Here is a 57671-nt window from a genome sequence, read left to right on the forward strand (position 1 = left end):
CTCTTGCCGGACGTCCAAAAGCTTATTTGAACTGGATACTGGTTGACGAGCAGTTCAAGTTTGTAAGTGGCAATCCGGATATTGTAGGAGCGAATGAAACCTTCAAGGTTCACCAGTTTACAGATTTGCCGGTGAGCAAGAATGGCTATTTGTACGTATATGTAAGCAATGAAACACCAAATATTGACGTATATTTTGATAATTTACAAGTAACTTTAACAAAGGGTCAAATACTGGAGGCGACGCACTATTATCCGTTTGGGCTAACTATGAGTGGGATTTCCTCTAAAGCAGTAGTAAGCTTAAATAACAAATATGGGTTTAATGGGAAGGAAAAACAGGAGAAAGAGTTTTCAGATGGAAATGGTTTAGAGCTTTATGACTTCCATGCAAGAAACTATAATCCTCAAATAGGGCGTTGGCATAACCTTGACCCATTGTCGGATTAGACTCCCTCCATATCTCCCTTTGTATTCGTGATGAACAATCCAATAATGTTGGTAGATCCAGACGGAAGGAAAATTAGTGGGGATACAGCAATGGTTGATAAACTAGAAAATGCCGCGGGTAGTATTATTAAAAGCGAAGAAGCTAGACAGGTGCGTTTGCAAAAAAGGATTGATAAGAGAATAGCAAAAGGCAAAAGTACTGACAAGCTAGAAGCAAAAATGTCTGATTCAAAAGCAAGAGTTGATGAAATTAAAGGATTGCTTTCTGACATATCAAATCTTAGAAAGTCAACTCAAGAGTATCATATCAATAGCAATTGGACGCCTACCGGTGTTAGTGGTATTGATGGGGAAACAGTCTATAACCCTCAAACTGGAGCTATCGATGTAAATATAACTGCTTCTTACGGTATTGCTGGTTTGGCGCATGAGTTAACACATGCTTTCCAATTCGATCAAGGACTAACTGATTTTAATTTAGATGGCATAAACAGGGGCTATCTTCATGACATTACTGATGAGCAAGCAGCGTATCGAAGGCAGTTTGCAATAAATGGAGGAATAAAGGGTAAAAGTAGTAGGTCTCAAATAGCTGATAGTTGTGTTAGAGGTCTGAGTACACAACATACATATCTTCCAGCTTTTCATATGAATAAGAAAGCACCTCTACAAAAACTTTTTATGTTTCACGGAACGATTAATCTAAAACTAACATATTATCCAAGTTTTGGACATGCAATTAAGTCTTATCAAGATGCTAAAAAATATTCTTTTTAAGTTTAACATAAAGGTAGATGAAACAAATAGTCATTTTGCTTTTTACATTTCTCTTGCTGTCATGTACTAATAAGCTGTTTATGGGATCTTATTTTGAGGATAAGTGCTATGAAAGTTTAAGGGGGCATCTTTTTGATGGTAATAGAATTTGTTTTCAAACGGATGGGAAATTTAAATATATCGGACATGGGCCTTCCGTTTTTGTATCCGAAGGGATTTGGAAGTTCGAAAAGTCGACTAATGAGATTGAACTAATCTCTCTTAATACAAATAACTTTATAAATAGAATAGATACAATGTGGATAGACTTGACGGGGAAAAGAATTGAAGTTAAGGGTAGCAATAAACTATTATTTGAAAATGTATCGTATAAGTTAAAGTAGATAAGTAAATAGATGGTGAGGTCAAAAGAGCGATGTCTATATTTGGGAGTATCAAATATGTTTAATTAGATAAGTATTATATAATTTCCAGCTTGTAGATTCCAGTGATGCTAAGTAATATGGAATGCAGTTGTAGGTGTACAAATTAGAAAGTAGTATTTCTTCCGATCAAACATTGTGTTTTGGCCCACGTAATCCCATTGGTTATTAATTGCTAAAAGACTTCAGTATACATGCTAACTCTTCTTTCTTCAATGACAGCTTTAGGTCACCCGAATGTATCTGATTCCTGTAAAATTGAATTTTATAATGCTACTTTAAGAGAAAACGAATAAAAAAACTCGAAATTTACTTGCATGAGAAAGCTGGTCAAGAAAATTAGTTTTGTTCTGTTAGTGCCTTTTTTTTCATTTGTTTGTTTTTCAAAAAGAGTCACCAATAATCAGATAGAGGTTGTGAATAAGTTGCCAATCTCGGTTTATTGTGTCCCCAATTTTGGATTTTCTGACTCTAGTTTTAAGTTTACTAGTAAAGAATATATTTTGGCTAATGACTCGATATTCCATGTGAATGCTAAAACCAACAAAAAGCTTTTCCGCCTGCCTCTTACTGATACAATTGGTCAGAAATTTCTCTTGAAATTTGACACGCTAGAAGTTTTCGTATTCGATGAAAATGTTATCAAGGAGAAGTCGTGGGAGGAAATTATAGGGCGCCAGCTTTATTTAAAAAGGTTGACTTACTCCTTTAAAGAAATTACTTGTAATAATTGTAAGGTTGTTATAAAATAAAACCCGGTTTAAGAACGAAATACTCAGATCGTATGTTTTTAGACCTTCTAGCATGTTAAATTGTTTAAATGCAATACATGGGAGTTCCATTCGGCGACATAGCAGTTCACGCACCTATTCCTTTTCCTGTTCGCTCCTCTGCATGGAATGAAATAAATTCGCTTATTAATTTTGTTAGCGATTTTTATGTTCAGAACATGAACGGATACAAGCCTGTACTTACTCAAAATAATAACAAGAGGTTTCGGAAAATAGGCCCGCCGCGATAAATCGCGGCGGGCTTTTTATATTGAGCGCATGTAGATGCGCGATTTATCGCGCAGACCAACTTCCTGTTCATTCTCCTGTATGGACCGAAAAAGATATCTTTGATCTAATTATTTCGAAATCCTGATTTTATTACTGTGTACAGCTTTTGTGCCTTTAAAGGCAAATCCCGACAAGCCCCACTCAATCACCAAACAACTCAATACCTCCAGCACTTTTCTTGTAACTTTTTGGTTACCCACCACTTGTGGATAACATCCTACCCCCCATTTTACCATTCCGGCGCCTAATACGGTAAATTTGACCCGATTTTAAGTATCAACTATGAAATACAATCAAACCACATTGGATAAGTTAGAAAGGATCCTGGAAGAATCGGGCTATATCGTCCGTTACGAGCGTGGGACTTTCCAAAGCGGGTACTGTATCCTAGAACAAAAAAAGGTAGTTGTTCTGAACAAATTCCTGCAAATGGAAGGTCGTATCCATACTTTATTGGATATCATCCCCCAGGTTCAGCTAGATGTTGAGGCCATGATGCCGGAAACCAAAAAAATGTACGACGAGGTATTGGCTCGCGTAGAAGCATAAATTCTTAATTAAGGCCCTCTATCGATTGCAAAAGCCCCGGATTGTATTCGGGGCTTGCTTATTTTTGTAAAGTGAATTGTCCTCCTATCAAAGTAACCTTTCTTGGCACCGGCACTAGCAGCGGTGTGCCCATGATCGGCTGCTCGTGCGAAGTGTGTACTTCCACCGATAAACGCGATAACCGACTCCGCTCCAGCGTACTCATCGAATCGCCTACCACCACCCTTATTATTGACACCGGTCCCGATTTCCGCTACCAAATGCTCCGTATCAACAACCGGAAACTGGATGCGGTTTTGTTCACCCATCCGCACAAAGATCATGTAGCGGGGCTCGACGATATCCGCGCCTACAATTTCTTTACCCAACAACCCATGCATATCTATGCGAATGAAATGACCCAGGAAGTCCTGATTCGCGAGTTTCCCTATGCTTTTGCCGATAAGAAATACCCCGGCGTTCCGGAAATTGAACTGAATACCATTTCGGTAGAGCCGTTCATGATCGGCGACCTGCCCATTCAACCCATCGAAGTATGGCACCTGAAAATGCCGGTACTGGGTTTTAGAATCGGCAATTTTACCTATATCACCGATGCCAATAGAATTGAAGAAGAAGTTTGGCCGCTGATCAGTAATGGAGAAGTACTCGTTTTAAACGCCCTTCGAAAGGAAAAGCACATTTCTCATTTTACCTTGAGCGAAGCCATTGAAATGGGAGAGAAGCTGAACAACACGCAAACCTACTTTACTCATATCAGTCATCAGCTAGGCACACACGAAAAAATCAGTAAAGAATTACCGGAGGGAATGAAGTTGGCCTACGATGGATTGCAACTCGAATTAAACGGCTTTAGCGGTATGTCGGGAAATAGTATCGAATAAATCAGTGGGTTTAAACGGTTTCGATACATAGCCGTTCATGCCTACTTCTTTGGTGCGTTCTTGCACATCGGAAGAGGCCGAAGCGGTGAGGGCTATAATAGGAATTTCTGGATTGAATTCCCGAATATGTTTAGTAGCGCTGTACCCATCGAGCACAGGCATTTGTAAGTCCATTAGAATGATATCATACTTCCCATCTCGGGCTTTGCCAACAGCATTGAGTCCATTTTCTGCTACTTCTACTTTGGCATTCCAATTGGTCAGCATTTTTTCGGCCACCATTACATTGAATTCCACATCTTCTACTAGCAATACCGATACACCTTTTAAATCGGTAGAAGCCCGGTGGTGAGCTGGTGATGCCACCACCGTGTCGGCCACTCCCTTTTTAAAGGCAACGCTAAAGTAAAATCTGGATCCACGGCCGAGTTCACTTTCAACAAAAACTTCACTTTTCATGAGGTGCAACAGGCGTCGAATGATGGCGAGCCCGAGCCCCGATCCCCCGAATTCTCGGGTGATGTCGGTGTTAGCTTGTGAAAAGTGGTCAAAAATGACGCTTTGTTTTTCTTTTTCAATCCCAATACCCGTATCTGTGACCGAAAACTGAATCTCCAGTGAGTCGGCCGTGGTTCCGATTACTCTAACTTCTATTGTAATAGTGCCATTATTTGTAAACTTGATTGCGTTCGAGACCAGATTGTTCAATATCTGACTGAGTCTTACATCATCAGCCATAATTGAGGATGGGATATCTGTATCTAAAAACACTTTCAAGGCATTACCTCTTTCTTCTGCTCTGATCCTGTTGGCCATTTTAATATTGTTCACCAACTCCTTCAGATCAATAGCTCTTTCAGATAGTTCAATTTTTCCTTCTTCAATTTTGCTGAAATCCAATATGTCATTAATCAAGCTCAATAAATTCTCGGCAGAAATATTCAGTGCGCGAAGGTTTTCCAATTGTGATGGAGAACGTTCTTCACTCATCATTACATGCGCCATTCCAATGATCGCATTCAACGGTGTTCTGATTTCATGGCTCATTACCGATAAGAAATCGGTTTTCGCTTTTGAAGCCAGTTCTGCTTTTATATTGGCCTGTATTAATTGTAACTTAACTTCTTTGGTTTTCTGCAATTGTTCTTCTAACAAATTCAAATCCTGCTCTAAACTTGTATTCAACAAACTTTGCTCGTTTCTCAACACCAGTTGAATACGCTTCAACGATTCCATGTATGCATCGTGCTGCTGCTCTAAGCTTGCCAGCAATTGATTTGCATCTGAAGAACCTTCCAATTGCATGAATTGGGGTACTCCTTTACAAGCATAATAGGTCTGGTTGATTTGCTGAAATAAATCACGCATAGTCTCAGGAATTGCCTCCGTGCGCAGGCAAGTCTCTATTTGTGAGGCTAATAGCGGATGAAATTTCATACAGTTGGATTTAATGTCTTCTCTTTGATCGAACAGTTTGTTTTGATACTGTGGTACCTAAGGGCTACCCTTTTTTTGGAGTTCGTGTTAAAACCGGAATGGGTTGTACACGCAACTGTTCATTAGAAGCAACTGTATGTTCTTGAATATAATGGGTTAGTATTGCGCGAAAAATATAATAAGTAGTTCGAGTAAATTTCTTTAGCCATAGGATTGTGTTAAGATTAAGTTGTAAATTTTTCATTAAAACCTGTTTTTCTTCTAACATTGTTCCTGATCACAAAGTCGTACATAGTATAAACGGGAAAGCATCTGCGAAAATATACGAGGGCCCATAATTAGGGGTTAGCACGTATCCAACCTAAATAGTATCACTAACTGACATGAGGGTAAAGTATTAAAAACACCCATTTTTAGTTCTATGGAACCGTCTGTATTTCAATTTTCAGCCCGCGAAAGAGCCGGCATTTTGTTGCTTTGCATCATCACCGTTACAGCATTTCTACTCCCAACCATACTAAAACCCAAACCGAAAATTCCCGCCAATCTAGAAGTATTAGTATGGGAGGCCTACGATACCTTGTACGAACAACAATATCATAAATACGACTCCGATGCGCGGACTCTTCCCAGTTCTGCCAACTACTACAAGCACAACCGCTCTTCTTTTAAAACAGACTCCTTTCGCAAACCCTTCTATCCAAGAACAGGTTTTCAGTCTACTAAAATCGACATCAATAAAGCCGATTCAGCCCTCTGGGAATCCCTTCCGGGTATTGGTCCCGGATTCGCGGGGCGTATCGTGAAGTTTAGAGCCCGATTGGGTGGGTTTGTGTCGGTTGATCAGGTGGCAGAAACATTTGGGTTGCCCGATTCTACCTATAACAAGATAAAGCCCTATTTAACCGTTAGTAAAGCATGCCCGGTACAAATGTCGCTGAACTACGACTCTGAGGCCGTGTTCAAAGCACATCCCTACTTTCGATGGAAAATGGCCAAGCAACTGATTGCTTTTCGCACCCAACACGGACCTTTTAAAGAGTTGTCAGACCTGCTGCAAGCCAATTGGATGAACGATTCGATCTACAATAAATGGAAGCCCTATCTCAAACTTTGAGTATAGAATCTGAGGCAGTGCGTTCAAAAGGGGCCTAATAGGAATAGAAATGATCTAAAATGAAGAGAATTAACAAACAATAAATACGAACATTTGTTAGTTATCTGAAAATACCTTTAATTTGTTTAACGTTTGCCAACTATGAATTTTCTTACCTCAGAATTGACGCAGCAAGTATCCGAATCTACCCGTGAATTCGCGAAGCAATACATCAAACCCCATGTAATGGAGTGGGACGAAACTCAACACTTCCCCATTGAATTGTTCCATGAAATGGGAAAGCTGGGATTGATGGGTGTATTGGTACCCGAAGAATACGGTGGGGCCGGATTGAGCTATTATGAATATGTAAGCATTTTACAAGAGATCGGTAAAGTGTGTGGCTCTATTGGTTTAAGTGTGGCGGCTCACAACTCTTTGTGCACCGGTCATATTTTAACCTTTGGAAACGAAGAACAGAAGAAAAAATATTTACCCAAACTGGCCACTGGTGAATGGATCGGCGCCTGGGGATTAACAGAACCCAATACCGGTAGCGATGCCGGTAATATGAAAACAACGGCAGTTCGTGATGGCGATCATTGGGTACTAAACGGTACCAAATGTTGGATCACCCATGGAAAGTCATCGAATGTAGCAGTGGTAATTGCAAGAACAGGCGAAGCAAGAGCGAAAGACAATGCTACGGCCTTCATTGTTGAAAGAGGGGCGCCCGGATTCAGTGCCGGTAAGAAAGAAAACAAATTGGGAATGCGTGCTTCTGAAACCACTGAAATGATCTTTGATAATTGCAGAATACCCGATACAAATAGAATGGGCGAGATCGGTTCAGGTTTCAAACAATCATTGAAAATATTAGACGGTGGTCGTATTTCTATTGCTGCCCTTAGTTTGGGAATTGCACGCGGTGCTTTTGAAGCGGCCACGCAGTACTCAAAAGAACGCCATCAATTCGATCAACCCATCTGTAATTTTCAGGGTATTTCTTTTAAGCTAGCCGATATGGCTACTGAAATTGAAGCTGCAACCTTGCTAACACTTCAAGCCTGCGATCTAAAAATGCGGGGCTTGCCCATGACCAAAGAATCGGCCATGGCAAAATACTATGCAAGTGAAGTAGCGGTAAAAGTTTCCAACGAAGCCGTGCAAGTTTTTGGAGGCTATGGTTATACCAAAGACTTTCCGGTTGAAAAATATTATAGAGACAGTAAGTTGTGTACTATTGGAGAAGGTACATCTGAAATTCAAAAACTTGTGATCTCTCGAGAAGTTTTAAAATAGCCTAGTCGAATGTTTAAGGTTGCTTGTCTTGTGTAACCCTTCTGTGAATCTTCACGGGAGGGTTTTTTGTTTGCCGATGTGTAACTGCTAAAGTTTTACTACTGATCACCTTAAGATCAAGTTCTGAGTTATTGAGTTTTTAGTTTTTGAGTTTTGCGCAGCTTGGGGTGTTCACCGCAGAGAGCGCAGAGAGCGCGAAGGAGTCGCAGAGAATTTTCTTTTCATTTGCATTCTTTTTTTTTCACCGCAGCGGTCCTTCGACTGAACTGATATCTCTTTGTGATACTTCTTCCACTTCTTCACCTTTGCGACAAATAGCGCAGCGAAGCTGCACAAAACTCACAACTCATTCTACTTGAAGAACTGAAATCTCTTTGTGATACTTCTTCCACTTCTTCACCTTTGCGACACATAGTGCAGCGAAGCTGCACAAAACTAAAAAACTAAAAAACTCACTACTTACAACTCAAAACTCACACTACTCTAAAAAATCATCCTCCTGCTTCGGCCCATACTTATCAAACAACTTATCAATCGCCCCACCAAAAATGGGGAATTTATCTTTCGCAAAATTCTTGATAATATCAATAGCCTTATATGCTTGCGCCTCTGTTAAGCCGGCTTCCATTAATTGATCGATGAGTTGTTTCATACAAAACGATTTTCGATGAGTAGCTAAGGTAAAGAAAAAAGTCCCGCATTGCGGGACTTCAAAATCTTATAACATATTACTTATAACTCAAAACTTACCACTCACTAAGCCACTTTCAATAAATTAAACTTGCTCTTATCGAATTTCAATCGAGCATATTCCAGATCCAAATGGAAGCTGGTTTCTTTGGAGCTCGGTAATTCAAACATCGCATCTGTTAGAATGCTTTCGCAGATGCTTCTCAAACCACGTGCGCCTAGTTTGTACTCAATTGCTTTCTCCACCATGAAGTCCAATACTTCATCGTCGATCGTTAGTTGAATTCCCTCCAGATCAAACAATTTCTTGTATTGACGCATCAATGAGTTTTTGGGCTCCGTAAGAATAGCACGCAGGGTAGGAGCATCCAAAGGATTCAAATGCGTTACCACCGGCAAACGACCTAACAATTCAGGGATCAATCCGAAGTTTTTCAAATCGGTTGCATTGATGTATTGCAACAAATTCTTCTTCATGTGTTCCTGCAATTCTTTGTTCACGTTGAAACCAATGGCATTGGTGTTCACACGACGTGCAATTACTTTGTCAACGCCATCAAAAGCGCCACCACAAATAAACAGAATGTTTTGTGTGTTGATTTTGATGAGTTTTTGTTCCGGATGTTTTCTTCCTCCTTGTGGTGGAACCAATACATCCGTACCTTCTAATAATTTCAACAAGCCTTGCTGTACGCCTTCTCCACTTACATCGCGGGTGATAGAAGGATTGTCGCCTTTGCGCGCAATCTTATCGATCTCGTCAATGTATACAATGCCTTTCTCAGCAGCATTTACATCGTAGTTACAAACTTGCAACAAACGCGTTAAAATACTTTCTACGTCTTCACCTACATAACCGGCTTCGGTAAACACCGTTGCATCAACAATCGCAAACGGAACGTTCAACAAACGAGCAATGGTTTTTGCAAGCAAGGTTTTACCGGTTCCGGTTTCACCTACCATTACAATATTGCTCTTCTCAATTTCAACTTCGCCTTCTGCAGGTTTTTGTTGTAAACGTTTGTAGTGATTGTATACAGCCACAGACAATACTTTTTTAGCATCGTCTTGTCCAATGATGTATTCGTCTAAGAATTTCTTTACTTCTATGGGCTTCTTAACGGTTAGTTTAAATCCGGAAGTGGAAGTGCCGTCTTGACGTGTTGACAGTTCTTGTTCAATGATTTCTTGCGCATGGTCTACGCAGTTTTCACAAATATGTCCTTCTTGGCCGGCGATCAAAATCTTCACCTCATCGCGGCTGCGACCACAGAATGAACAATGTAGGGTTGTTTTTGCCATAGTAAATGTAAGTGTACAAAGTTATTCAACTAAAACGCCAAATCCCAATAAAAACCCCAAAATCATAGGCTTTTTGAGCCAATTTTATGATTTTGGGGGTATAAGAAGCTAGTATATTACTCTTAAAGAGAGGTAACGATCTGATCTGCAATGCCGTACTCGATTGACTCGTTGGCATCCATCCAGTAGTCGCGATCGAAATCTTTCATGATCTGGTTCACTGTTTTGCCACAGTTTTCAGCCAAAATCTTGGCTCCCATCTCTTTTACTCTCTTGGTTTGTTTGGCTTGAATTTCCAGGTCGATGCTTACACCCTGAATATATCCACCCAAACTTGGTTGGTGAATCATTACTTCTCCGTGTGGGTAAATGAAGCGACGGCCTTTTACGCCACCACTCAAAAGAATGGATCCCATGGAAGCGGCCAAGCCCATACAAATGGTACTTACCGGACTCTTGATCATTTTCATGGTATCGTACATTACCATACCACTGGTAACAACACCACCCGGGCTGTTGATATAAAATTTGATTTCTTCGCCTGGTTTATCAGCGTCTAATAACAACAATTTACTTACTACATCTCTTGCGCTTTTATCGTCTACCACGCCCCACAAATACACACTTCTTTTTTCAAAGAAATATTGTTCGAGTTTTTTGCTGAACATCATCAAATCACTCTTTGGGGTTTCTTCTTTTTCCTCTTCGTCGTCGGATCTCCAATCAGAAAATAAATAAGGATTCTTATGCATAATTTCTTTTTTAATAGAATGGTGGAATCAAGTTGATTTAGTCTTTCTTTTCTTTGCGAGGATTGATCAACAATACTTCGTCAACCAAACCATAATCTTTTGCTTCCAAGGAGGTCATCCAATAGTCGCGTTCGCAATCTTTTTCAACTTGCTTAACGGTTTTACCACTGTGGTAAGAAATGATATCGTATAAGTTCTTTCTAACTTTTTTGATTTCATTCACGGTGATTTCAATATCACTTGCTTGACCACCGATGGCTCCACTTGGTTGGTGCATCATAACACGACTGTGTTTCAATGCAGTTCTTTTTCCGGGTGTACCTGCGCACAGCAATACTTGCGCCATCGAAGCAGCCATACCAATACAAATAGTGGCTACATCGGGTGTGATGTATTGCATGGTGTCGTATACACCTAAACCGGAATACACGCTACCGCCGGGAGAGTTGATGTACATCTGAATGTCTCTTCCTCTGTCGGTACTTTCCAAAAACAACATTTGTGCAGTAATGATATTGGCAACCTCATCATTAATAGGGTATCCCAAAAAGATGATACGGTCCATCATCAAACGGCTGTAAACATCCATTACGGCAATGTTCATTGGGCGCTCCTCAATGATGTTGGGGGTTAAATTGGTCACGTTGTGTTTTACATATGCATCCAATGTATTGCTACTGATGCCTCGGTGCTTCACAGCATATTTTTCAAATTCTTTTCCGAAATTCATATCGAATGATTGGTATTTAAAAAAGCAATTTACTTCATTGTTAGCAACCAAATACCGTGCTACTAAAAAAAGCCGTCAATTTGGCGCTTCCCTCGGGTTCCGGGCAATAAAAAACCGGGAACCAGTTACAGGTAAACGATGTTTTTCCTGTGTTCTTGTTCCCGGTGGTTGATTATTTTTCAGCTATTAATGGTGGTGGTGCTGGTGTTTCTCGATCTCTGCAGTGAATTCTGCCACACTTACAGGTTTCTCTACTGCTTGCACTTGTTTGTCGGCCCACTCAAACACTTTTTCCATCTGAATTCTATGATAAGAATCCTCAACAAACTTGCGGTCTTGCATCATCTTGTTCACATAATCAGCGATCCAAGGCTGCTCTTCATCCATAGAAGCCATTCCCATATAACCAAACAATTGCGCTTTTGCAAAAGCCTTGATATCATCTGGGGTTACTTGGAGGTTTTGTTCACGACTTACTTTGTCGGTGATCAACGTCCATTTCAATTGATTGATGAAAGAAGGATATTCTTGAGCGGCTTGTTCTTCTGTTTTTGGTTGTTCACTACCCACTTGCAACCATTTTTTCAAGAAAGATTCAGGGAATTCAATGGTTGTGTGGTCTAACAAAACATGGTACAACTCGTGCTGCAAGTGGTTGCTGCTTTGTTTGTCCCAATAAGCTTGAATATCTTCTTTGATTGCGGTGCGGAATTCAGCTTCAGTAGCGATTGCTTTTCCGGGAAGTGCTGCATTGAAAAACTCATCGTTCATTTCAGCGCGCTCAACCATTCCAACTTTTGTAATGGCAAGGTTGAAGTATTTATCGCCGGCTGCTTTATCGTGCTTATCCAATCCCAAATCGCCCATTACCCACTCTCTTTCTTTTTCATCGAAAGCAGTGTTTAATTGGATGGTAAGGGTGTCGCCTGCTTTTTTACCGATCAAGCTGGGGCGAGTTGCTTCTGCAAAATATTTAACCAACAATGAATTGTCTTTAGAAATACCACCTTCTACTACAGAACCGTCTGCGTTTGCCTCAGTGAACTGAACGTTCAATACATTATCGTCGCCGGTAGTAGTTTCGGGGTCGGTCATTTTACCATGACGCAATTGAAGACGGTTTACTTCTTCTTCAACCATTTCATCCGTAACAGTTACTTTGTAACGGGTAGGATGTTGCTTTGACAAATCTGCCACTTGGAAATCAGGTTTCAACCCAATTTCAAAAGTGAAGGTATAGTCGGCAGGTTTGTTCATATCAATTTGACGAGCGTCGTTGTCGCCAAAGGGAATAGGTTGACCGAAAATTTCCAACTTTTCGTCGTTCATGTATTTGTTCAACTGTGTTTCAACAGTGCGCAATACTTCTTCAGTGAAAACAGCAGGACCGTGCATTTTTTTGATCATGCCGGCAGGCACCATTCCTTTACGGAACCCTGGAATGTTAGCTGTTTTGCTATAGTGCTTCAATGACTTCTCGAAAGAAGGTAAGTAGTCGTCTTTGGCTACTACTACTGTTATTTTTTCATTCAGCTGGCCGAGCAGCTCTCTAGTGATTGTTGCCATAATACTTTTGAATTGGGGGGCAAAGGTAGGGTAATTCAGCTTCTTTTTGGGGCTAAATTTTCAATTTTACCTTATTCCTCGGTTGTTTCAGGCAGCAGGAGCAATGGGATTCGCGACTTATAACTCAGCCCTACACTAAAGGGCTCTTTAAAGATGCGCTCAATGAATTGGTGACGGTGGGAGAGAAGCGTGAGTAGATTCGTGTGATGGGACTCGGTGTATTCCATAAGTCCTTGATTCACATCTGTATGATAGAAAGTTTCAAAGCTAAGCGTTGCTTCCGGGAAGTACTGCATCCAGTCAATCTTTCGGATTTCAGGAAACAGTTCCACACTATTCTCCGACTTATTGATATGTAGTAAAGTGAGTATAGCGTGGTAGCGATGAACCAATTCTTTTATACACCGGATAGGGTGGCGTCGAATATCTGAAAATTCGTCAACTGCAATTACAATTTTCTGAAAATTAATGGCTTCGAAGTCCGCCGGAATCAACATCAATGGAATCGATGTATTTCTAAGGACCTTCGTTGTTGTACTCCCGATCATTTTAGCGAGTCCACCGCCACTGCCCTTGAGCCCAAGTACAATTAGGTCTGACCTGTTTTCCTCTGCAAATTCTAAAATGGCTTCTTTTGGATTTCCCAGTAAAACGGTGTTGGATATTGCAGTTAAACCGGTTTTTTGCAGTTCTTCTACAAGCTCGTTCATTTGATGTTGGTATTCAGCTTGTAGTGCCGAAGCATTGAGTTGTAAAAAATCCGTTTCGGGAACCGGTATAGGAAGGTTGTAGGCGTATAATAGATGTAAATGGGCTTGAAAATCCAGCGCCAATTTTGCAGCCGTTCGAGCGGCAACCGTTGAGGCGGGCGAAAAGTCGACAGGAGCAAGAATCTGAAACATAGCAGTGCAATTTTGATAAAGCTAGTTGTTGTAGATGCCAAGCTAGGTGACTTAGATGGTAAAGAAGGCTGATATTGGTCAGGCCTTCGCCGGCTCTTTTTGAAATTGGGCCCTATCCTTCGTTTTATATATCCTGAGGCCCAAGTCTAATGCCTAATCCAAAAAAAAGCCCCCACTTTGTGGGGGCTAACCGTGCGCATGGAGGGACTCGAACCCCCACGGATCGCTCCACCAGATCCTAAGTCTGGCGCGGCTACCAATTACGCCACATGCGCGTAGTTTGATGTGCAGGAGCGCAAAGGTAACTATTTCATTCTATTTACAAAACGCTCTTTTCTTAGTATATTCGTGATAATAAGAAAATTGTGGATGGAAGCGGTACCTGCCTTGCCTAAATATAATCTGAATGAAGAACAGGAAAAGAAACTGATCTTACGCGAATACCGGTCTTTATTAAGGGGGTTAAAACCCAAATTAAAGCCCGGTGACAAAGAATTGGTGCGTTTGGCTTTTGAAATGGCCGCCGATGCGCATAAAACCATGCGTAGGAAAAGTGGCGAACCCTATATTCTTCACCCCCTCGCTGTTTCTCGAATTTGTATTGAAGAAATTGGACTGGGCGTTCGCTCCAGTATTTGCGCTTTACTACACGATACAGTAGAAGATACCGACATCACCCTGGAAGATATTGAACGTGAATTTGGAGGTGAAATCACCCGTATTGTAGATGGACTTACAAAAATCTCCAATGCGATCGACGTCAATGGGTCGCAACAAGCCGAAAATTTCAAGAAGATTCTGTTGACCCTAACCGATGATCCGCGTGTGATCCTGATAAAACTTGCTGATCGCTTGCACAACATGCGTACCATGGATTCCATGAAGCGTGAAAAGCAATTGAAGATTTCTTCTGAAACAGTTTATGTGTATGGCCCGCTGGCACACAGAATGGGATTGTACAACATCAAAACGGAATTGGAAGACCTTTCCATGAAATACATGGAGCCCGAAGCCTATCGGGAAATCGCTCGTAAATTGGCAGAGACCAAAAGAGAAAGAACCCGCTACATCAACGAGTTCATCAAACCAATTAAAGACAAACTCGAAAAAGGACAATTCAAATTCGAAATTTACGGCCGGCCTAAAAGCATTCACTCTATTTGGAATAAAATGCGCAAGAAAGGGGTGGAGTTTGAAGAAGTGTACGACTTGTTCGCCATTCGTATCATTCTTGACTCTCCAACTGAAAAAGAGAAAGAAGATTGTTGGAAAGTATATTCTTTTATCACTGATGAATATACGCCTTCGCCCGAACGTTTGCGCGATTGGTTGAGCAATCCAAAATCGAATGGTTACGAAGCATTACATACAACCGTGATGGGTCCACAAGGACGATGGGTAGAAGTTCAAATTCGCACCAAGCGGATGAATGAAATTGCAGAGAAGGGTTTGGCGGCTCACTGGAAATACAAAGAAGGCGCTTCCGATGAAAGCCGCTTCGATAAATGGTTCCAACAAATTAGAGAAGTACTCAATAATCAAGACAATGATTCTGTTGATTTTCTGCAAGACTTCAAAACAAGTTTTCTGGCAGAAGAAATTTACGTGTATACGCCAAAGGGAGATGTAAAAATGTTGCCGGTTGATTCTAGCGCACTTGATTTTGCCTTTTCCATCCACAGTGCCGTAGGATCGCAATGTATTGGCGCCAAAGTAAATCACAAACTGGTTCCCATTTCTCACAAATTGAGAAGTGGTGATCAAGTGGAGATCATTACTTCGGCCAAACAAAAGCCCAATGAAGATTGGTTGCAATTGGTGGTAACGGCCAAAGCGAAAGCTAAAATTAAAGATGCGCTTAAAGAAGAAAAGCGGAAAGTTGCCGACGAAGGCAAATACATCTTACAACGTAAGTTAGAAGGCATGGGGGCGGCATTCAATCAATACAATGCTGAAATACTCGCAGTGTTCTATAAACTGAACTCCACACTTGATCTTTATTATCAGATCGCCATCAAAAACATCGATCTGAAGGAACTAAAAGAATTTACAGTACTCGGCGACAAACTGGAGCCTCCTAAGCCGGTACGTCCCATAATAGAAACAAAAATTGAAGGCGTTCCGCAGCCCCTGCCAAAAAAGGATGCAGAGCTCATCATTTTCGGGGAAAGCAGCGATAAAATTGTTTACAACCTAGCTAATTGTTGTAAACCCATTCCGGGCGACGACGTTTTCGGTTTTGTTACTACCGGAAAAGGCCTTACCATTCACCGCACCAATTGCCCCAATGCGGCTAAACTGCTGGCCAATTACGGACATCGGGTGGTGAAAACTAAATGGGCTAAAAACAAGGAGATTTCCTTTCTTACCGGTCTTAAAATTGTCGGTCTGGATGATGTGGGGGTTATTCATAAAATCACCAACCTCATTTCCGGTGAATTGAGGATCAATATCAACGCTTTAACTATTGAAGCTAAAGACGGACTCTTTTTCGGAAACATTCGCGTGTATGTACATGATAAAGACGAATTGGAGGAATTGCTCGACCGGCTGAAAAAACTACCCGGAATTGAAAAAGTAGACCGTTACGACACCGAGAACTAAGCTTTTTCCACTTTTTTTTGAGAACTGGGGTATTCCATTTCGATTACCCTATTTTTGCGGCTTAGAAAAACCGTAAAATCAATCTTTAATGGTAGACGTTCTTTTAGGACTTCAATGGGGTGATGAAGGAAAAGGTAAGATAGTAGATTACTTCGCCCCTAATTACGACATCATCGCCCGTTTTCAGGGTGGTCCCAACGCAGGTCACACATTGTATGTAGATGGCAAAAAAGTAGTACTCCATCAAATCCCATCAGGAATCTTTCACGACAATATCATCAACCTTGTAGGTAATGGAGTGGTATTGGATGCAGTAACTTTCAAGAAAGAATGTGCTTCTGTAAGCAGCTTTGGTGTTGATTACAAGAAAAACTTATACATCTCTGAGCGCACTCACATGATTGTTCCAACGCATCGCGCTTTGGACAAAGCTTCTGAGTTGGCGAAAGGAAACGATAAAATTGGATCTACTTTAAAAGGAATTGGTCCTGCTTATATGGATAAAACAGGTCGCAATGCGCTTCGCGTGGGCGATTTGCTCCATAAAGATTTCAAGTCGAACTATTTGAAGCTTCGCGAAAAGCACCAAAAGTTGCTTGACGGAATGGGCTTTACGGAAGATATTTCCGCTTGGGAAGAAGAATTCCAAGAAGCAGTAGAGTTTCTTCGTGGCTTCAAAATTGTAAAAGGCGAATACTTTATCAATAATTTGTTGAGTCAAGGAAAGCGCATCATGGCTGAAGGTGCTCAAGGAAGCATGCTGGATGTGGATTTCGGTACCTTCCCATTCGTTACCTCTTCAAATACTATTTCAGCAGGGGTTTGTACCGGATTGGGTATTGCTCCTCAAAAAATTCGCGATGTAATTGGTGTTACCAAGGCATATTGTACTCGTGTAGGAAGCGGTCCTTTCCCAACAGAATTGCATGAAGAAGTAGGTGAAACATTGAGAAAGATCGGTAATGAGTTTGGTGCTACCACCGGTAGACCGCGCCGTTGCGGATGGATTGATTTGGTTGCCCTTCGCTTTGCTTGCATGGTGAATGGTGTAACTAAATTAGTAATGACCAAGTCGGATGTGCTCGATTCATTCAAAGAATTACAGGTATGTACTTCGTATAAAGTTGATGGAGAAGAATCAAATGAAATTCCGTTCCAAATGAACAATGTTACCATTGAGCCTGTTTTGAAATCGTTCAAGGGCTGGGAACAGGACATTTCAAGCATCAGAGACGCCGCTGCGTTGCCTGAAGCAATGAAAACCTACATCGATTTTATCAATAAATACCTAGGTGTAAATGTTGATTATATCTCAAACGGCCCCGGCCGCGAGCAATTAATTACTGTCGCCTAAAAAATCGAGTTGTAACACAATAAAAAAAATCCAAAAAAATTTTGGCTATTTAAAATCTTCGCTGAAATTTTACATCATAATCTTACCAGAATATGGCAGCAAAATCTGATAAGGGGAAAAGCACAAGCAGTAAATCTGCGCCCAAATCACCAAAGGAAACAACCCCCAAAGAATCTTCTAAACCGAAAAAACAGTTAGAAGAAGACGACGACGATGATCTTGAAGATGAAGAACTAGATGAAACGCCCAAAAAAGGTGCTTCAAAAGCTTCCTCTAAAAAATCAAAAGGTGATGACGATGACGACGACGACGATGACAGCGATGACATCGACGAAGTTGATGATTGGGATAAAGTAGATGAAGACGATAATTGGGACCCCGATTTCGACGAATTCGATATTCCAAAATCCAAAACCAAAAAAGCAACCGGCGGCGGCAGCGGTACCCCTAAGAAAGGTAAAGCAGACGACGATGACTTGGGTTTAGATGACGACTTCAAAGACATGGATCTTTTTGATGACGGTGGCGGCTTTGATGACGACGACGACGATTATTAATCGTTGAAAGTTATCCTTGAATGAAGAAAAGAGTCTACGAATATTTTAACGTAGCCGATATCGTTACATTCAATATACAATTGCTGAACTGGAGCACCCGGTTCAGCAATTTTTGTTTAATGGATAGTAACCAACAATCGGACAAACTGGGATCAATCCAAAAAATGGTCGCAGCAGGAAGTGTTGTGCACCTGCAATGCAATGCAGGTAATGCTTTCACGGAACTCGATGCATTCATTGCGCAAAACAATGATTGGGTTTTTGGACATCTGGGTTACAACCTAAAAAATGAAATTGAAACCCTTGAATCAAAGTTGCTCGATCCAATTGGCTTCCCTGATCTCTATTTTTTTGTACCGGAAATTGTATTGGAAATAAGCGATTCTCGGATTCATATTGGTTCGGTGAACAAAAGCCCCCAAGCAGTTTTCGAAGAAATTCAAACAGCATCAACAGTTCTGCCGCCTGCGGCCAGAGAAGAAATCCTGCCAATGCCTAGAATGACCAAAGGCGATTATATTGCCACTGTAAAATCCATTCAACAAAACCTCTTACAAGGGGCTTGTTATGAATTGAACTACTGCCAGGAGTTTTTCTCTTCCAACACCTTCATTCATCCCCCGGCTGTTTTTGATGCGTTGAATCAAGATCTGCAACAACCCTTCAGTGTTTATTATCAGTGGAATTATTGCTACGCTATGAGTGCCAGTCCGGAACGATTCATTGCTTATAAGGAAGACTATTTGTGGTCGCAACCCATGAAAGGAACTGCTAAACGAATTCACGACGATGCGGCTGCCGATGCCGCACAGCGGCAACAATTAATGATGGATCCGAAGGAGCGCGCTGAAAATATTATGGTGGTAGACTTGGTTCGAAACGATTTGTCTAAAGTATGTGTTGCCGGAACAGTGACTGTTCCTGAGCTCTGCAAAGTGATGAGTTTCCCGAAAGTGCATCAGATGATTTCGACCGTAAAAGGAAAGCCCATTGCAGATATCGGATTAGGAGCAATTATGAAAGCTTGTTTCCCGATGGGTTCTATGACCGGCGCTCCGAAGAAAAAAGTAATGGAGCTGATTGAAAAGTACGAATGCTCGAACCGGGGCCTTTTCTCCGGCAGTATAGGATATATTAAACCGAATGGTGATTTTGATTTCAATGTGATGATTCGCTCTGTATTTTACAATCAAAACACGGCTTATCTGTCGTTTCATACAGGATCCGGAATCACGTATTATGCGCAGCCGGAGCGGGAATACGAAGAATGTTTATTGAAAGCAGCCGCCATAAAAAAAGTGCTAACCGAGGTCAGCACTTTAAAGTAATTAGCTTGGGTGGTTGTTTAGTGGCGAACTTGAACAGGATCAGTACATACCGCACCGCCACTGAGTAAATACTGAACTGATTCGTTCAATATTTGATATTTATTGGTTACAAATACTTCCATTTTTTCGGCTGGTAACTTCAATTCATAACTGCTAGCGCCGGCAGCAATTACCTTGTCGAAATTAGGATTGTAACGGTTGAATTCGTTGATATCCATGGCAATGATTCTAGCGATGATTTCCGAATGGTATTTGCCGGAGATCTTCATTGTTTTTACATTGTCCATTTCTTTTTGACTCAAATTTCTGCTTGCTACGAAGTTAGAAACAGCGCTCAATTGCTCGGTTGTTTCCGCTTTGGTAAGCGTGGTAATACCACCCTGACCTTCGAACACATAGTGCGTACCAATGAACTTCTTTACGTGGTTTCTGGTTTCGTTGGGCAAATAGCGTTGCAGATCCCAGAAATTACGGCTTTTGCTCTTTTTAATGGCACTGTAAACATTTACCGGTCCACCATTATAGGCAGCAATAACCAAAAGCCAGTCTCCAAACTCGGAATACAAATCTCTTAAGTACTTGGCGGCAGCATGGGTACTTTTAATAAAGTCTTTGCGCTCATCCACTTTTCTGTTCACTTTTAAGCCCAATGTGCGTGCGGTTTCTGGCATAAACTGCCATGGCCCAACAGCACCGGCCCAAGAAACAGCAGAGCTTTTTAGTTGAGATTCAATTACTGCGAGGTATTTCAACTCGGCGGGAAGAGAGTAGCGTGTGAGAACCGCGTCCATCATGTTGAAGTAGGGGCGGGCCCAACCCTTCATTTTCAGAAGGTCTTCGCCATTTTCTTCCATATAATCTTGTACAAAGCTAACGGCTCTAGGGTTCAAGCGAATTCCTGAGGCAGAGCTGAGGCTGGATTCGAACAAATTGGGTATGAATCGCTGAAGCGTATCCTTTTTAGCCGCCTTGCCCGGAGCCATCACAGAATCCGTTAGGGTGGTAACCCTCATTACTTTTTTGCCGCTGCTGTTCGATGCTGTCTTTTTGGAGCCACCTTTAGCAGGCTGACCAAAAGCCAACAACGTTAAGCTTACGCTCAAAATAGTGAGCATCAATGTTTTTTGCTTCATCATCATTTTGTTTACTACACAATACCGACACTACAATAGGACTGGATTAAAATGATGTTTAGCATAGGACTATCGGAAGAAGCCTACCAAAAACAGCGGTCGTAATAAATGGTTTTTCTATTGCTTACTGTCTTTATAGGCAGCCATCCATTGGTTGGATAACTGGAGCAAAGATAACTCCGAAAATCGGTTTGTCATAACTTGCACCCCGAATGGTAAGCCATTACTGTGCCAAAAAAGCGGGAGAGAGATGCCGGGAACCCCGGTAAGGTTGGAAAAAACTGTAAAAATGTCAGCCAAGTACATCGCAATGGGGTCATCCGACTTTTCGCCGATGGGAAAAGCCGTACTTGGAGCATTGGGAAGAACGAGGGCGTCGAATTGATTGAAGATCAGGTTTGTTTTGTCCACTAGTAAACGGCGGACTTGCTGGGCGCGGGTGAAGTAGGCGTCGTAGTACCCTGAACTAAGTACGAAAGACCCCAGCATGATGCGTTTTTTGACCTCCCAACCGAAGCCTTTTGACCGTGTTTGGCAGTAGAACTCGTTGAGGTCGTTTTTTTTATCCACATGCCTGAATCCATACTTTACCCCATCAAATCTGGAGAGGTTAGAGGAGGCTTCGGCCGTGGTAAGAATATAATAGGTAGGAACAATATAATCGAGGTATTCGAAAGAAACCGGGCAAAGCTGGTGTCCGTCTTTCTCTAAACGGGAAAATAATTCCCTTAATCGGCCGGCAATTTCAGGATCTAGGGCCGGGCTTTCGATCGCTTCTTTGAAATAAGCGATTTTAAGGGGTTTTCCGGGGGCCTTCAAGGCCTTCGAGTAGGCTTCAGGGGCTTCGGTATGGGCTGTGCTATCGAATTCATCGGGGCCACTGATCACTTCCAGTACGAGGGCATTATCGGGAATGTTCTTTGAGAAGATGCCTATTTGATCGAAAGAGGAGGCATAGGCGATCAATCCATAGCGGGAGATCCGACCATAAGTTGGTTTCAGTCCCACAATTCCACAGAAGTCGGCCGGCTGGCGAACAGATCCACCGGTATCGCTACCCAAGCTCACCATGCAGCAATCCATTTGTACTGCTACCGCCGAGCCACCGGAAGAGCCACCGGGCACTTTGGTAGGGTCGATGCCGTTCAATACTTTTCCAAAGGCGGAGTGTTCATTGGTAGAACCCATGGCGAATTCATCACAATTGGTAGTTCCAATGATTATGGCACCGGCATCTAAGAGTTTAGTTACAGCCGTTGCATTGTAAATACTTTTGAAGCCTTTGAGAATGTTGGAGGCGGCAGAAAGCGGATGGTCTTTATAAGCAATTACATCTTTAATTGCAATTACAACGCCGTGTAAAGATGGGAGAGGAGCGCCTGCTTTTCGGGCAGCATCTTGAGATCGAGCGGTTTCCAAGGCTTCTTCAGCAAAAACATGAACAAAGGCGTTCAGATGCTGATGAACTTGGATCTGCTCTAAATAAAACGTAACGGCCTCTTCGCAAGAAGTAGTGCCGTTACGCAATTCAGTATGATATTGTTCTATTGAATCGTACTTAAACACGAGAAAGCCAAAAACCTAAACTAGTGAGCGGAACTTGATTGTTGTTTGTCTTTTTCGTTCATACCGTCTTCGATTTCCTTCTTCACGTTGTTTTTAGCATCGTTGAATTCACGGATACCTTTACCGATACCTTTCATGAACTCAGGGATTTTTCGGCCACCAAAGAGTACGAGAACGGCTAACACAATCAGAATCCATTCAGAGCCACCAGGCATACCGAGTAGGAATATTGGTTTAATTGTAGCTAATAACATGAGGTTAAATTTTGAACTTGCAAATTAGGGTTTTTCATGAATATTCATAACAAAAGAGGTGCCATTATTTGACACCTCACTTGTTACACGAATGTTATTACAGTATTGAATCAGCTTATTTAGCAGACTCAACAGCCATTCTTTTTTCTTTGATACGAGCACTCTTACCGAAACGCTCTCTCTGGAAGTACAATTTCGCTCTGCGAACACGACCTGACTTATTCAACTCAATTGAGTCAATATTAGGTGAATACAAAGGGAAAGTTCTTTCAACACCAACACCGTCAGAAATTTTTCTTACAGTGAAGCTGGCAGTTGCGCCAGTACCTTGACGTTTGATAACATCACCACGGAAGCTTTGGATACGCTCCTTACCACCTTCGATGATTTTATAGTTAACAGACACATTATCACCAGCTTTGAAGTTGGGGAATGTCTTTTTCGTTGTCATTTGCTCGTGTACAAACTGAACTGCTGCGTTCATGATCTTTTAATTTAAGGGATGCAAAGGTAAGGAAAAATTGGATATTTCACCTTTCTTTCCAAGATTTTTTCAAATTACCTGCTAAAATTAGCGGGCGATGTTTACTGCACGTTTCTCGCGAATTACGGTTACTTTGATCTGTCCGGGGAAGGTCATTTCATTCTGAATCTTCTGGGCGATCTCAAAGCTGAGCTTATCTGAGTCATTATCAGTCACTTTCTCCGCTTCTACAATCACACGAAGTTCTCGACCTGCCTGAATAGCATAGGCTTTTTCAACTCCGGTATAGGCCATGGCCAAGTTCTCGAGGTCTTTGATACGCTGCAAATATTGCTGCATAATTTCACGACGAGCACCGGGACGTGCACCGCTAATAGCGTCACAAGCCTGGATGATAGGAGCAATTACGTATTGCATTTCCATTTCATCGTGGTGAGCACCAATAGCATTCACAACAGCCGGGTTTTCACCGTATTTCTCGGCCAATTTAGCTCCCAACAAGGCATGGCTTAATTCTGATTCTTCATCAGGCACTTTTCCTATATCGTGAAGTAAACCGGCTCTTTTTGCCAATTTCGGGTTCAATCCCAGTTCTGCAGCCATGGTCGCACACAAATTAGCCGTTTCGCGGCTGTGCATCAACAAGTTCTGACCATAAGAAGAACGGAAACGCATTCTTCCCACCATACGAATCAATTCTTTGTGCAAACCGTGAATACCCAATTCAATCACCGTACGTTCTCCAATTTCCATCACTTGCTCTTCAATTTGACGGCGGGTTTTCTCCACTACTTCTTCAATACGTGCAGGGTGGATACGACCATCGGTCACCAATCGCTGCAAGCTTAAACGAGCGATCTCTCTTCTCAATGGATCGAAGGAAGAAAGGATGATGGCTTCAGGAGTATCGTCTACAATCAAATCCACACCGGTAGCCGCTTCAATAGCGCGGATATTTCTACCCTCTCTACCAATGATCTGACCTTTGATTTCGTCACTTTCCAAATTGAACACCGTAATGGAGTTCTCAATGGCTTGTTCCGCAGCCGTACGCTGAATGGTTTGAATGATGATTTTACGGGCTTCTTTATTGGCTTTTTGCTTGGCGTCGTCAATAATTTCTTGTTGAACTGCCAATGCTTGCGTTTGGGCTTCTTGTTTCAAGCTTTCTACCAATTGGGTTTTTGCCTCGTCGGCTGTTAAACCGGCAATTTTTTCCAATCGGCGAATGTGCTCTTCTTGGTGCTTTTCAAGTTCGGTTCTCTTCAAGTTAACTACTTCGATCTGACGGTTCAAATTGTCTTTGATCGCTTCGTTTTCTTTGATTTGTTTGTCGAGACCGCTTTCTTTTTGATTGATGCTTTGTTCTTTCTGACGAATCTTGTTTTCAACTTCGTTAATCTTGCGATTACGTTCGTTTACTTCCTTATCGTGGTTCGCTCTTAATTGAACAAATTTCTTCTCGGCTTCCAGTTCTTTTTCCTTTTTCAAGGTCTCTGCTCTCAGTTCTGCTTCTTTCAGGAGGATCTGTGCTTGCTTTTCTGCCTCGTCAATTTTCTGTTGGGTGTTTTTTGCAAAGATGAATTTCCCAGCAATGATTCCCACCACTAAACCGACTCCTCCTATGATGTAGGTGATAATTTCCATTGGTAATCAATAGTTTATATTATGGTTAAGGTCTTTGATCACAGTTAAGGTTAGTAATATGATCAAAGAACGGTACTAAGCTTGCGAAAATACGAAAATTTAACAGGTATTAGTATGTTGATTTCCAAAAGCTAATGAAAATTAGGACGACGATAAGAAATATTAGCGTTATTTAATATGTTTAAGCACCAATTAGCCCAAACTTTTGGGCTGCCTTTTAAATGATAGTATCTTTCCGCAAATTATTTCCAACATGAGAGTTCTATTTTCAACCTTGTTTTTGGCACTCGGATTCACTGCATGGTCGCAGTCTTCGTTTCAGATCAAGGGAACATTAAAATTATCTAAAGACACCGCAGCTAAAGTTTATTTGAATTATAGCTCGGCCGGTAAACGCGTGGAAGACAGTGCCGTGGTGAAAAATGGAACCTATCAGTTCAATGGTTCAGTTGAAGAGCCCGTATTGGTGCGCTTGCGGGTGGCTTATACGCCGGGGGCCGATGGCAAAATGAAGGCGATCAGTTTCAAGAAAGACATGGCGGCTGTTTACATCGAAAACGCACCCATCAAAGTTGTAAGCACCGATTCATTTTCAAATATTTCAGTTACAGGCTCTAAAAGCCATAAGGCTTACATGGCTTTGCAAGAGCAGTTAAAACCAATTACAAGTGCACAAGAAAGCTTGAGCAAGGCGTACAGCGATTTGTATCAGAAGAAGGATGAGGCCGGAATGAAAGCCTTGGAAGCGCAATTCGATTCTTTGGACATTGAATCTAAAAAAGTATACAAATCTTATATCCAAGCCAATCCTAAATCACCGGTAGCATTGTATGCAGTTCGTCAGTTTGCGGGTTGGGATATCAATTCCGATGAAGTAGATCCCGTTTTAGCATTACTCCCCGCTTCCGCCAAGGCAACGCCTTCCGGTAAGGAGCTGATGGAACGTGTTGAAATTGCTCGCAAAACAGGTGTTGGTAAAATGGCGATGGAATTCACTCAGAACGATACTGCCGGCGTGCCGGTGAGTCTTTCCAGCTTTAAAGGAAAATATGTGTTGATCGATTTTTGGGCGAGCTGGTGCGGTCCCTGCCGTCAGGAAAACCCCAACGTAGTTAAAGCCTACCAACGATTCAATGAAAAAGGTTTCACCATTTTGGGTGTGAGTTTAGATCAACCCAATGCAAAGGAAAAATGGTTGAAGGCTATTCATGATGATCAGTTGTATTGGACACAAGTAAGCGATTTGAAATTCTGGCAAAATGCCGTAGCTGTTCAATATGGGATTCAAGCCATCCCACAGAACTTTCTGATTGACCCAACAGGTAAAATCGTTGCAAAGAATTTGAGAGGAGAGGCCTTGGTAGAGAAGTTGGAGGAACTGTTGAAATAATGAGTTGATTGGTTAATTAGCGAATTCGTTCATTACGAAATTGGTGAATTGGGTAGGCCCGGTTCACCAATTTTTTTTGTTAAATCGATGAACCATCAAATCAACTAATTGTCTAATTAACTAATTGTTCTCCAATGCTTTATCGAGCTGAAGTTCCATTTTTCCCAATGTATCTAAAATGGTATCAGAAACACCACCATCAGGTGAAGCTTGGTTTTGAGTAGCGTACCAAAGGATAACCATGGCGAGGTAGTCTTGCATGTCTTTCCCTGCAAACTGCGTTTTGAACTCAAGGATCTTATCGTTGATCATTTTAAGCGTTTTGCGTACCACTTCTTCGTCTTTAATAGCCACTTTCACGCGGTAGGTACGATCGGCGATTAAAATATTTATTGTAATTAATTCCTCCATTGTTGGTATTTTAAAAAGCTTGTGTTAAATTTATCCACAATTAATTAACAGTTCACGTAATAGGACGCTTATTAATCCGTTGGTTAGGTTCGTTACCTTATTAAAACACACACCAAAACCGAAGGATCACATGATTGCGAAAATTAAAACGCCCGTTTTCATTGACGCATTTACTTTAGAGTTGGAAGCCAGTTCCGAATCTAGTTTATGCGCAGTATTGCGAGACGACAAAGGCTGCGAATGTAGCAGAATGGAAACCTTGATCAATCAGGGTGAAAAGACACTTACATGGAGAGGATTGAACGATCTTCCCTATGGTGTTTACACGCTGGAATTGTCACAAGGTGCAGATGAAGCGAAAATGAGATTGGTGAAGCGGATCTAGTTTATTCGGCCAGCATGGTAATGCACCGGTCGATTTGCTTGATGTAATGATTCATTTTCCGTTCCATTTCTTTCTTCTCTTCCTCGTTCAACGCTCCAGACGCCAGGCTCAATGCCGACACTTTTTGTTGCAAGGCTTCATTGTATTGAAGGCCTTCAGAAATTTGCTGTTTTAACTCCCGAATTTCCTCGTTCTTTTTTTCCAAATCTTTTTGGAGCAGCGCGTTCTTTTTAATTAACTGCTGCATTTTCTCCTGTATTCTCTTTAATTGCTGCTCCATGATCGGTTTATTTTCTGATTTCTGCTTGAACGTCTTTTTCGAGCGCGCCCATGAGACTGCTCATCATTGCGTCAATTTCTTTATCGGTCAAGGTTTTCTCAGGATCAAGGAAGGTGAAATTGATGGCCATTGATTTTTTATCGGCTCCCAATTTTTCGCTTTCAAAAATATCGAAGAGTTTCACTTCTTGTAATTTATCGAGACGAAGTTTTTTCACCGAGTTTTCCACGTCGGAGAAAGGAAGAGATTTGTTTACAACCAAGGCCAAATCGCGGTAAACCGGCAACTGCTTTGGTAACTCTTTGAATTTGAGTTGAATTTTTTGAACGGCATCGAGAATGGCTTCCCAGTCGAGGTCGATAAAGTACACAGCCTGTTTGATATCGAATCGTTTTAATTCGGCAGCGCTTACACCTCCAATGGTTCCGTAAACTTTTTTGCCTTGCGTTAATTGAAGCCCCAACTGCAATTTCGAATTGTTATAAGCTTGCCAATTGCAATTGCGAATGCCCAATAACTGAAACAAGCTCTGAACCACTCCTTTTACATAGTAGATATCGGCTTCCTGAGCTTGCTTTTTATTCCAAGATGATTCAACAATTTTACCGCTGATGAACAAACAGCAATGATCGTTCTCGTAATAGTTGCCGGAGGCTGATTTGCCGTATGTTTTGCCGAATTCGAAAAAGCGGATGTTTAAGTTTTTGCGGTTCAAATTATATGCTACCGACTCCAATCCTGTTTCCAGCATGGAGGGGCGCATGATATTGTGATCTGCACTTAAGTTGTTAAGCAAACGTACCGCATTGGTAAGATCGCCTTCTTCAAAATAAGCAGCATTGGTAATGGAATTTGTGAAAATTTCATTGAAGCCCTGACCTGCCAAGTAGTTCGATACTTTTTCTTTCCAAGTATGCTTGTAGCCTAGTTTTTCAATGGCGGGAGAAATGGCAATAGTGGTGGGGATTTCGATATTGTCCAATCCATCTATTCGCATGATCTCTTCCACTACATCTGCCGGCAAGCTTACATCCGGTTTGCTATAAGGAACTTCCAATAAAATATCGTCGAGTCCTTCGCGCATAATGGTAAAGCCCAAGCTTTGCAAAATGCGTTTTACCGCATCGGCATGGTAGTTCTTTCCGCTCAATTTCTTCAAGAAATGAAATTTGAGGGTTACTTGTGTTTTTGGACTTTGTTGCGGATAAACGTCCACCCAATCACCTTCGCATTCTCCACCGGCTAGTTCAATGATGAGCGCTGCGGCTCTTTTCAGCACGTTAAGGGTTTGGCTGATATCTGTATTTTTTTCAAATCGCGTTGCGGCATCGGTTCTAAGACCATGGCGGAACGATGTTTTGCGAATATCGATGGGATTGAACCAAGCACTTTCCAAAAAGATAGTTGTAGTGGTTGCACTTACACCACTGTGTTGGCCACCAAATACACCGCCAATACACATCGGTTCACCATTACCGTTACAAATCATGAGATCGTCCTGATGCAGTTTTCTTTCTTTACCATCGAGGGTAACAAAAGGCGTTTCTGCAGGAAGATTTTTCACCACTACTTTGTTGCCTGTGATGGCTGTTGCATCAAAAGCATGAAGTGGTTGACCGGTTTCATGTAAAATGAAATTGGTAATGTCTACAATATTATTAATGGGGCGTTGACCGATGGCTTTCAAGCGTTGTTGCAGCCATAGCGGACTTTCTCCCACTTTTACATTTTTGATGGTAATGCCCGAATAGCGCTGACACGCATTGGTGTTTTCAATGCTCACTTGAATAGGGGCTGCTCCCGCACTTGTTTTTACATTGAAAGAGGGGAGTGTTACTTTCAAGTCTTTTTTATCGTGATGACTTAAGTAAGCACATACATCTCTTGCCACACCCCAATGGCTCATTGCGTCCATTCGGTTGGGGGTAAGGCCTATTTCGTAGATAAAGTCATTGTGAAGTTTGAAATAAGTAGCGGCGGGCGTTCCTACCGGTGTATCGGCAGGAAGAATCATGATACCGGAGTGGTCTTCGCTCAAGCCAATTTCATCTTGAGCACAGATCATTCCCATGCTTTCAGAGCCTCTGATCTTGGCGAGTTTCATAGTAATGGGTTCGCCATTGAAGGGATAAATGGTGGTTCCAACTGGAGCTACCACTACTTTTTGGCCTGCAGCTACGTTGGGTGCTCCACAAATAATATTCAACGGAGTTTCAGCACCAATGTTTACAGTTGTAAGGGATAACTTATCGGCATTGGGATGTTTTTCACAAGTCAATACTTCTCCAATCACCAAGCCTTTCATACCTCCTTTCACTTCCTCGTAAGGAACAAGGCTTTCTACTTCCAAACCAATTGAAGTCAGGATCTTGCTTAAACGCTCGGGGTCTGGTTGAACCGGTAAATATTCACAAAGCCATTGATAACTAATAGTCATAAAAATTCGCTGCTTAATTCTTCAAAATAAGGGTGGCAAAGATACTGTTTTAGCCGCTAATATGAGGCTAAACCATATCTGGCATCGTTTACTTCAATCCAATAGCCATCGGGGTCCTGAAACCAGATTTGGTGCACACCGTCGACCCGAGTTGTGATGGATTGCTTTTTTCCGCTGACGTCTTCGTAGCTCAGTTTATTGGCTTCCAGTTTCTTTACAAAATCGGTTACGTTTTCTACTGAAAAGCAGATATGATTGTTTTTAAAATACTCTTTTCTTTCGGGGGCACCTTCAATGATGTGCATGGAAGCACCTCCTCCAATATTCAACCAAAGGTGTTTGCCGTCGTGAAAGGGTTCGGGGATCGAATCGAGTCCTAGAATCTGCGTATAAAAATGACCACTCTTAGAGAGGTTCTGAACGAAAATAGCGAGGTGGTTGATTTTTGCTTTTGTTTGTGCTTTGGTTTGAATGGTAACAAACAATAGCAGGCTTGCGATCAGTAAATGCTTCATGGTTCTAAGGTAGGAATTAATAGCTACAGGAATAAGGAACCAATGATTTTGATTGCTTCATTTCTTAGCAAAATGAGGCGTGAAGGCATTTGTAGGAAAGATGGGTATGAGCCAAATATTTTTTTAATAAAAATGAAGACTTTTTCTGTGCGTATTTTTTAAAGAAGGGCGTAAATTGTGGACAATTGCACTGTTTTCTGTGGATAAGCCGGTATTCCTGTTTATAAATCGGGTGCAATTGTTGATTGAATGTGATTGTGATGGGGATAGTTTTGGGTGTTTAAAAGTAGGAAACGGACAAGAAAAACAAGAGATTAAATTCGCTGTCCGACCGTAACAAAGGCCTAATGTCCAATAGCCACATTGAGAAGAATAGCAGTTGATTTTTGAGGATTTTAATTTCTAACTAATTATGGATTTAACGAATTTAAATAAAGATCGGGCCAAGGCCCGGAGGGGAAAGCCTTCTGTAGACCTTAGCTCAATGGTGTACGGAAAAGTACCTCCACAAGCGAAAGATTTAGAAGATGCAGTTCTGGGTGCCATCATGCTTGAAAAGAGTGCATTCGATACAGTGATCGAGATCTTGAAGCCCGAATGTTTTTATGTAGATGCGCACCAGCGAATTTTCCGTGCCATGCAAAGCTTGCAACAAAAGAATCAGCCCATTGATATTTTGACTGTTGTGGAAGAACTTCGCATGCGCGAAGAATTGGAAGTGGTTGGCGGTCCTTACTATGTGACCAAACTTACCAATTCAGTGGTTAGTGCGGCCAATATTGAAACGCACGCTCGTATCATTCTTCAAAAATTCATTCAACGTGAATTGATTCGCATCAGCGGTGAAATTATTTCTGATTCATATGAAGACAGTACCGATGTATTCGACTTGCTCGATGATGCGGAGAGTAAACTGTTTGAGATCACAAACAATCACCTGCGTAAAAACTTCGATAGCATTGATTCTGTATTGGTGAAAACTGTACAGCGTATTGAAGATATGCGTAATCGTGAGGAAGATATTACCGGTGTTCCAAGTGGATTTAGTTCTTTGGATCATTTAACCTACGGATGGCAAAATACCGACTTGATTATCTTGGCTGCTCGTCCTTCAGTGGGTAAAACAGCTTTTGCCTTGAACCTTGCACGCAATGCATGTTTGCATCCTACCAAACCAACCGGTGTTGCTTTCTTCAGTTTAGAGATGAGTTCTGCGCAGCTGGTACAACGTATTTTGAGTGCTGAAAGTGAGATTTGGTTAGAGAAAATTGCTCGTGGTAAATTGGAAGACCACGAAATGAAACAACTCTATGCAAAGGGTATTTCAAAGTTGGCGAAAGCACCGATGTATATTGATGATACGGCAGCGTTGAACATTTTCGAATTGCGTGCGAAATGTCGCCGCTTGAAGAATAAACACAATATTGGAATTATCATCATCGACTATTTGCAGTTGATGACCGGTGGTGGAGAAAAGAATACCAACCGCGAACAAGAGATCAGTAAAATTTCTCGCGATTTAAAAGGATTGGCGAAGGAGTTGAATGTTCCGGTTATTGCGCTTTCACAGTTGAGTCGTGCGGTTGAATCGCGTAAAGAAGGGGATAAGATTCCTCAATTGAGTGACCTTCGTGAATCGGGAGCCATTGAACAAGATGCCGACATGGTAATGTTCTTGTACCGTCCGGAATACTATGGTATTACTGCAAATGAGAATGGTGAAAGCAATAAAGGAGAAACGCACGTAAAGATTGCAAAACACCGTAACGGTTCTTTGGATACTGTGAAGCTGAGAGCCTTGTTGCATATTCAGAAATTTGTGGAGTTTGGGGAAGATGATTTTGGTGGTATTGGTGGAAGCAATTGGAAGCCTATTCAACCTGATAGAGGTGGTGCCGGTGGCGATGATCCGGGAGCGCGTTTGTACATTCAAGCGGGAAGTAAGATGAATGATTTGCCGATGGATGATATGGAGGATACTCCATTTTAATTAAGAATTAAATGATTAATAATTAATAATGAAACAGCCGGGAGCAGGAACGAGGAAGCGAGGAGCGAGGATAGAGGAAACGGGAAGGGAGGGATACTGATGCATAGGCAGCGTTGCGGTGAAAAAAATAGTATTTAAAAGCTATTGAATTATATTGCAAGGCGATCGGGAACGATCGCCTTGTTTTGTATATGGCTGCTCCATTTTTTTATATTGCCGATAGTCCAATTGTGAATCAAAGTTTGGTGCTTGATGAGGAGAACTCTCGTCATGTGGTTTCTGTATTGAGAATGGAAGAAGGCGAAGCCTTGCAGCTAACAGACGGTAAGGGCAATTTGTATCAGGCCAGGTTAGATCATGCACATAAGAAGAAGGCCTCGGTGGTTATTGAGTCGTCTACCTTTCAAGAGAAAGCCTTGTATAGAAGAGGAGTTGCTGTAGGATTGTTGAAACAATCGGCTCGTTTTGAGTGGTTTTTAGAGAAAGCCACTGAAATGGGTATTACAGATATTATTCCATTGATCACCGACAGAACGGAGCGCCAGCATTTTCGGAAAGATCGAATGATGGGGGTATTGGTAAGTGCTTTGATTCAAAGTCAACAAGTATGGTTGCCCGAATTGTTGGATCCAATAGAGTTGGAGGCCTTCCCCTGGGAGCACTGGAGCCATGCATCTATTAGCATTGCTCATTGCGAAGAACGAGTAAAGATTCCTTTTGCTGAGCAAGTTCAAAAAACAATCGGCGACAAAATCATATTAATTGGTCCGGAGGGAGATTTTTCTCTTGAAGAAATTCAAACAGCTGTTTCAAAAGGAGCAACTGAAGTGAGTTTGGGCGAAACAAGACTGAGAACAGAAACGGCTGCCATGGTAGCAGCCGCCTTATTGGTTCAAATACATTAGTGAGCCATATCACTCTCCGGTTTTGATTCGGGAAGTTGTGGTTCATTCAGTTTTACTACTCTTCTTTTTTCTTTTTTACGCATCCACATGTTCATTAATTCTACGCCAAAGCTGAATGCCATAGCAAAGTAGATGTATCCTTTGTCGATATGACTTCCATGAACGGGTTCTAATCCTTCGAAGAAAAGGCTGAAACCAACCATTAAAAGGAAAGATAAGGCTAACATTTTCAGTGTTGGGTGTTTGTGAATGAACACAGAAATTTTATCGGCAAAAAAGAACATTACGATCATGGCGATGATCACTGCAATGATCATTACGGTAACAATTTTCGCCAAACCAACGGCTGTGATGATAGAGTCGAATGAAAATACGGTATCAACAATCAGGATTTGCGTGATAAGGGTTCCAAAAGAGGCCTTTTTGGCTTCTCCAGCACTTTCTTCTTCTCCTTCTAATTTGTGGTGAATTTCTTTTACGGTTTTGTATAGCAAGAAGATACCACCCACAAACATGATCACATTTCTAAGTGTGAATCCATAACCGGTTAGGTTTTTTAGGAATTCAATTTCTCTGTTTCCATTGTTAACCAACCAGCCAATAGCCATAAGCAAACAAACGCGAATGGCGATGCCACCAAACATCCAAATACGACGCGCTTTGAGTTTTTCGGCGTCGGACATACGACCCATTAAGATGGATACGAAGATTACGTTATCAATCCCTAATACAATTTCGAGGGTAGCAAGTGTGAGTAGGCTAATTAATGCATCTACGGATAAAAGTTCACTCATTGTTCTGTAGTCTTTTAAGTCGGCAAAATTAGTGTATTTACGAATTCGGGTCGGGGATTCTACGCAAAATCCTCATTTTGAACTAATTGGCACAATTTTTAAGTAGATAGAGAAGTTTAATCAACAAAATAAAGCCTATCGCCCAGATTTACATTATTGAAAACGCAACCGTATGAAAAGGGTTCTTCTTTTGGGCACTATTTTTTGGAGTATTTACGCACAGGCACAATCAGATTATAAAGTTGGAATCAAGCTTGGAGGCGGTTATGCGCATGACTTTCCGGGCATGAATGGCAATGCTGTTCACATTGAAGGGTACTTTCCTTTTTTTAAGAAAATGGAAGGGGCTATTGGTTTGAAAAATATTTCCATAACCGGAATGCCTCGAACCAAAGAAGTAGAGGAATATACAAAAGCGAATACTGTTGACTTTAGCATCTATTATCTACCGATTGCTACTGATCGATCTACACTAAGAATTGGATTGGGATATTCCTTTATTGGTTACAGTATTCGTCGCACCTATCCTGCTCCAACCAATACCGATCCTACCACACCCGTTCAAACACAAAGCTATAATTGGCCCAAAGTAGATACCAAGAGTCGCACTTCAGGGTCTATTGTAGTAGTGGAATATGCGTATCGAATTGGCAAGCTTCCTCTTTCAATAGGCGCAAGAGCCGCGTATTACAAGGCATATGATGGGGTGAGTTTTGTGGGAGGGTTTTTGCAATACGAAATCAATTAATAATTAATAAGTAATAATTAATAATGGAACAGCCGGGTAGTTAATTGGTGAATTTGAGAGTTTGTAAATGTGGGAATGAAATAAAGAACCACGGAGGCTCGGAGCCACGGGGGTAACGAAGCGAGCATTAGCTCGCGTAGTTTAGTTCAAGCGTAAGCTTGTGCATGTTTAAAAAAGGAGAAGAACAGGGGGTAAATTAGAAACTAAAGACACCATCCTGTAAATCATGATTGCTGTTAGGTTTATTGAATGTCGGATGCTAATCTGTGAGAATCTGTTTTAATCTATTCCATCTGTGGTCAAAATTTCTAAAGCCTAAAGCCTAAACCCCAAAGCCTAACTAATCATTTAACATTCGGCTGCCTTGTCAATTGAATATTGCGGTTCTCCTATGTTAATTGCCGGAATAGTTGTATATTATAATCAATTATCGGCCGCAGCAGCTTCATGAAGATCATTCGTATAGCAAGTTTAATTCTGATTGTGTTTCTTTTTACGAAATGTGATAAGAAAGATGATCCTCCTATTCCTCCTGTTATAGGTATGGCAAGTATTACTACGGTGGCTGCTTCATATGTTAGTATTGATTCTGCAATTGTTGGCGGCCTTATTACAATGAATGGCGATACTGCTAGGATCATTGAATCGGGTATTGTGTACGATACCAATCCCAATCCCACTGTAAATAGTTATAAAACCATCAAGAACGTTGATTCCGGGACATTTACGGTTTTGCTAACCAATCTCAATCAGGCAACTACCTACTACTTCAAAGCATACATGGTGAGCTCAAGAGGCATTACCTATGGAAACTCTTTGACCTTTAAAACACTGGTAAAGAACCAGACAGATAATATTCGCTTTATTAAAAAATTGGAAGAGTTTTATCACCAAGGAAACCCTTCGGTAACGAGTAGAATACGAACCTATACTTTTTCTTTCGACAATTTAAACAGGCTCGTAAGTGTTGGTTTGAGGAATTATATGAGCATTGGCTTTGATACAGCCACTTGTAGTTTATTTTATCAAGGCAGTAGTCCAAAGCCTTATAAGATCATCACTCCGGTTACCTCCACCATCAATCCGGTAAAATATGATACGGTTTATTTTACATACAATGGAGCCAATCAACTTGTTTTGGATTCATCCAATCAAACCAGTGAGCTATCGTCAACTCAAAGAATACCGGTAAAGCGTGTGTACGACCGATCTAGTTTGAGTGTTACAAGGATTGAATGGTTCAGGCCGTTTACGTTGAATGGTTCACCGGAACTGTGGCGCTCTGATGTTATCAACAATCAGACCATTGGAATGACCACTCAATTTTATTCACCCGGGAACAATAGGGGAAACTATGCTAAAACAGAAACCTTTACCTACAGTACTTATCGCAATCCACTTGGTGAATTAAATATTAGCGGTACTATTTTTTCTTTGATCTATCACCCAACTAACTATGAAATATTGGGAAATTCATTTCACAAAGCGGTGTACAATTCTAATATTCTTCCCTACTATTTAGATTTCTTCTCCCAAAAAATTCCAACGAGTTTTTACCTCGGCGGATTTACTGCCAGTGATTTTTTGATCGGCGCTCAATATGATCATTTTACCGTTGCCATTACGGCTCTGCCTGGTAGTACGATTTATCCATCCAAAATAGAAGTGAAGGGCAGTACCTCTTATCCCGACGATAGTTTTATTTATTTGTACAGTTATCAGTAGCAGATTGAAGGGATAATACATGTATTGGTTCAACTCAGAAGATCAGTAACCCAATAATCACATCGTCGAATTCACGAATTATTATTTCAGCAGTTTCTTCACAATTCCCGGTCCTTCGTAAATGAATCCGGTCCAAACTTGAATGAGGGTGCCACCTGCTTTTTTCTTTTCTGCTGCATCTTCTGCTGTGAAGATGCCTCCGGAAGCAATGATGGGAATTTTGCCTCCCGTTTTTTCGTTGATATAAGAAATCAATGCAGTTGCTTTTTCGCGAACAGGAGCACCGCTTAGTCCACCTGCACCAATTTTCTCAACGGTTGTTGTAGGGGTAATTAATTGTTCTCTCGAGATAGTGGTATTTGCTGCTACAAGCCCATCTAAATTGATTTCCAACGCAAGTTCAATTACATCATCTACTTGTGAGGGTGTTAAATCGGGTGCTATTTTCAGTAAAATGGGTTTCGGATGTGCTTGCTGTTTGTTGATGGTTTGTAAATGCGACAAAATTTTATGCAAAGCATCTTTTTCCTGAAGGGCTCTCAATCCGGGAGTATTGGGGCTGCTTACATTCACAACGAAATAGTCTACCAAGTCGAACAATGCACGGAAACAAATTTCATAGTCTTTCCAAGCGTCTTCGTTCGGGGTTATTTTATTTTTTCCAATATTTCCACCAATGATCAGGGATGATTTTGCTCCTTTTTTTTCTAATTCTTTTGTGCGCCAGGTTTTTAAGCGATCGGCAATAAGTTTTACGCCATCGTTGTTAAAACCCATTCTATTGATGAGTGCTTTGTCGGCCGGAAGACGAAACAAACGCGGCTTCTCATTTCCTTCTTGAGCCAAGGGAGTGACGGTTCCTATTTCTACAAATCCGAAACCGAGGGTCTCTAATTCTCTTAGGTATCTAGCGTTCTTATCAAAACCGGCTGCCAATCCAACTTCATTTTTGAATTCAATTCCCCATACCGTTTTTGGAATTGGGTTTTTAGGCGCGAATTGATTTCTTAGCAATAAGCGGATGGGGGAAAAGCTGCAAAGAAACTGCAAGCTGTTCATAGCGAAATAATGTACTTTTTCGGCGTCGAACCAAAACAAAATAGAGCGAATAATAGCATACATAGGGTTGCGAAGATACGATCAAAAAAAGCATCATTATTTGCTTTTACAATTGGAACCCTTTAACTTTGATCTATAAAGTTGCATAAACAACTATTTTAATTCTTCAAATACAACGATATGCAAGAAGCCTATATTGTTGCAGGACTTCGTTCTGCGGTTGCCAAGTCGAAACGCGGTGGTTTTCGTTTTACGCGCCCGGATGATTTAGCCATTGATATTATTAAGCAGTTGATGGCATCTGTTCCTGCGGTGGAAGCCAATTTAGTGGATGATGTTATTGTAGGCAATGCCGTTCCGGAAGCGGAGCAGGGCTTGCAAGTTGGAAGAATTATTGCTGCCAGAGCGTTGGGTATTCAAGCGCCCGGTTTAACGGTGAACCGTTATTGTGCTTCCGGATTGGAGACGATTGCTATGGCTACTGCTAAAATTAGGACCGGAATGGCAGAATGCATCATTGCAGGTGGAGTTGAAAGCATGAGTTTGGTACCTACGGCGGGTTGGAAAACAGTACCAGCTTATTCTATAGCCAGTGATGAACCCGATTACTATTTGAATATGGGATTAACGGCTGAGGCTGTAGCAAAAGATTATAAAGTAAGTAGGGAAGACCAAGATGCGTTTGCCTTGGCTTCACATCAAAAGGCATTGAATGCCATAGAAAAAGGGTATTTCAAATCAGGTATTGCGCCTGTAACCGTAACTGAAGTGTATCTCGATGAGAAAATGAAAAAGCAACAGCGCAGTTATGTTGTGGATACCGATGAGGGACCTCGCGCCGATACCAATGTAGAGGCTTTGGCAAAATTGAAACCGGTATTTGCCGCGAATGGAACCGTTACTGCGGGCAATTCTTCTCAAACTTCAGACGGGGCTGCATTTGTGATGGTAATGAGTGAGCGATTGATGAAGTCGTTGGGATTGAAGCCTATTGGTCGTTTGGTGGGAAGTGCGGTAGCAGGTGTTCATCCCAGAATTATGGGAATAGGACCTGTGGCAGCCATTCCAAAAGTGCTAAAACAAACCGGGTTGAGTCAATCACAAATTGACCTTATTGAATTAAACGAAGCCTTTGCTTCTCAGAGTTTAGCTGTTATTCGTGAACTGAATTTAGATCCTTCTATTGTAAATATTAATGGCGGCGCCATCGCATTAGGGCATCCGTTGGGTTGTACCGGCTGCAAGCTCACCATTCAGGTTCTCAACGACCTTTCTCGGTTAAACAAAAAATATGGAATGGTGACAGCCTGTGTGGGCGGGGGCCAGGGAATTGCCGGTATTATTGAACGCATTGATTAAGTGGGTTATATGTGAAATTCCACTATCTTCGTGTTGGTTAGGTCAACTGGTAGATAGCAACTCAATCCGCATTCCTATTTTATTCGCATATTCTCACTATTAAGCAACGGTTATTGGTGTAATCAATTGTTTTTATGCCTGTAACGTGAGTATGCGTATAGAGAACTCGTAATTAGCACGTATCGTAAAAATTGATATGTGTGATTGACAACCAGACTGGCGCCTCATGATTAAGATTTTTGTTACAGACGATCAGGAATTATACCTGGAGGGATTATGTTTACTTCTTGATAAGCAACCCGGAATTAAAGTGGTTGGATCCTGCCGAAGCGGGAACGCCTTGCTATCTCAAATTCCATCATTGGATGCAGATGTGCTATTGCTTGATGTGAATCTCCCCGATATAGAAGAAGAAGTGCTTTTAAAGGGAATCAGGGAACAAAAACCTGATTTGAAGGTATTATACCTAACCATGATGCGAGGCACAAGGTATATTCACAAACTTACCAAACTGGGAATTCAAGGCTATTTGTTGAAAAATGCGGGCATTGAAGAATTGAAAAAAGCCATAGAAACCGTGGCTTCGGGCCAGCAATTTTTTAGTAAAGAAGTGAATATTGCCGATGACGACGATTTCCGCAATACCATTACCATTGGTGACCGCCAGATTGGTGAAATCCTTTCCAAACGTGAAATTGAAATATTGAAGCTGATTTGTAAAGAATTCAGCAATGCTGAAATTGCCGGAAAGTTGTTCTTGAGCATCAGTACGGTTGAAACGCATCGCAAGAATTTGATCTCGAAATTGGGCGTTAATAATACCGTGGGTTTGGTGAAGTTTGCTATCAAGAATAATTTGATCGATTGATCATTTTATGCAAGCCTTTAGCCCACGAACATTCAATTAAAATACGTTAGTGCTAACCAGGCTATCTTTATTACTTCTCTTCTTACTATCCGGAATTGTTGCTCATACGCAACGAGACACCACTTATTTAAGGCAACTCTACGATCGTTGTTTAGATTTCGATGAAACAAAGAAAGACTCTTTATTGATAGCGGCTAATTTAATTGAGTCTGAATCGGTAAAACTTAAGTTTAAGTCGGGAAAAGTATTAGCGTATCGACTGTTTGGTATACATCAGGAGATGTACAATAATTTGGAGAAGGCCATTGAGTTTTATTACAAGTGTTTAGAGGAAGCCCGTTCGCTGCAAATCATTAATTATGAAATTTCAGCATACAGCGATTTGGCCATAGCATATATGCAGTTGGAAAAGCCTGATGCAGCAAAGGGGTATTTTGTACTCTGTGCACAGAAATCGCTGCAATCGGGTGAATTGCTCTCGATATTAAATTCTTACACCAATTTGGGAGGTATCTACAATACCCTTCATAAATACGATAGCGCCAAGTATTATTTGCAAGAGGCCATTCGACTAGGCGGACCTTTAGGCGAATCGGTCTACGATATGAGTACAACCTATAACAATTTGGGTAATACTTATTTCAGAGAGGGAGATTATGAGAAAGCTTTGGAGAATTTCGTCTTGAATTATAAAAAGCATTCCAATGGTTCCGGCGATAATGAGAGCTTTTGGGTCGATCATTTGAACCTATCCGATACCTATCTTCAGTTAGGGCAGATGAAGTTAGCGAGGTTACATGGGGATTCTTCTTTATACATCGCAGAATTGTTAGGATCAATTTCTAAAAAGGCAGACTCTTATGCTTTGAAGTCGCGTATTGAAGCACAAGATCGAAATTACAAGTTGGCGTATGAATATTCATTGAAGTGGCATGAATTGGATTCGGCAATAATTAACAAGGAAACCCAATTGAAAATTGCTGAATTGCAGGAACGATTTAATGTGAAAGAGAAAGAAGCACAAAATAGTTTTCTGATGGCAAGAGTGGAGCGACAGATGTTCCAAAATAGGGCCATCAGTGTTTTGTCGATCTTACTTGGATTGGTAGTAGTGTTGGTGGCCATTGCTTTTATTACCAAGCGTAATGCGAATAGACGTTTGGAAATGAATAATATTCTGATGCAAGAGCAGAATGAAAAATTGATTGAATTGAACCGGGAGAAGAATTCCTTGATTAGTATTGTTTCCCATGATTTGAATACGCCCTTCGCTACGATTCAATTGTGGGTACAATTGATGCAAACAGACGCAGGGAATTTAACTCAAGAACAGCAGAAGAGCTTGCTGCGCATTCAACAAGCAGGAGAGGCCGGACAAGCATTGATTACCCGAATTCTAGATGTGGAAAAGCATGAAAAAATAAGTGTAGCTTCTATTGAGCTTACCAAATTTGATATGATTATGTGCATGGAGAGTTTGAAAGCCAATTTCGAACCTATGGCGGCCAAGAAAGACATCACTATCACCCTAATCCACCCACGCGATGCAGTTTATATTATGAGTGATCGACAGTTGGTGAATCGGATCTTTGAAAACTTAGTTTCTAATGCAATCAAGTATTCGCCTAAAGGCCGGCAGGTTACGATTCTTTTAAAAAACTTTGAAGAGTTGGTTCAAGTTGAAGTGTTAGATGAGGGCGTGGGCATTGCGTCAGATGAGCTTCCTTTTATTTTTGATAAGTACAGTAAAGTTAGTTCTGTTCCAACAGACGGTGAATCGTCTACCGGATTAGGACTTTCTATCGTGAAACGAATAGTAGAGGAATTGAATGGTTCAATCGCTTGCAGCAGTGAGTTAGGAAAGGGAACGCGTTTCAATGTGATTTTAAAAAAATAGGGCGAATCAATACTATTGGTCCATAATTTGCGTTATCTGATTGTCTTACTAACCCAATTTTTATAAGACTAGAACCCCAAAGCGAAAGTTTTGGGGTTTTGTTTTTGCGCAAAGGTTCTCGGAGTTTTAGGAGAAACTCAAAGTAGTATGAAAATTTCTGAAGGACTTGGAAAAGTACACAGATTATCTCTCGATACAGTTTTGATTGCGTTGATGCGCTTTGGTTTTAAGACCTTAGTTTCACCTGCCGTCTAAACTTTTTCTTTCCTACCTTTATGGTGAAAACTTGAATTACATGCAACTTTCTATCACCACTCCGGCATTACTGTTTCCTGCGATCTCATTGTTGATGTTGGCGTATACCAACCGTTTTTTGGCACTGGCGAGTTTGATTCGGAATTTGCACGATAAATACAAGAAGGACACAGATCAAAAGCACTTGATTGAGCAGATTCGTAATTTAAGAGCTAGAATTCGATTGATTCGCTCGATGCAAGCTTTTGGTGTAATGAGTTTTCTTTTTTGCGTGGTGTGTATGTTTTGTATTTTCAAGGAATGGGAGCATGCCAGCTATATTATATTTGCCGGCAGTATTTTGGCTTTCATTATTTCCCTTTTGATTTCCCTTACAGAAATAACACTTAGCACCAGGGCATTGGAATTAGAGCTGAGCGATATGGAAGAACTCAGCAAGACCAATATTTTTACAGATATCTTACGATCGAAAGAAGAAAAAGACTAAAGGTTAAATTCCTTTGGAGGGGTGTTTTTGTAATCTTCGTTGTATCTCACAAAAAAGTAAAGGTAGATAACTCTGCTCAGCCGCATCAACCATGGTTGCAATACCACCAATAAGAGAATGTTCAATCCGAGCCACCAAAAGAAGCGCTTATCATGACTACTCATGCCAATTAAGACCCACCAAGCAACAAAGGAGGCAACAGAGAGTGCTACTGAAAGCGCATAGCTAACATAGCCTGTACCATACCAAAAACCCTGCTCCAATTCAAAACGTTGTTTGCATTCTTCACAATGCTCAGGCATGTCGAATACCTTTTTTAAGTTCCAAGGATTGCCGGAATTAAACATTTTTCCTCTGCGACAGCGTGGGCATTTCATTGATAAGATGCTCCAGAAATAGTTTGGGCGAGTGGTATTGCTCATACTGCAAAGGTAATTTTTTCTTTTTGTTGAAAGGTGACAAACATCACCCTTCCAAATAATCTATCGAAATCTCCATCCACAATCCTTTTTAAAAGAAAATCCTTGATGCCATTTTGGAAATGATATCAAGGATTTTGGTTACTGGCCATTTTAGCTTGCGTTTATGCGCCTGCTGTCATTTGCTGCCATTTTTTTCTTTCGCCTATTTGCTGACGCCACATAGCGTAGTACAAACCTTTTTCATTCAGGAGGGTTTCGTGATTGCCGGTTTCAACTACATCGCCTTGTTCCAATACATAGATCCTATCGGCATGCATAATGGTTGACAAACGGTGAGCAATGAGAATGGTAACCTGATTTTTTTCTTCTGAGATGGCTCTGATCGTGTTTGTGATGTCTTCTTCTGTCAATGAATCGAGGGCAGAAGTGGCTTCATCGAAAATCAATAACTTAGGTTTTCTCAGAAGTGCTCGGGCAATGGAAAGACGTTGCTTTTCACCTCCCGATAATTTGAGACCGCCTTCGCCGATCATGGTATCAAGTCCTTTTTCCGCACGAGCCAATAATCTTTGACAACTGGCTTTATTCAAAACATCCGTTAACTCCTCGTCCGTTGCTTGAGGGTACACGAATAGCAGATTTTCCTTAATAGTACCGGAGAACAACTGGGTATCTTGCGTTACGAATCCAATTTGGTTGCGCAAGTCGTCGAAATTAATGGAATTTTCGTCCATGCCATTATAAAGAATGCTTCCTTCTTGTGCTCGATAGAGACCCACCAACAATTTCATCAAAGTGGTTTTTCCGGAGCCCGAAGGTCCTACAAAAGCAATTGTTTCTCCTTTTTTTGCATGAAAACTAATCTCGTTAATTGCTTTAGCCGACGCTGTTTGATGTTTGAACCCAACGCCTTTGAATTCCAATGTTTGAATAGGACCCAAGGGTTTGGGATCAGCAGCAACCGGTTCCGGTTGTTTGTTCATCAAATTATGGAAGTTGTTCAAAGAAGCTTCTGCTTCTCTATAAGAAAGGATGATGTTCCCAATTTCTTGCAAAGGTCCGAATACAAAGAAAGAGAAGATTTGCATCGTCACCAATTGGCCAGCATCCATTGTTTTATGAAAAATCAGCATCATCAGTACAAAAAGAATGATCTGACGTAAAGTATTCACCAAGGTGCCTTGGATAAAGCTGATGCTTCGTATGCGTTTTACTTTGGTAAGTTCTAGTCCAAGAATTTTATAGGTGTTCTTGTTCAAGCGGTCTACTTCTTGTCCGGTTAAACCAAGACTTTTTACAAGCTCAATATTTCTCAAACTTTCGGTTGTTGAACCTGCCAGAGAAGTGGTTTGTCCAACAATGGTTTTTTGGATCTGTTTTACTTTCTTACTTAAAACATTGGTGATGAATGAAAGTCCAAGAATACCACCAAGATAGATCAACGGAATGCTCCAGTTGATATAGATGGCGGCATAAATAAATACGAAACCGATACCTACAATGATTCCGAAAAGCAAGTTGATGCTATAAGTCATGAACTTTTCTACATCGGTTCTAACTTTTGTAAGAACGGAGAGGGTTTCACCACTTCTTTGATCTTCGAACTCTTGATAGGGGAGTTTCATGGCGTGTTTCAATCCATCCGTAAACACTTTCGCGCCAAATTTCTGGATGATCACATTGAGGAAGTAGTCTTGAAAGTTTTTAGCAATTCTGCTGATCATAGCTACTGTAATGGAGGCCAAAACCAACCAACCTATTCCGTAGATCACATCCGCTTTACCGGCTTTGTTGATGAATTCTTTTTTCATGAACAGGTAATCGTTTTCTTGGAAGGGGCCAAGTTGTTCTTTACCTGAAAGATGTTCGTTGGCGAGGTTGATCATTTTACCAAAAATAATCGGGTCGCAAAGCGAAAATCCGGTATTAATAGCAGCAAGGAGAATGGTTAAGGCTACCAGCCATTTATAGGGGCTGAGGTACTTTAAAAGTATTTTCATAATGAGGCTCTGGTTTCAAATACTGTGCGAAGCTAGGATTAATTGCCAATATGGCACTTATCCTAAGGTAACTTGCCCTCGATAGGATCAAAATACACCTATGGGAGTATTGGATGCAATAGCACAAATCGATTGTTTTGGGAAACTATTTTACCATGTCGACTCAATTACGCTCCTGTATTAAACCTTATGTTCTTTTCATAGTATTGGTTCTGTTGTTTTCCGGGGCAAAGGCCCAACACACTGGCTATCTGGGACTTCACGGAGGTTGGGGAAGTGCTCAGGGCAAAGAACTGAAGTTGGGGTCCGGTATTTGTTTAGACCTGGAATTGCCTTTGGGAGAAAAAGTACTGTTGAATTTTAGACCCTCTTTGAACCGGAGGAGTTTCAATTATGGTGGATTAAGTCCGATGGTTGAAAAAGCAACCTATTTTGACATACCGGTGACCCTTATTTTCTTAAAAGAAGACCAGGATGATCTGGGCTTCTATGGTGGATTTGGGGCCTATTATGGAATGGCATTGAGTGGAAAAGTGAAACGTTATGATAATTCCGGAAATTTGAGCTGGTCTGCCATGAAGTTTGGGGAAAAAGCAACCGATGATAGGGTAAGGACAGACTTTGGTGCAGTGCTTGATTTTGGCGTTCGATTTGGAGAGGGTAAGCGAACTGCAAAGGTAGGTCTTCAAATTATGCATGGTATTAAAGACATTGCACCGGCAGAACTGCAGAACAATCCCACCGCGAGCATTTCACGCCGACTTCGGAACTACACCTTTTATGTAGCAGTTGCATTATTCTAGATGGATAAACACTGCCTATTATAAGTGAATATGGTGTTGAGTCGATATGGTTAGTGATGTTTCATTTAACCTGCCCATCCTTCTCTATCCAAACTTCTAAAATGAATGGCTTCGGCTACGTGTTCGGGCTGAATGCTTTGACTTCCGGCTAGGTCGGCAATGGTGCGACTCACTTTTAATATTCGATCGTAAGCCCGAGCTGAAAGATTCAATTTGTTCATCGCAATTTTCAACAGGTTTTGTCCCACATTGGAAAGCTCTGCATGTTCTTTCAATGATTTTGAACTCATTTGGGCATTGCAATAAATACCCGGTTCGTTTTTATAGCGCTCGGCTTGTAATTCCCTTGCAGCAATCACTCGTTCACGAATTTGCGAGGAACTTTCGCCCTGTTGTTTTTTGGCCAGTTCATTGAAAGGGACGGGCGTTACTTCTACATGTAAATCGATTCGGTCGAGCAACGGCCCTGATACCTTGTTCAAATATTTCTGAACACCGCCCGGTGGACAAGAGCATGTTTTTTCAGGATGATTGTAGTAACCGCAAGGACAGGGATTCATGCTGGCAATAAGCATAAAAGAAGCGGGAAATTCCAAAGCTAATTTTGCTCTGGAGATGTTTACTTTTCGTTCTTCCATCGGTTGTCGCATCACTTCCAATGCCGAGCGTTTGAATTCGGGCAGTTCATCTAAGAACAAGACACCATTGTGTGCCAGTGAAATTTCACCCGGTTGTGGAATGCTACCGCCCCCAACTAGCGCGGCATCTGAAACTGAATGGTGGGGACTGCGAAAGGGTCTTTTAGAAACCAAATGCGCGTTCTCTGGAAGTTTACCCGCCACGCTGTGGATTTTCGTTGTTTCTAAAGCTTCGTGTAAGGATAAGGGTGGAAGAATAGAGGGCATTCTTTTGGCAAGCATGGTTTTGCCGGCGCCCGGTGGTCCAATGAGAATGGCATTGTGACCTCCCGCTGCCGCAATCTCTAAGGCGCGTTTGATGTTTTCTTGGCCTTTCACGTCACTGAAGTCGAATTCAAAATCGTATTGAGTATCGAAGAATTCTTCTCGGGTATTTACTTGAACGGCTTGAAGAGATTCGGGATTGACGAGGAAGTCGATCACTTCATTGATATGCGTTACGCCGTATACCTCTAAATTATTCACCATGCCGGCTTCCCTTGCGTTTGACTTGGGTACTAGCATCCCCTTAAAGCCTTCTTTTCTGGCTGTAATTGCCATTGGAAGGGTTCCTTTAACCGGCAAGATGCTGCCATCCAAACTCAACTCTCCCATGATGATGTATTGATCGAGCGGAACGGTGTATTTCAATGCTTCGCTACCTGCGAGAATGCCAATGGCTATCGGCAGATCGAATGCTGTTCCCGATTTTCGAATATCGGCCGGAGAAAGATTCACCAATATCTTTGTTCGGGGCATTTCAAATTTGTTGCTTTTGAGAGCACTTTCAACGCGCTGCAGACTTTCTTTTACGGCACTATCCGGCAATCCAACAATATAATAGCCGGCTCCTGCCAAAACATTAACCTCAATGGTAATAGTAGTTGCATCTACTCCGTAAACCGCACTTCCAAAAGTTTTTACCAGCACTGTGAAGAGTTTAGATCATTAAATGAGGGTGTAAATTTAGAATAATGAATTCAAGAATGGTGCGGGTTGTACAACGGAAAGTGAGAGTGAATTTGATAAATGACAGGGGTAGTAATTATAAATAATGAAACAGATGGCGATTTTGCGGTTTTGAGATGCGAGAAAGACTGTAAGCTTTATTGAAACTGAATTGACAAGGAAATTGTAGCCTCTTCTCTTTATTCTTTAGTCAGAACTAGATGTTTAACTCAGGATATAATGCTTTATGTCTTTAAAATATTAAACTTTCTATCGGTGGTGCGAGCAATTTTGAGAGAGTTGACGTAACAAAAAATCATTAAAACTTGTTTTTAACAACGGATAACAATTGGTCAGTATTTAATAAGTCTATATGACCGTTGTAGATAAGGTGAAAACATCGTCTTATATAATCATCCAATTTGTTTGATATTTCAGCGTATTCGCTGTGTTGGGTATATTTTTGTTTTCTGCCATGAACGAAATTAGAGCGAATTTTATATCCTTCTCTTACAATTTTCTTTATTTCATTTGCTTCTTGTTGTGATAATGCTATATAGTTAGCAGTTGAGGTTGATATTGATTCCGTTATCTTTTTATGATTATAATTGAATAGATGTTCTAAAACAGAACAATATAGGGCAATTTTCATAGTTATTATCATTGATTTTCGAGCATTTTTTAAAGTTATGTGAGTTCTTTCCAGTCTGTTTAGTTTGGTTAGATCATATTTATTAAAGTCCAGACTAGAGTTAAATATCTTTTTGTATTCAAAATTGTTTTGAATTGGTTTGTAAGGGTTGCTGTCATACTTTCTATATAAGTTCATTATTTCAATCGCCTTGTTTATCTCCTCCTGATTAATAGTTGTTGATTTGAATTCACAAGTTGAGTCGCAATAGTTTACGCCGTTGATTGATTCCACAAATTTTGTTAGATCTTTTGAATAACAGAATTGTATTGTAGATTCTATTGAGTGGTCTTTTATGTACCAAAGAAAATCGAACACGGAGTTTTGTATTTTATAACAATAATCTGCAACTTGGTATGGTCCATTTGTTTCTTTTGATATAAGAATACTTGAATATACTATGTTGTTGTGGATTGTGTCAAGTCTGGCTCGACCCATTATATAATGAAGTTTTGGAGTGAAATACGGAATTTCATTTGATGTTGGTAGATAGCCAATGATTTGTGATTTATCTATTCTTATCGTTTGATTATTTTCTAATTCACAATTGGCAATTGTTGATATTGTGATATAGTGCATTATAACTAGAATATTTTAGTTAAATAATTTATTCAAGAAATAGTCTTCGATTTGGTTGCCTTTTAGGTCTAAAAAATCCTTCTTTTGAGTTAAAAGATTTATAAATAATTGCCTGGTGATTTGGTCCATCTTTTTACTAAAATCGGGAAGAAGTTTATCTGTTTGGGAGTTTATTTTATTTCCATGAATGAAACATGACCTTATGTCATAGGCCTTTTTCACAATACGGTATATTTCGGTTCTTTGATCTTTGTTTTTACCAAGGAAAAGAGCAGTTCTAATAGAAATTTGATTTGTTACTTCGCTGTTTGATGTACTAAGTATTGATTCCAATACAGAACAATAAAACGTAATTTTTGCAGTTTTTAGACTTGTTTTTCTTGCATCATCTAGCAGAGCTATCGCTCGTTGGAAGTTGGTTGTTGTGGATTGGTCAGTTGTAGAAAATTGCGAAGGCATAAAGGTGGGTTCATCCTTTATTTCTATATTTCGAGGTTCTAAAATTTGGTTTGGGAGAAGATTTGTCACAAGTTTAGTTATCGATTTTGCTTTCCTGAGATTTTTGTAATCTAGTATAGTTGGTTCTGCTTTACCAATTGAGTTTGTTTGTTTGCTTTGAGGCGTGGTAGTAATTGCATATTTCAGTGATGGTGAATATGAATGAATTCTGTGTGTTTGAAAGCTATTGTCAATTACAAACCATGTTGACGAGATATAGTTTGAAATTACGGTTCTGGCAATTTTGTGATATTTGGCTATTTCAAGATCGTCATTCTGTATATTCTTGTGAGTCACTATAATGTATGGATGCAGGTTATAGTTATTTGCTTCATCCATTCCGATGTATGCTTTATATTTTTCAGTAAAAAGTTCTGGTATTTTGTTTGCTTTTGGAGAATATATCGTTACGTTCTTGTCTATTTTAATTTTTTCAATCGATTCATCTAGTTTTAGAAAATGGATAATTGCGACAGTATAAAGTGTCATTTGCAAGAGTTTAAGGAGTTAACATATTATTTATTTCGGAATTATGATATATCTCCAAAATTTCGTTTTCATTTCTATAGCTAATTTCTTCAATTTTGATCTAAATAATAAAATGCTTTGGTATGTCATTATGCACAATTCAACCACAATTTTCTTTTTTGGGCTGATTACAAATACATATCTATCTAGAGAATTGCAAAGTAAATGTCGGGCAAGATATAATAGTCATAAGGGGTTTTTATGTGATGTAATTTATTTATTTTAACTATTCTAATAAAATTCGAGCATGGTATTATGACTTTTGAAAGGTGTATACTTAAAGCTGCGAATAGGGAGCCTCGATACCCGATGTTCAATGTCGACATGTTTCCAAATTAAACCACGAATCTTAGTTGTTGTAACTGCTTAAACTATTTAAGCTCCTTGAGATGAGTGTTGTTTTAAATACTAACTATTTAGCCAACATCGATATTGATGTCAGTGATTTTACTGAATGGATGCAATAATCAAGTCTCTTTATATGTTACTGTTATGTGAGTTGTTTGAAAATTGAGGTTTATTGAAAAGTACAGCAGGAGAATAATATTGTCCGTTCAGATTTCTGCTTTAAAATAAGTGTCAATTTGGATTAACTAATTCATAAAACAATCGGGCCTGAGGATCCAGTTTTATTTTGAAAGTAGGAGATGGAAGAGCAATGGCAACATGCGTTACCTTTTCTTTTAACTGAACTGCTTTCGTGATCTTACCCTCATTAGTTGTGAGTTCGATTTGTAAAGGGGTATCAAATAAATAAGATTGCTCCTGAATAATATCAATTTCAATTTGTTGAGTGCTGCTATTGTAATTTGAGTTTACTCTGAGAATTGGATGCTGCGGTTGATAGAGCCATTGCTTAAAAAAAGTTTGTAAATTCTTACCACTTACTTCTTCTGTCATTCGAATAAAATCTTCCGTTGCGGCATTCTTCCCGGCATAAGTTGAATAGAATTTTTGAATGGTCGCCCAAAACAAACTATCGCCAATTTGTTGATGCAGCATCTTTAGCACCCAACCTGCCTTTTCATAACTATTTGGATTCAGCAAATCCATTGGATCAGCATAAGTAGTGTCCACAATTGCCTTACTCGCTTTGTGTGCATACTCCAGCGCTTTTTCTCTGTTCTGCAAGCTGATTTTTAAGGCTGTGTCGGCACCATGAGCATACGACATATAAAGCTGTGTGAAATAAGTAGCGAATCCTTCACTTAACCAAATGTGACGCCAATCGGTTTCGGTAATGCTGTTACCAAACCACTGATGGGCAATTTCATGAGCCATTAAGGCTTCGTTTTGATTCAATCCATTTACAGAATTCTCATAGTAAAAAATAGTGTTGGCATTTTCCAGTCCTCCAAATCTTGTTTTGGATTGTACGTTTGCCAATTTTGGGTAAGCATAAGGACCAACTTTATTGATGTAGAATGGCAATATGTCTGCGGCCACGCCATAATCATTGAAGCCTTTCTCTCGATCTTCTGCATACACCCAACTGTATACCGGAATTCCGCTAACCGTTTTTACTAGTTCTCTTGCAAAATCGGCTACACCAATTACCATTACCTTAGTAGGAAGTGGAGTCGTTTCTTTGTAATGCGTTAGGCGAAGATTATTAGACAGGTTCGATACTTCTGTTTCAATTCCATTGGCCACCACTTGATAATGATTGGGAGCAGTTACAATAAAGTCTACCGCTGCTTTATCGGAGGGATGATCGTTACAGGGCAACCAATGGCGTGCTCTGTTGGGCCAATGATCGGCAAAGAATCCAATTTTGTTGTTCTTATTCTTTCCAAAAATCAAACCGTCGGCAGGAATTCCTTTGTAATAAACAGTGATGGTGTAAGATTGAGTATTGTTTAATGCTTGCGGAAAGTTAATCTTAAGTTCATCTCTATAGTGTGTAAAACTTAAGGTCTGCTTGTCTAAGGATACACCACTTACGTCCATGCCTTTTTTGTCTTCTCTTTTTTTCACCAAGTTCAAGACAATCGATGATGTATTTCTTTTCGGAGTGAAGTCAATCGTTGCCTTGCCAACTACCATGCCTGTGGTATCATTCAAGTTCACATTGAACTCGTAATGCGATACATCAATGAGTTGATAATTGTTTTGTGCGTTGGCATACGACGAAACGAAAAGCAGAACTATCAGAAGACGTTGGATCATCATTAAATATACGTAATTGCGGAGATATTGTCAATGGTGCGTTTTAGTGCTGTAGACGAGCCTTTTACTGCTGTTTGAAGCTCAGTTATAATTGCTCCAACAGAGAAACAACCTTTTCTCGTTTTAAGATCAGGTAGCCCAAGCGGTCGTTGCTGATTCCCTCTTTTAATTGGTAGCTAAAGCTCAATTGTTCTTCTTCAACAGCCGTTTCGAAATAGCGGAAACTGATATTGGGATGTTGCTTCAATTCTTCACCAATTTCATATAAATGGGTGCTAAGAATAAAGAGTGAGTTCTTTATTTTGATCAGTCCTTTGATCACTGTCAACGAACATTTCATCGCATCTTGAACATTGGTGCCTTTGAATAATTCATCGATCAATACCAACCATTTTCTTCCATCATTGATTTTGAGAATGGTGTTTTTAATGCGTTGTACTTCATTGAAGAAATAGCTTTCCCCTTTAATGATGTTGTCGACCACATTGATATTGCTCAGCAGTCCGTCGAATAAACTCAATTTCATGTGACTGGCGGGAACACCCATGCCAACATGCGCCAAGAATACGGCATCGCCCACTGCTTTAATGAAGGTGCTCTTGCCGGCCATATTTGCCCCGGTTAAAAATATAAAGTTCGATTCTTTGTGAAGCGCTACATCATAAGGAACCGGCGTGGGCAATAAAACGTGAAAAAGATCCTTCGCTTCCAGTAATGGTTGATCGGTTTCTATAAATTCAGGCAAAGTTAGCTTCAGTTCTTTTTGAGCAATGGCCATGGAATGCCAAGCGTCGAGTCTACCGAAGATCCCCACTAGCTCATTGGTTGGAGATCTAAACTGTTCTTTTATATAATTTCCGAAGTAAATGGTTTCGCTCCAAGTGAAGGGTTGTTTTGAATCGCGGTTGATGAGCTTTTGAATCACCGGTTTGTTGAGTAGATCTTTCACCCTTGCCATCAAACTACTCATTAAAGAGGGCATGGGCTTGTTTTTAATTGATTCGATCCATTTGTTCATTCCTTGGAAGAAGTCGGCGAAATGTGTCAATGAATAGCGAACCAAAGCAAAATCGGGTGCATGGAACACGCGGTAAGTGAAGGCGTTCAACATGTTGGCTGAATCGGGCATTCCATCGATATTGCTATCAAAGAATTTGTCGATTACCATTAAAGTGCCATTGCTGATCTGAACCGGCCAATGCTCTTCATTGGATGCCATCAGAGAAATGATCTCCTGTGTTTCTTTGATCTGTTTTAGTTCTTTGAATGGGTTATTCAAATAACGAAACAACCACTCTCTTCCTTCCACTGTTTGAGTGAAATTGATGCGATGAAATACCGAAAAGCTTTCATCGCTTTGAAAGATCGCGAGGTCGTTATACGTAGTTTGGTCAATAACCATAGCAGCAGTTTCGTGATGAATTAAGAGCGGTTGAATTTCAGTCGTGCTCCTTTATTAGATTCATTCCAGATACCATTTCCATACACTAAATTCCCATTTACGAATGTATGGGTAATGAGTGCCGGAAATTCAGTTCCTTCCAAGGGGCTCCAACCGCATTTGTAAAGTATATTTTCTTTCGAAACTACAGTTTGTTTGTTTAAGTCAACTAATACCAAATCGGCAAAGTATCCTTCTCGAATGTATCCTCTATCTGCAATTTGAAAGCAGGTTGCAACTGCATGGCTCATTTTATGTACTACTTTTTCAATGCTAATACGGCCTTCTTTGGCGTACTTAAGCATCATCAGTAAAGAGTGTTGAACCAAAGGAAGTCCGGCATGCGCTTTTTCATAAGGTTCCATTTTTTCTTCCCAAGTATGTGGGGCATGATCGGTAGCAATGACGTCCAAACGATCGTCTAACAAAGCTTCCCAAAGTGCTGCTTTGTTGTTAGGAGCTTTGATAGCCGGATTGCATTTGATGAGATTGCCTTTTCGTTCATAGTCGTCTGCTGTAAAGTGCAAGTGGTGCACACATACTTCTGAGGTAATGCGCTTTTCTTCAAGGGGCAACATGTTGGAGAATAATTGCAATTCTTTTTCTGTACTGATGTGAAGAATGTGCAATCTTGTATTGTGTTGTTTTGCCAGTTGAATAGCGCTGAAAGAAGATTCAAAACAAGCGTCGGCATTTCTGATGATGGGGTGATCTCCCGGCTCCAACGTTCCTTTTTCGGCTTTTATACTTTCCCAGTTGGCTTTGATGATGCGTTCATCTTCACAATGCGTTGCAATCAGCACTTCGCTTTCGCTGAAAAGCTTATTAAGAGTAATGTAGTTGTCTACCAGCAAATTGCCGGTAGAACTTCCCATAAATACCTTGATGCCACAGATGTCGTTTTTCTTCTCATTGGTGCGCAAGGCTTCATCTGCATTGGTATTGGAAGTGCCCATGAAGAACGAATAGTTGGCAAGGGCTGTTTGAGAGGCAATTTTGTATTTGTCTTCCAAGAGGTCTTGCGTAAAGGCGGGAGGAACGGTATTAGGCATTTCCATAAAGCTGGTAACACCACCGGCCACGGCTGCTTTCGATTCGGTATAAATATTGGCTTTATGCGTAAGACCGGGCTCTCGAAAATGCACCTGATCGTCTATAGCACCCGGTAATAAATGCTTTCCTTCACCGTTTATTTCGATGACTGCACCATCTGGTTCGATTTTTGGAGCAATCTTTTCAATTCTGCCGTTTTTGATGAGAACATCCAGCACTTTGCTGTGTCCTTCATTAACCACGGTTGCATTTTTAATCAGGTAAGTTTGCATAACTTTAGTCTCTAATATTCTTTAATTAACTGCGCATGCAATTTATTGTAAAAAATCTGTTGTCCTTTGTTTTACTGTTGATTCCTGCCTTGGTTTTTTCACAATCTACCTATCTTCCTCAGGGGAACAAGCACCAGGCATTAATGGATCGACTCGAAATCAAACTACAAACCAACCCCGATCTCAATTTGTTCACAATAAAACCCCTCTTGAGAAACAAGGCGGTGGCAGCCGGTTTGCAGGCCGATTCATTACAAAAGACCAAGCCGGGCTTTCTTTCCTCAGTGGATCAGTTTAATTTGAATTCACTGTACCGTCAGAATTCAGAGTGGTACAATGGCGATCCTGTTTTGTTGAAGAGCAAAAAGCCCTTTTTAAAGCATTTTTATCAAACGGCAGCGAATTTGGTGGAGGTGAAGGAAAAGGATTTTTTCCTAGTGATCAATCCGGTAATTCAACAGCAGCAGGGTGCTGAATCGGGATACAAGGAGCGTGTTTTTCTTAACAGCAAAGGCTTGACCGCAAGAGGTATTATTGGCAATAAGATTGGTTTTAGTGCCTACATTACCGACAATCAAGAACGAGGCCCTCGATTTGTTCAAACACGTATCGACTCGGCTGATGCGGTTCCCGGTGCAGGATTCTACAAGGCGTTCAAAGTAACTGGAAAAGACTATTTTGATGCGCGTGGGTCTATTCACTTCAATGCAACCAAGTACTTGAATTTTTCTTTTGGATACGATAAACAGTTCATAGGTAACGGCTATCGTAGTTTGTTTCTCAGCGAATATGCGAACAGTGCCTTGTTCTTAAAAGTAAATACCCGGATTTGGAAATTCAATTATATGAATCTGTTTATGGAATTGACCCCACAAACAGTTCAAATAAGCGCGGGGGATAAATTACTCGACAAGAAATATGTGGCCATGCATCATTTGAGCTTCAATGCTACTCCTTGGCTCAATTTAGGATTATTTGAAGCGGTGGTGTTTGGTAGAAAAAATCATTTTGACTTTACTTATTTGAATCCGATCATGTTTTTGCGTGTATCGGAGCAGCAGAATGGAAGTGCCGACAATGCTTTGGTGGGCTTCGATTTCAAAGCAAATGTTGCTAAGAGGGCTCAATTTTATGGGCAGTTTTTATTAGACGAATTCTTTTTGAAAGAAGTAAGAGCACAGAATGGTTGGTGGGCCAATAAGTTTGGATTGCAGTTAGGTGCGAAGTACATCGACCTGTTCAATGTAAAGAATTTGGATGTGCACGGAGAAATCAATTTGGTACGTCCTTTCACTTATTCGCATTACGATTCTGTTTCGAACTATACGCATTTCAATCAACCGCTGGCGCATCCACTGGGAGCCAATTTTGCAGAAATGATAGGTGTTGTTCGTTACCAACCTTTTCCTCGTTGGACGGCAGAGGCAAGGTTGATTGTATGGAAACAAGGACTTGATTCCTTAGGTGTGAACAGCAATTATGGTTCTGATATTTTCAAAGTAAATACGAATAGACCTGCGGGTGATTATGGATACAAAATTGGTTCCGGTATTGCAGCCAATGCTGTAAATGCGCAATTGTGGGTGAGCTATGAGTGGAAAGAGAATTTGTATTTGGAAGGCGGGCTCTTGTATCGCAAACAGTCGAAACCGGTAGGTGCTGCTTCAGTTCCCGATGCTACGGTGATGAGTTTGGGACTGAGGTGGAATGCATGGCGGAGGACCTATGATTATTAATTAATAATTGAGGAATTAATAATTAATAATGAAACAGCCGGGGTAATTAATAATTAATAAGTAATAATTAATAATGAAACAGCCAGGGTAATTAATAATTAATAAGTAATAATTAATAATGAAACAGCCGGCAGTTAGGTAGAATGAAGTTCGGAGGCTAATCTGCGGGGATCTATAGTAATCTGAGGAACCTGTGGTTTCAATACCTAAAACTCAAGACCAAAGGCCTAAAGCCTAATGCCTATTGCCTAACTGACAATTGAACCGCGGGATAGAGCGATGAGAAAGCTGAGGGGGATGAGGAAGAAAAAGAGTTTATAAAAAGAGAGAGGGCGAATCGAAGATTCGCCCTCTCTCTTTTATTTTGAATCTAGTGGATTATTTACCACCGATTACTTTTTGCATGGTTGCACCGATATCGGCAGGGCTGCTTACTACATGGATACCGCACTCGCTCATGATCTTCATCTTCGCTTCGGCTGTATCTTCTGCACCACCTACAATGGCACCTGCGTGGCCCATACGACGACCTGGAGGAGCCGTTTGACCGGCAATGAAACCAACCACTGGTTTGGTTCCGTTTTCTTTGTACCAACGAGCGGCTTCTGCTTCCATACCACCACCAATTTCACCGATCATTACGATACCGGCAGTTTCAGGGTCGTTCATGAACAATTCCAACGCTTCACGAGTAGTAGTACCGATGATGGGGTCACCACCAATACCGATAGCGGTAGAAATGCCCATACCTGCTTTCGCAATTTGGTCTGAAGCTTCATATGTTAAAGTACCTGATTTAGATACCACACCAATTTTACCTTTCTTGAATACAAAGCCCGGCATGATACCAACTTTGCACTCTTCAGCAGTGATAATACCCGGACAGTTAGGTCCAATTAAACGTGTTTTCCTGCCTTGCAAGTAGCTCTTTGCTTTTACCATGTCTTGAACAGGAATACCTTCTGTGATACACACTACCAATTCAATACCTGCTTCAGCAGCTTCCATAATAGCGTCTGCCGCAAAAGCCGGTGGAACGAAAATAATAGATACATTGGCACCGGTAGCTTTTACCGCATCTGCCACAGTATTGAACACTGGACGATCTAAATGGGTGCTGCCACCTTTTCCTGGAGTTACACCACCTACCACCTGAGTACCGTACTCAATCATTTGAGTAGCATGGAACGTTCCTTCCGTACCGGTAAAACCTTGTACTAGAATTTTCGAGTTTTTATTAACTAGTATGCTCATAATTGATTTTAAAGTGTCACAAAATTAAGGAAAATGAACTTAGAAGTCGTTAAGATAACTGGAAATACTAAGAAAGAAAATGCGATAACGATTCATTTTTTTGGTTTAAGAGCAATTACGTAGGCTCTTCTTGATTTAGCGATTTATTGCACTCTTCAATGAAGCTTAAAATGCCCTCTCTCCCCAGTTTTTTAACTGCACTGGTTACGTAATGTCGGGGTAAAAACTGCCAAGTTTTGCTCATGGCTT

The 57671-nt window shown here is 40.8% G+C and carries 50 protein-coding genes and 1 tRNA gene (1 of these 51 running past the window's edge); 22 read left to right on the plus strand and 29 right to left on the minus strand.

Annotated elements, in window-relative coordinates; genetic code table 11:
• The 4 genes from ACQ2HE_RS09885 to ACQ2HE_RS09900 all read left to right on the plus strand — a co-directional run.
• Window positions 1-449 (plus strand): RHS repeat domain-containing protein (locus tag ACQ2HE_RS09885; protein ID WP_430902444.1); only part of this gene is annotated, 449 nt, incomplete at its 5' end.
• A gap of 45 nt (window positions 450-494) precedes the next feature.
• A complete protein-coding gene (locus ACQ2HE_RS09890; RefSeq protein WP_430899977.1) occupies window positions 495-1226 on the plus strand; it encodes a hypothetical protein in 732 nt (243 codons plus the stop codon).
• Between the two features lie 739 nt (window positions 1227-1965).
• A complete protein-coding gene (locus ACQ2HE_RS09895; protein ID WP_430899975.1) occupies window positions 1966-2400 on the plus strand; it encodes a hypothetical protein in 435 nt (144 codons plus the stop codon).
• A gap of 929 nt (window positions 2401-3329) precedes the next feature.
• Window positions 3330-4142 carry an MBL fold metallo-hydrolase gene (locus ACQ2HE_RS09900; RefSeq protein WP_430899973.1) on the plus strand — a complete coding sequence of 271 codons (813 nt, stop codon included), beginning with the start codon at window positions 3330-3332 and terminating at the stop codon, window positions 4140-4142.
• Here the strand turns inward: ACQ2HE_RS09900 and ACQ2HE_RS09905 are convergent.
• Window positions 4101-5510, minus strand: coding sequence for an ATP-binding protein (locus tag ACQ2HE_RS09905; protein WP_430899971.1), 1410 nt, complete (start codon window positions 5508-5510; stop codon window positions 4101-4103). The genes ACQ2HE_RS09900 and ACQ2HE_RS09905 overlap by 42 nt on opposite strands.
• Before the next feature lie 490 nt (window positions 5511-6000).
• On the opposite strand from ACQ2HE_RS09905, the gene ACQ2HE_RS09910 reads away from it, so the two are divergent.
• Window positions 6001-6696, plus strand: coding sequence for a helix-hairpin-helix domain-containing protein (locus ACQ2HE_RS09910; RefSeq protein ID WP_430899969.1), 696 nt, complete (start codon window positions 6001-6003; stop codon window positions 6694-6696).
• Between the two features lie 141 nt (window positions 6697-6837).
• Entirely contained in the window at window positions 6838-7977 is a 1140-nt protein-coding gene (locus tag ACQ2HE_RS09915; RefSeq protein ID WP_430899967.1) for an acyl-CoA dehydrogenase, read from the plus strand.
• 478 nt (window positions 7978-8455) lie between these two features.
• Here ACQ2HE_RS09915 and ACQ2HE_RS09920 read toward each other — a convergent pair whose 3' ends face one another.
• From ACQ2HE_RS09920 to ACQ2HE_RS09950, 7 genes are all read right to left on the minus strand, one after another.
• Entirely contained in the window at window positions 8456-8629 is a 174-nt protein-coding gene (locus ACQ2HE_RS09920; protein ID WP_430899965.1) for a hypothetical protein, read from the minus strand.
• Window positions 8630-8733: 104 nt separating this feature from the next.
• Window positions 8734-9969: an ATP-dependent Clp protease ATP-binding subunit ClpX gene (gene clpX, locus ACQ2HE_RS09925; protein WP_430899963.1), complete on the minus strand. Its 1236-nt coding sequence runs from the start codon at window positions 9967-9969 to the stop codon at window positions 8734-8736.
• Window positions 9970-10091: 122 nt separating this feature from the next.
• Window positions 10092-10721: a ClpP family protease gene (locus ACQ2HE_RS09930; protein WP_430899961.1), complete on the minus strand. Its 630-nt coding sequence runs from the start codon at window positions 10719-10721 to the stop codon at window positions 10092-10094.
• Between the two features lie 37 nt (window positions 10722-10758).
• Window positions 10759-11451: a ClpP family protease gene (locus ACQ2HE_RS09935; protein ID WP_430899959.1), complete on the minus strand. Its 693-nt coding sequence runs from the start codon at window positions 11449-11451 to the stop codon at window positions 10759-10761.
• Between the two features lie 186 nt (window positions 11452-11637).
• Window positions 11638-13017, minus strand: coding sequence for a trigger factor (gene tig / locus ACQ2HE_RS09940; RefSeq protein ID WP_430899957.1), 1380 nt, complete (start codon window positions 13015-13017; stop codon window positions 11638-11640).
• A 71-nt stretch (window positions 13018-13088) separates the two neighbouring features.
• Entirely contained in the window at window positions 13089-13919 is an 831-nt protein-coding gene (locus ACQ2HE_RS09945) for a universal stress protein (protein WP_430899955.1), read from the minus strand.
• 193 nt (window positions 13920-14112) lie between these two features.
• A tRNA-Leu gene (locus ACQ2HE_RS09950) sits at window positions 14113-14194 on the minus strand.
• Window positions 14195-14288: 94 nt separating this feature from the next.
• Here ACQ2HE_RS09950 and ACQ2HE_RS09955 point away from each other — a divergent pair.
• From ACQ2HE_RS09955 to ACQ2HE_RS09970, 4 genes are all read left to right on the plus strand, one after another.
• Window positions 14289-16523, plus strand: coding sequence for a RelA/SpoT family protein (locus ACQ2HE_RS09955; RefSeq protein ID WP_430899953.1), 2235 nt, complete (start codon window positions 14289-14291; stop codon window positions 16521-16523).
• Between the two features lie 88 nt (window positions 16524-16611).
• Window positions 16612-17877, plus strand: a complete 1266-nt coding sequence (locus ACQ2HE_RS09960; protein ID WP_430899951.1) for an adenylosuccinate synthase — start codon at window positions 16612-16614, stop codon at window positions 17875-17877.
• A gap of 92 nt (window positions 17878-17969) precedes the next feature.
• Window positions 17970-18434 (plus strand): hypothetical protein, encoded by a 465-nt coding sequence (locus ACQ2HE_RS09965; protein ID WP_430899950.1) that lies wholly within the window; start codon window positions 17970-17972, stop codon window positions 18432-18434.
• 20 nt (window positions 18435-18454) lie between these two features.
• The gene (locus tag ACQ2HE_RS09970; RefSeq protein WP_430899948.1) at window positions 18455-19762 is read left to right on the plus strand and encodes an anthranilate synthase component I family protein; all 1308 of its coding nucleotides are present in this window, start codon (window positions 18455-18457) and stop codon (window positions 19760-19762) included.
• Window positions 19763-19779: 17 nt separating this feature from the next.
• Here the strand turns inward: ACQ2HE_RS09970 and ACQ2HE_RS09975 are convergent, their stop codons facing one another.
• The 5 genes from ACQ2HE_RS09975 to rny all read right to left on the minus strand — a co-directional run bounded on the left by ACQ2HE_RS09975 (window position 19780) and on the right by rny (window position 24846).
• The gene (locus ACQ2HE_RS09975) at window positions 19780-20895 is read right to left on the minus strand and encodes a lytic transglycosylase domain-containing protein (RefSeq protein ID WP_430899946.1); all 1116 of its coding nucleotides are present in this window, start codon (window positions 20893-20895) and stop codon (window positions 19780-19782) included.
• Between the two features lie 117 nt (window positions 20896-21012).
• The gene (gene gatA, locus ACQ2HE_RS09980) at window positions 21013-22461 is read right to left on the minus strand and encodes an Asp-tRNA(Asn)/Glu-tRNA(Gln) amidotransferase subunit GatA (RefSeq protein WP_430899944.1); all 1449 of its coding nucleotides are present in this window, start codon (window positions 22459-22461) and stop codon (window positions 21013-21015) included.
• Window positions 22462-22481: 20 nt separating this feature from the next.
• Window positions 22482-22715: a Sec-independent protein translocase subunit TatA/TatB gene (locus tag ACQ2HE_RS09985; protein ID WP_430899942.1), complete on the minus strand. Its 234-nt coding sequence runs from the start codon at window positions 22713-22715 to the stop codon at window positions 22482-22484.
• Between the two features lie 115 nt (window positions 22716-22830).
• Window positions 22831-23199 carry a 50S ribosomal protein L19 gene (gene rplS, locus ACQ2HE_RS09990; protein ID WP_430899940.1) on the minus strand — a complete coding sequence of 123 codons (369 nt, stop codon included), beginning with the start codon at window positions 23197-23199 and terminating at the stop codon, window positions 22831-22833.
• Window positions 23200-23286: 87 nt separating this feature from the next.
• Window positions 23287-24846 carry a ribonuclease Y gene (gene rny, locus ACQ2HE_RS09995; RefSeq protein WP_430899938.1) on the minus strand — a complete coding sequence of 520 codons (1560 nt, stop codon included), beginning with the start codon at window positions 24844-24846 and terminating at the stop codon, window positions 23287-23289.
• Between the two features lie 253 nt (window positions 24847-25099).
• Here rny and ACQ2HE_RS10000 point away from each other — a divergent pair, with 253 nt between their 5' ends.
• Entirely contained in the window at window positions 25100-26236 is a 1137-nt protein-coding gene (locus ACQ2HE_RS10000; protein WP_430899936.1) for a redoxin domain-containing protein, read from the plus strand.
• A 120-nt stretch (window positions 26237-26356) separates the two neighbouring features.
• Here ACQ2HE_RS10000 and ACQ2HE_RS10005 read toward each other — a convergent pair whose 3' ends face one another.
• A complete protein-coding gene (locus ACQ2HE_RS10005) occupies window positions 26357-26647 on the minus strand; it encodes a cell division protein ZapA (RefSeq protein WP_430899934.1) in 291 nt (96 codons plus the stop codon).
• A gap of 130 nt (window positions 26648-26777) precedes the next feature.
• On the opposite strand from ACQ2HE_RS10005, the gene ACQ2HE_RS10010 reads away from it, so the two are divergent.
• Complete coding sequence (locus ACQ2HE_RS10010; protein ID WP_430899932.1) at window positions 26778-27032, plus strand: hypothetical protein; 255 nt, start codon at window positions 26778-26780, stop codon at window positions 27030-27032.
• Between the two features lies 1 nt (window position 27033).
• On the opposite strand, the gene ACQ2HE_RS10015 is transcribed toward ACQ2HE_RS10010, so the two are convergent.
• The 3 genes from ACQ2HE_RS10015 to ACQ2HE_RS10025 are packed head-to-tail and all read right to left on the minus strand — an operon-like array spanning window position 27034 to window position 30264.
• On the minus strand, window positions 27034-27312 hold the full coding sequence (locus tag ACQ2HE_RS10015; RefSeq protein ID WP_430899930.1) for a hypothetical protein: 279 nt from the start codon (window positions 27310-27312) through the stop codon (window positions 27034-27036).
• Window positions 27313-27319: 7 nt separating this feature from the next.
• A complete protein-coding gene (gene pheT / locus ACQ2HE_RS10020) occupies window positions 27320-29749 on the minus strand; it encodes a phenylalanine--tRNA ligase subunit beta (protein WP_430899928.1) in 2430 nt (809 codons plus the stop codon).
• 56 nt (window positions 29750-29805) lie between these two features.
• A complete protein-coding gene (locus ACQ2HE_RS10025; RefSeq protein WP_430899926.1) occupies window positions 29806-30264 on the minus strand; it encodes a VOC family protein in 459 nt (152 codons plus the stop codon).
• A 412-nt stretch (window positions 30265-30676) separates the two neighbouring features.
• Between ACQ2HE_RS10025 and dnaB the strand changes: the two genes are divergently transcribed.
• Both dnaB and ACQ2HE_RS10035 read left to right on the plus strand, forming a co-directional pair.
• Window positions 30677-32254, plus strand: coding sequence for a replicative DNA helicase (dnaB, locus tag ACQ2HE_RS10030; protein ID WP_430899924.1), 1578 nt, complete (start codon window positions 30677-30679; stop codon window positions 32252-32254).
• 191 nt (window positions 32255-32445) lie between these two features.
• Window positions 32446-33159 carry an RsmE family RNA methyltransferase gene (locus ACQ2HE_RS10035; RefSeq protein ID WP_430899922.1) on the plus strand — a complete coding sequence of 238 codons (714 nt, stop codon included), beginning with the start codon at window positions 32446-32448 and terminating at the stop codon, window positions 33157-33159.
• Here the strand turns inward: ACQ2HE_RS10035 and ACQ2HE_RS10040 are convergent.
• Entirely contained in the window at window positions 33156-33953 is a 798-nt protein-coding gene (locus ACQ2HE_RS10040) for a TerC family protein (protein ID WP_430899920.1), read from the minus strand. The genes ACQ2HE_RS10035 and ACQ2HE_RS10040 overlap by 4 nt on opposite strands.
• Window positions 33954-34125: 172 nt before the next feature.
• On the opposite strand from ACQ2HE_RS10040, the gene ACQ2HE_RS10045 reads away from it, so the two are divergent.
• Together ACQ2HE_RS10045 and ACQ2HE_RS10050 are read left to right on the plus strand one after the other, a co-directional pair.
• Window positions 34126-34701, plus strand: coding sequence for a hypothetical protein (locus tag ACQ2HE_RS10045; protein ID WP_430899918.1), 576 nt, complete (start codon window positions 34126-34128; stop codon window positions 34699-34701).
• Window positions 34702-35148: 447 nt separating this feature from the next.
• On the plus strand, window positions 35149-36426 hold the full coding sequence (locus tag ACQ2HE_RS10050; protein WP_430899916.1) for a fibronectin type III domain-containing protein: 1278 nt from the start codon (window positions 35149-35151) through the stop codon (window positions 36424-36426).
• A gap of 81 nt (window positions 36427-36507) precedes the next feature.
• On the opposite strand, the gene ACQ2HE_RS10055 is transcribed toward ACQ2HE_RS10050, so the two are convergent.
• On the minus strand, window positions 36508-37548 hold the full coding sequence (locus ACQ2HE_RS10055) for a quinone-dependent dihydroorotate dehydrogenase (protein WP_430899914.1): 1041 nt from the start codon (window positions 37546-37548) through the stop codon (window positions 36508-36510).
• A 117-nt stretch (window positions 37549-37665) separates the two neighbouring features.
• On the opposite strand from ACQ2HE_RS10055, the gene ACQ2HE_RS10060 reads away from it, so the two are divergent.
• The 4 genes from ACQ2HE_RS10060 (at window position 37666) to ACQ2HE_RS10075 (ending at window position 42351) form a co-directional block, all read left to right on the plus strand.
• Complete coding sequence (locus ACQ2HE_RS10060) at window positions 37666-38844, plus strand: acetyl-CoA C-acyltransferase (RefSeq protein WP_430899912.1); 1179 nt, start codon at window positions 37666-37668, stop codon at window positions 38842-38844.
• Window positions 38845-39070: 226 nt separating this feature from the next.
• Window positions 39071-39712, plus strand: a complete 642-nt coding sequence (locus ACQ2HE_RS10065) for a response regulator (protein ID WP_430899910.1) — start codon at window positions 39071-39073, stop codon at window positions 39710-39712.
• A 49-nt stretch (window positions 39713-39761) separates the two neighbouring features.
• A complete protein-coding gene (locus tag ACQ2HE_RS10070) occupies window positions 39762-41609 on the plus strand; it encodes a tetratricopeptide repeat-containing sensor histidine kinase (protein ID WP_430899908.1) in 1848 nt (615 codons plus the stop codon).
• Window positions 41610-41904: 295 nt separating this feature from the next.
• Window positions 41905-42351 carry a DUF2721 domain-containing protein gene (locus ACQ2HE_RS10075; RefSeq protein WP_430899906.1) on the plus strand — a complete coding sequence of 149 codons (447 nt, stop codon included), beginning with the start codon at window positions 41905-41907 and terminating at the stop codon, window positions 42349-42351.
• Here ACQ2HE_RS10075 and ACQ2HE_RS10080 read toward each other — a convergent pair.
• On the minus strand, window positions 42348-42773 hold the full coding sequence (locus ACQ2HE_RS10080) for a DUF983 domain-containing protein (protein ID WP_430899904.1): 426 nt from the start codon (window positions 42771-42773) through the stop codon (window positions 42348-42350). The genes ACQ2HE_RS10075 and ACQ2HE_RS10080 overlap by 4 nt on opposite strands.
• 161 nt (window positions 42774-42934) lie before the next feature.
• A complete protein-coding gene (locus tag ACQ2HE_RS10085; protein ID WP_430899902.1) occupies window positions 42935-44773 on the minus strand; it encodes an ABC transporter ATP-binding protein in 1839 nt (612 codons plus the stop codon).
• Window positions 44774-44928: 155 nt separating this feature from the next.
• On the opposite strand from ACQ2HE_RS10085, the gene ACQ2HE_RS10090 reads away from it, so the two are divergent.
• Entirely contained in the window at window positions 44929-45576 is a 648-nt protein-coding gene (locus ACQ2HE_RS10090) for a hypothetical protein (protein WP_430899900.1), read from the plus strand.
• Between the two features lie 65 nt (window positions 45577-45641).
• On the opposite strand, the gene ACQ2HE_RS10095 is transcribed toward ACQ2HE_RS10090, so the two are convergent.
• The 6 genes from ACQ2HE_RS10095 to ACQ2HE_RS10120 form a co-directional block, all read right to left on the minus strand.
• Complete coding sequence (locus ACQ2HE_RS10095; protein WP_430899898.1) at window positions 45642-47183, minus strand: YifB family Mg chelatase-like AAA ATPase; 1542 nt, start codon at window positions 47181-47183, stop codon at window positions 45642-45644.
• Between the two features lie 337 nt (window positions 47184-47520).
• Window positions 47521-48471 carry a hypothetical protein gene (locus ACQ2HE_RS10100; RefSeq protein WP_430899896.1) on the minus strand — a complete coding sequence of 317 codons (951 nt, stop codon included), beginning with the start codon at window positions 48469-48471 and terminating at the stop codon, window positions 47521-47523.
• Window positions 48472-48486: 15 nt separating this feature from the next.
• A complete protein-coding gene (locus tag ACQ2HE_RS10105) occupies window positions 48487-49458 on the minus strand; it encodes a hypothetical protein (protein ID WP_430899894.1) in 972 nt (323 codons plus the stop codon).
• 618 nt (window positions 49459-50076) lie between these two features.
• Window positions 50077-51669 (minus strand): M1 family metallopeptidase, encoded by a 1593-nt coding sequence (locus ACQ2HE_RS10110; RefSeq protein ID WP_430899892.1) that lies wholly within the window; start codon window positions 51667-51669, stop codon window positions 50077-50079.
• A gap of 82 nt (window positions 51670-51751) precedes the next feature.
• On the minus strand, window positions 51752-53068 hold the full coding sequence (locus ACQ2HE_RS10115) for a MutS-related protein (protein ID WP_430899890.1): 1317 nt from the start codon (window positions 53066-53068) through the stop codon (window positions 51752-51754).
• 20 nt (window positions 53069-53088) lie between these two features.
• Window positions 53089-54432 carry a dihydroorotase gene (locus ACQ2HE_RS10120; RefSeq protein ID WP_430899888.1) on the minus strand — a complete coding sequence of 448 codons (1344 nt, stop codon included), beginning with the start codon at window positions 54430-54432 and terminating at the stop codon, window positions 53089-53091.
• A 35-nt stretch (window positions 54433-54467) separates the two neighbouring features.
• On the opposite strand from ACQ2HE_RS10120, the gene ACQ2HE_RS10125 reads away from it, so the two are divergent.
• Complete coding sequence (locus ACQ2HE_RS10125; protein ID WP_430899886.1) at window positions 54468-56168, plus strand: hypothetical protein; 1701 nt, start codon at window positions 54468-54470, stop codon at window positions 56166-56168.
• Between the two features lie 378 nt (window positions 56169-56546).
• Here ACQ2HE_RS10125 and sucD read toward each other — a convergent pair whose 3' ends face one another.
• Window positions 56547-57422, minus strand: coding sequence for a succinate--CoA ligase subunit alpha (gene sucD / locus ACQ2HE_RS10130; protein ID WP_430899884.1), 876 nt, complete (start codon window positions 57420-57422; stop codon window positions 56547-56549).
• 115 nt (window positions 57423-57537) lie between these two features.
• Window positions 57538-57671: the final stretch of a ribosome biogenesis GTP-binding protein YihA/YsxC gene (gene yihA, locus ACQ2HE_RS10135; RefSeq protein WP_430899882.1), read on the minus strand. It continues 520 nt past the right edge of the window; the window shows 134 of its 654 coding nt (coding positions 521-654); its start codon lies off the right edge, out of view; its stop codon occupies window positions 57538-57540.

This window comes from Endoryza foliicola, from assembly GCF_050589245.1.
Taxonomy (GTDB): Bacteria; Bacteroidota; Bacteroidia; order Chitinophagales; family Chitinophagaceae; genus Endoryza; species Endoryza foliicola.

Excerpts from the sequence above, each read along its gene's own strand:
- ACQ2HE_RS09890 (WP_430899977.1), top strand. The coding sequence starts at position 495 with ATGTTGGTAGATCCAGACGGAAGGAAAATTAGTGGGGATACAGCAATG.
- ACQ2HE_RS09895 (WP_430899975.1), top strand. The coding sequence starts at position 1,966 with ATGAGAAAGCTGGTCAAGAAAATTAGTTTTGTTCTGTTAGTGCCTTTT.
- ACQ2HE_RS09905 (WP_430899971.1), bottom strand. The coding sequence starts at position 5,510 with ATGCGTGATTTATTTCAGCAAATCAACCAGACCTATTATGCTTGTAAA.
- ACQ2HE_RS09910 (WP_430899969.1), top strand. The coding sequence starts at position 6,001 with ATGGAACCGTCTGTATTTCAATTTTCAGCCCGCGAAAGAGCCGGCATT.
- ACQ2HE_RS09915 (WP_430899967.1), top strand. The coding sequence starts at position 6,838 with ATGAATTTTCTTACCTCAGAATTGACGCAGCAAGTATCCGAATCTACC.
- ACQ2HE_RS09920 (WP_430899965.1), bottom strand. The coding sequence starts at position 8,629 with ATGAAACAACTCATCGATCAATTAATGGAAGCCGGCTTAACAGAGGCG.
- clpX (WP_430899963.1), bottom strand. The coding sequence starts at position 9,969 with ATGGCAAAAACAACCCTACATTGTTCATTCTGTGGTCGCAGCCGCGAT.
- ACQ2HE_RS09930 (WP_430899961.1), bottom strand. The coding sequence starts at position 10,721 with ATGCATAAGAATCCTTATTTATTTTCTGATTGGAGATCCGACGACGAA.
- ACQ2HE_RS09935 (WP_430899959.1), bottom strand. The coding sequence starts at position 11,451 with ATGAATTTCGGAAAAGAATTTGAAAAATATGCTGTGAAGCACCGAGGC.
- tig (WP_430899957.1), bottom strand. The coding sequence starts at position 13,017 with ATGGCAACAATCACTAGAGAGCTGCTCGGCCAGCTGAATGAAAAAATA.
- ACQ2HE_RS09945 (WP_430899955.1), bottom strand. The coding sequence starts at position 13,919 with ATGTTTCAGATTCTTGCTCCTGTCGACTTTTCGCCCGCCTCAACGGTT.
- ACQ2HE_RS09955 (WP_430899953.1), top strand. The coding sequence starts at position 14,289 with ATGGAAGCGGTACCTGCCTTGCCTAAATATAATCTGAATGAAGAACAG.
- ACQ2HE_RS09960 (WP_430899951.1), top strand. The coding sequence starts at position 16,612 with ATGGTAGACGTTCTTTTAGGACTTCAATGGGGTGATGAAGGAAAAGGT.
- ACQ2HE_RS09965 (WP_430899950.1), top strand. The coding sequence starts at position 17,970 with ATGGCAGCAAAATCTGATAAGGGGAAAAGCACAAGCAGTAAATCTGCG.
- ACQ2HE_RS09970 (WP_430899948.1), top strand. The coding sequence starts at position 18,455 with ATGAAGAAAAGAGTCTACGAATATTTTAACGTAGCCGATATCGTTACA.
- ACQ2HE_RS09975 (WP_430899946.1), bottom strand. The coding sequence starts at position 20,895 with ATGAAGCAAAAAACATTGATGCTCACTATTTTGAGCGTAAGCTTAACG.
- ACQ2HE_RS09985 (WP_430899942.1), bottom strand. The coding sequence starts at position 22,715 with ATGTTATTAGCTACAATTAAACCAATATTCCTACTCGGTATGCCTGGT.
- rplS (WP_430899940.1), bottom strand. The coding sequence starts at position 23,199 with ATGAACGCAGCAGTTCAGTTTGTACACGAGCAAATGACAACGAAAAAG.
- rny (WP_430899938.1), bottom strand. The coding sequence starts at position 24,846 with ATGGAAATTATCACCTACATCATAGGAGGAGTCGGTTTAGTGGTGGGA.
- ACQ2HE_RS10000 (WP_430899936.1), top strand. The coding sequence starts at position 25,100 with ATGAGAGTTCTATTTTCAACCTTGTTTTTGGCACTCGGATTCACTGCA.
- ACQ2HE_RS10005 (WP_430899934.1), bottom strand. The coding sequence starts at position 26,647 with ATGGAGGAATTAATTACAATAAATATTTTAATCGCCGATCGTACCTAC.
- ACQ2HE_RS10010 (WP_430899932.1), top strand. The coding sequence starts at position 26,778 with ATGATTGCGAAAATTAAAACGCCCGTTTTCATTGACGCATTTACTTTA.
- ACQ2HE_RS10015 (WP_430899930.1), bottom strand. The coding sequence starts at position 27,312 with ATGGAGCAGCAATTAAAGAGAATACAGGAGAAAATGCAGCAGTTAATT.
- pheT (WP_430899928.1), bottom strand. The coding sequence starts at position 29,749 with ATGACTATTAGTTATCAATGGCTTTGTGAATATTTACCGGTTCAACCA.
- ACQ2HE_RS10025 (WP_430899926.1), bottom strand. The coding sequence starts at position 30,264 with ATGAAGCATTTACTGATCGCAAGCCTGCTATTGTTTGTTACCATTCAA.
- dnaB (WP_430899924.1), top strand. The coding sequence starts at position 30,677 with ATGGATTTAACGAATTTAAATAAAGATCGGGCCAAGGCCCGGAGGGGA.
- ACQ2HE_RS10035 (WP_430899922.1), top strand. The coding sequence starts at position 32,446 with ATGGCTGCTCCATTTTTTTATATTGCCGATAGTCCAATTGTGAATCAA.
- ACQ2HE_RS10040 (WP_430899920.1), bottom strand. The coding sequence starts at position 33,953 with ATGAGTGAACTTTTATCCGTAGATGCATTAATTAGCCTACTCACACTT.
- ACQ2HE_RS10045 (WP_430899918.1), top strand. The coding sequence starts at position 34,126 with ATGAAAAGGGTTCTTCTTTTGGGCACTATTTTTTGGAGTATTTACGCA.
- ACQ2HE_RS10050 (WP_430899916.1), top strand. The coding sequence starts at position 35,149 with ATGAAGATCATTCGTATAGCAAGTTTAATTCTGATTGTGTTTCTTTTT.
- ACQ2HE_RS10055 (WP_430899914.1), bottom strand. The coding sequence starts at position 37,548 with ATGTATGCTATTATTCGCTCTATTTTGTTTTGGTTCGACGCCGAAAAA.
- ACQ2HE_RS10060 (WP_430899912.1), top strand. The coding sequence starts at position 37,666 with ATGCAAGAAGCCTATATTGTTGCAGGACTTCGTTCTGCGGTTGCCAAG.
- ACQ2HE_RS10065 (WP_430899910.1), top strand. The coding sequence starts at position 39,071 with ATGATTAAGATTTTTGTTACAGACGATCAGGAATTATACCTGGAGGGA.
- ACQ2HE_RS10075 (WP_430899906.1), top strand. The coding sequence starts at position 41,905 with ATGCAACTTTCTATCACCACTCCGGCATTACTGTTTCCTGCGATCTCA.
- ACQ2HE_RS10080 (WP_430899904.1), bottom strand. The coding sequence starts at position 42,773 with ATGAGCAATACCACTCGCCCAAACTATTTCTGGAGCATCTTATCAATG.
- ACQ2HE_RS10085 (WP_430899902.1), bottom strand. The coding sequence starts at position 44,773 with ATGAAAATACTTTTAAAGTACCTCAGCCCCTATAAATGGCTGGTAGCC.
- ACQ2HE_RS10090 (WP_430899900.1), top strand. The coding sequence starts at position 44,929 with ATGTCGACTCAATTACGCTCCTGTATTAAACCTTATGTTCTTTTCATA.
- ACQ2HE_RS10100 (WP_430899896.1), bottom strand. The coding sequence starts at position 48,471 with ATGCACTATATCACAATATCAACAATTGCCAATTGTGAATTAGAAAAT.
- ACQ2HE_RS10105 (WP_430899894.1), bottom strand. The coding sequence starts at position 49,458 with ATGACACTTTATACTGTCGCAATTATCCATTTTCTAAAACTAGATGAA.
- ACQ2HE_RS10110 (WP_430899892.1), bottom strand. The coding sequence starts at position 51,669 with ATGATGATCCAACGTCTTCTGATAGTTCTGCTTTTCGTTTCGTCGTAT.
- ACQ2HE_RS10115 (WP_430899890.1), bottom strand. The coding sequence starts at position 53,068 with ATGGTTATTGACCAAACTACGTATAACGACCTCGCGATCTTTCAAAGC.
- ACQ2HE_RS10120 (WP_430899888.1), bottom strand. The coding sequence starts at position 54,432 with ATGCAAACTTACCTGATTAAAAATGCAACCGTGGTTAATGAAGGACAC.
- ACQ2HE_RS10125 (WP_430899886.1), top strand. The coding sequence starts at position 54,468 with ATGCAATTTATTGTAAAAAATCTGTTGTCCTTTGTTTTACTGTTGATT.
- sucD (WP_430899884.1), bottom strand. The coding sequence starts at position 57,422 with ATGAGCATACTAGTTAATAAAAACTCGAAAATTCTAGTACAAGGTTTT.